This window comes from uncultured Solobacterium sp. (assembly GCF_963550625.1).
In the GTDB taxonomy this organism is placed as follows: Bacteria; Bacillota_I; Bacilli_A; order Erysipelotrichales; family Erysipelotrichaceae; genus Bulleidia.
In genome coordinates this window covers 1-57,671 of record NZ_CAUVCV010000001.1, presented here as the reverse complement: position 1 = coordinate 57,671, position 57,671 = coordinate 1, and the positions used below count along the sequence as shown (strand labels likewise).

Annotated in this window: 55 protein-coding genes and 1 riboswitch (1 of these 56 running past the window's edge); of the genes, 16 read left to right on the top strand and 39 right to left on the bottom strand. The window is 37.1% G+C overall.

Going from position 1 to position 57,671, the window contains the following annotated elements; translation table 11 throughout:
• On the top strand, positions 1 to 1,243 hold the 3' portion of the coding sequence (locus RYK16_RS00275; protein WP_314850093.1) for an Ig-like domain-containing protein. 455 nt of this gene lie to the left of the window's left edge; only the last 1,243 of its 1,698 coding nucleotides appear in the window; its start codon lies beyond the left edge, outside the window; its stop codon occupies positions 1,241 to 1,243.
• A gap of 65 nt (positions 1,244 to 1,308) precedes the next feature.
• Here RYK16_RS00275 and RYK16_RS00270 read toward each other — a convergent pair whose 3' ends face one another.
• The 15 genes from RYK16_RS00270 to RYK16_RS00200 form a co-directional block, all read right to left on the bottom strand.
• Positions 1,309 to 1,728 carry an Hsp20/alpha crystallin family protein gene (locus tag RYK16_RS00270; RefSeq protein ID WP_314850092.1) on the bottom strand — a complete coding sequence of 140 codons (420 nt, stop codon included), beginning with the start codon at positions 1,726 to 1,728 and terminating at the stop codon, positions 1,309 to 1,311.
• A 177-nt stretch (positions 1,729 to 1,905) separates the two neighbouring features.
• Positions 1,906 to 2,262 (bottom strand): hypothetical protein, encoded by a 357-nt coding sequence (locus RYK16_RS00265; protein WP_314850091.1) that lies wholly within the window; start codon positions 2,260 to 2,262, stop codon positions 1,906 to 1,908.
• A gap of 67 nt (positions 2,263 to 2,329) precedes the next feature.
• The gene (locus RYK16_RS00260; RefSeq protein ID WP_314850090.1) at positions 2,330 to 3,097 is read right to left on the bottom strand and encodes a tyrosine-protein phosphatase; all 768 of its coding nucleotides are present in this window, start codon (positions 3,095 to 3,097) and stop codon (positions 2,330 to 2,332) included.
• On the bottom strand, positions 3,094 to 3,822 hold the full coding sequence (pflA, locus tag RYK16_RS00255) for a pyruvate formate-lyase-activating protein (protein WP_314850089.1): 729 nt from the start codon (positions 3,820 to 3,822) through the stop codon (positions 3,094 to 3,096). Before pflA ends, RYK16_RS00260 begins: the two co-directional genes overlap by 4 nt.
• Positions 3,823 to 3,914: 92 nt before the next feature.
• Positions 3,915 to 6,167: a formate C-acetyltransferase gene (gene pflB, locus RYK16_RS00250; protein ID WP_314850088.1), complete on the bottom strand. Its 2,253-nt coding sequence runs from the start codon at positions 6,165 to 6,167 to the stop codon at positions 3,915 to 3,917.
• A gap of 288 nt (positions 6,168 to 6,455) precedes the next feature.
• A complete protein-coding gene (locus RYK16_RS00245; RefSeq protein WP_314850087.1) occupies positions 6,456 to 8,204 on the bottom strand; it encodes an ABC transporter ATP-binding protein in 1,749 nt (582 codons plus the stop codon).
• On the bottom strand, positions 8,201 to 10,003 hold the full coding sequence (locus RYK16_RS00240; RefSeq protein ID WP_314850086.1) for an ABC transporter ATP-binding protein: 1,803 nt from the start codon (positions 10,001 to 10,003) through the stop codon (positions 8,201 to 8,203). Before RYK16_RS00240 ends, RYK16_RS00245 begins: the two co-directional genes overlap by 4 nt.
• Positions 10,004 to 10,585: an MptD family putative ECF transporter S component gene (locus tag RYK16_RS00235; RefSeq protein ID WP_314850085.1), complete on the bottom strand. Its 582-nt coding sequence runs from the start codon at positions 10,583 to 10,585 to the stop codon at positions 10,004 to 10,006.
• A gap of 34 nt (positions 10,586 to 10,619) precedes the next feature.
• On the bottom strand, positions 10,620 to 11,201 hold the full coding sequence (locus RYK16_RS00230) for an MptD family putative ECF transporter S component (RefSeq protein WP_314850084.1): 582 nt from the start codon (positions 11,199 to 11,201) through the stop codon (positions 10,620 to 10,622).
• Positions 11,198 to 12,613 (bottom strand): ABC transporter ATP-binding protein, encoded by a 1,416-nt coding sequence (locus RYK16_RS00225; RefSeq protein WP_314850083.1) that lies wholly within the window; start codon positions 12,611 to 12,613, stop codon positions 11,198 to 11,200. Before RYK16_RS00225 ends, RYK16_RS00230 begins: the two co-directional genes overlap by 4 nt.
• Positions 12,595 to 13,278 (bottom strand): energy-coupling factor transporter transmembrane component T, encoded by a 684-nt coding sequence (locus RYK16_RS00220; protein ID WP_314850082.1) that lies wholly within the window; start codon positions 13,276 to 13,278, stop codon positions 12,595 to 12,597. The genes RYK16_RS00225 and RYK16_RS00220 overlap by 19 nt, the downstream gene beginning before the upstream one ends.
• A gap of 112 nt (positions 13,279 to 13,390) precedes the next feature.
• Positions 13,391 to 14,359: a Gfo/Idh/MocA family oxidoreductase gene (locus RYK16_RS00215; protein ID WP_314850081.1), complete on the bottom strand. Its 969-nt coding sequence runs from the start codon at positions 14,357 to 14,359 to the stop codon at positions 13,391 to 13,393.
• Between the two features lie 14 nt (positions 14,360 to 14,373).
• The gene (locus RYK16_RS00210; RefSeq protein WP_314850080.1) at positions 14,374 to 15,204 is read right to left on the bottom strand and encodes an HAD family hydrolase; all 831 of its coding nucleotides are present in this window, start codon (positions 15,202 to 15,204) and stop codon (positions 14,374 to 14,376) included.
• A 54-nt stretch (positions 15,205 to 15,258) separates the two neighbouring features.
• Positions 15,259 to 15,960, bottom strand: coding sequence for an energy-coupled thiamine transporter ThiT (locus RYK16_RS00205; protein ID WP_314850079.1), 702 nt, complete (start codon positions 15,958 to 15,960; stop codon positions 15,259 to 15,261).
• A 32-nt stretch (positions 15,961 to 15,992) separates the two neighbouring features.
• Positions 15,993 to 16,081, bottom strand: a riboswitch (TPP riboswitch).
• 401 nt (positions 16,082 to 16,482) lie between these two features.
• On the bottom strand, positions 16,483 to 17,706 hold the full coding sequence (locus RYK16_RS00200) for a histidine phosphatase family protein (RefSeq protein ID WP_314850078.1): 1,224 nt from the start codon (positions 17,704 to 17,706) through the stop codon (positions 16,483 to 16,485).
• Between the two features lie 137 nt (positions 17,707 to 17,843).
• On the opposite strand from RYK16_RS00200, the gene RYK16_RS00195 reads away from it, so the two are divergent.
• Entirely contained in the window at positions 17,844 to 19,178 is a 1,335-nt protein-coding gene (locus tag RYK16_RS00195) for a potassium transporter TrkG (protein ID WP_314850077.1), read from the top strand.
• Positions 19,179 to 19,190: 12 nt separating this feature from the next.
• Positions 19,191 to 19,844: a TrkA family potassium uptake protein gene (locus RYK16_RS00190; RefSeq protein ID WP_314850076.1), complete on the top strand. Its 654-nt coding sequence runs from the start codon at positions 19,191 to 19,193 to the stop codon at positions 19,842 to 19,844.
• Here the strand turns inward: RYK16_RS00190 and RYK16_RS00185 are convergent.
• Positions 19,841 to 20,680: an AraC family transcriptional regulator gene (locus RYK16_RS00185; protein ID WP_314850075.1), complete on the bottom strand. Its 840-nt coding sequence runs from the start codon at positions 20,678 to 20,680 to the stop codon at positions 19,841 to 19,843. The genes RYK16_RS00190 and RYK16_RS00185 overlap by 4 nt on opposite strands.
• 166 nt (positions 20,681 to 20,846) lie before the next feature.
• Between RYK16_RS00185 and RYK16_RS00180 the strand changes: the two genes are divergently transcribed.
• Genes RYK16_RS00180 through RYK16_RS00165 form a run of 4 tightly spaced genes read left to right on the top strand, consistent with a single transcriptional unit; the run spans position 20,847 to position 24,319 of the window.
• Complete coding sequence (locus RYK16_RS00180) at positions 20,847 to 21,878, top strand: iron ABC transporter permease (protein WP_314850074.1); 1,032 nt, start codon at positions 20,847 to 20,849, stop codon at positions 21,876 to 21,878.
• A gap of 2 nt (positions 21,879 to 21,880) precedes the next feature.
• Positions 21,881 to 22,636, top strand: coding sequence for an ABC transporter ATP-binding protein (locus tag RYK16_RS00175; RefSeq protein WP_314850073.1), 756 nt, complete (start codon positions 21,881 to 21,883; stop codon positions 22,634 to 22,636).
• Between the two features lie 11 nt (positions 22,637 to 22,647).
• Complete coding sequence (locus RYK16_RS00170) at positions 22,648 to 23,667, top strand: ABC transporter substrate-binding protein (protein WP_314850072.1); 1,020 nt, start codon at positions 22,648 to 22,650, stop codon at positions 23,665 to 23,667.
• Positions 23,668 to 23,671: 4 nt separating this feature from the next.
• Positions 23,672 to 24,319 carry an alpha/beta hydrolase-fold protein gene (locus tag RYK16_RS00165; RefSeq protein WP_314850071.1) on the top strand — a complete coding sequence of 216 codons (648 nt, stop codon included), beginning with the start codon at positions 23,672 to 23,674 and terminating at the stop codon, positions 24,317 to 24,319.
• A gap of 247 nt (positions 24,320 to 24,566) precedes the next feature.
• On the opposite strand, the gene RYK16_RS00160 is transcribed toward RYK16_RS00165, so the two are convergent.
• From RYK16_RS00160 to mutL, 7 genes are all read right to left on the bottom strand, one after another.
• Positions 24,567 to 25,520, bottom strand: a complete 954-nt coding sequence (locus RYK16_RS00160) for a hypothetical protein (RefSeq protein WP_314850070.1) — start codon at positions 25,518 to 25,520, stop codon at positions 24,567 to 24,569.
• Positions 25,521 to 25,571: 51 nt separating this feature from the next.
• Positions 25,572 to 26,012 carry a MarR family transcriptional regulator gene (locus RYK16_RS00155; RefSeq protein ID WP_314850069.1) on the bottom strand — a complete coding sequence of 147 codons (441 nt, stop codon included), beginning with the start codon at positions 26,010 to 26,012 and terminating at the stop codon, positions 25,572 to 25,574.
• 232 nt (positions 26,013 to 26,244) lie between these two features.
• A complete protein-coding gene (locus RYK16_RS00150; protein ID WP_314850068.1) occupies positions 26,245 to 26,889 on the bottom strand; it encodes a CpXC domain-containing protein in 645 nt (214 codons plus the stop codon).
• Between the two features lie 9 nt (positions 26,890 to 26,898).
• Entirely contained in the window at positions 26,899 to 27,600 is a 702-nt protein-coding gene (locus RYK16_RS00145; protein ID WP_314850067.1) for a hypothetical protein, read from the bottom strand.
• Between the two features lie 71 nt (positions 27,601 to 27,671).
• The gene (locus RYK16_RS00140; protein ID WP_314850066.1) at positions 27,672 to 28,406 is read right to left on the bottom strand and encodes a Bax inhibitor-1/YccA family protein; all 735 of its coding nucleotides are present in this window, start codon (positions 28,404 to 28,406) and stop codon (positions 27,672 to 27,674) included.
• 79 nt (positions 28,407 to 28,485) lie between these two features.
• Entirely contained in the window at positions 28,486 to 29,391 is a 906-nt protein-coding gene (miaA, locus tag RYK16_RS00135; RefSeq protein WP_314850065.1) for a tRNA (adenosine(37)-N6)-dimethylallyltransferase MiaA, read from the bottom strand.
• Positions 29,388 to 31,217 carry a DNA mismatch repair endonuclease MutL gene (mutL, locus tag RYK16_RS00130; protein ID WP_314850064.1) on the bottom strand — a complete coding sequence of 610 codons (1,830 nt, stop codon included), beginning with the start codon at positions 31,215 to 31,217 and terminating at the stop codon, positions 29,388 to 29,390. The genes miaA and mutL overlap by 4 nt, the downstream gene beginning before the upstream one ends.
• A gap of 50 nt (positions 31,218 to 31,267) precedes the next feature.
• On the opposite strand from mutL, the gene RYK16_RS00125 reads away from it, so the two are divergent.
• Positions 31,268 to 31,879, top strand: coding sequence for a YigZ family protein (locus tag RYK16_RS00125; RefSeq protein ID WP_314850063.1), 612 nt, complete (start codon positions 31,268 to 31,270; stop codon positions 31,877 to 31,879).
• On the opposite strand, the gene RYK16_RS00120 is transcribed toward RYK16_RS00125, so the two are convergent.
• The 12 genes from RYK16_RS00120 to RYK16_RS00065 form a co-directional block, all read right to left on the bottom strand.
• Positions 31,880 to 32,716 (bottom strand): glycoside hydrolase family 25 protein, encoded by an 837-nt coding sequence (locus RYK16_RS00120; RefSeq protein WP_314850062.1) that lies wholly within the window; start codon positions 32,714 to 32,716, stop codon positions 31,880 to 31,882. It lies immediately after the preceding gene.
• A gap of 3 nt (positions 32,717 to 32,719) precedes the next feature.
• Positions 32,720 to 33,370 carry a zinc-ribbon domain-containing protein gene (locus RYK16_RS00115; RefSeq protein ID WP_314850061.1) on the bottom strand — a complete coding sequence of 217 codons (651 nt, stop codon included), beginning with the start codon at positions 33,368 to 33,370 and terminating at the stop codon, positions 32,720 to 32,722.
• Positions 33,371 to 33,421: 51 nt separating this feature from the next.
• Positions 33,422 to 33,727 (bottom strand): helix-turn-helix transcriptional regulator, encoded by a 306-nt coding sequence (locus tag RYK16_RS00110; RefSeq protein ID WP_294209035.1) that lies wholly within the window; start codon positions 33,725 to 33,727, stop codon positions 33,422 to 33,424.
• 131 nt (positions 33,728 to 33,858) lie between these two features.
• Entirely contained in the window at positions 33,859 to 34,623 is a 765-nt protein-coding gene (locus RYK16_RS00105; RefSeq protein ID WP_314850060.1) for a class I SAM-dependent methyltransferase, read from the bottom strand.
• Between the two features lie 253 nt (positions 34,624 to 34,876).
• Positions 34,877 to 36,115, bottom strand: a complete 1,239-nt coding sequence (locus RYK16_RS00100) for a toxic anion resistance protein (RefSeq protein WP_314850059.1) — start codon at positions 36,113 to 36,115, stop codon at positions 34,877 to 34,879.
• 45 nt (positions 36,116 to 36,160) lie between these two features.
• Positions 36,161 to 38,077 carry a bifunctional UDP-sugar hydrolase/5'-nucleotidase gene (locus tag RYK16_RS00095; RefSeq protein WP_314850058.1) on the bottom strand — a complete coding sequence of 639 codons (1,917 nt, stop codon included), beginning with the start codon at positions 38,075 to 38,077 and terminating at the stop codon, positions 36,161 to 36,163.
• 97 nt (positions 38,078 to 38,174) lie between these two features.
• Positions 38,175 to 39,866 carry an FAD-dependent oxidoreductase gene (locus RYK16_RS00090; RefSeq protein WP_314850057.1) on the bottom strand — a complete coding sequence of 564 codons (1,692 nt, stop codon included), beginning with the start codon at positions 39,864 to 39,866 and terminating at the stop codon, positions 38,175 to 38,177.
• Positions 39,867 to 39,881: 15 nt separating this feature from the next.
• On the bottom strand, positions 39,882 to 41,207 hold the full coding sequence (locus RYK16_RS00085; RefSeq protein WP_314850056.1) for an APC family permease: 1,326 nt from the start codon (positions 41,205 to 41,207) through the stop codon (positions 39,882 to 39,884).
• Between the two features lie 5 nt (positions 41,208 to 41,212).
• Positions 41,213 to 42,472 carry a YeeE/YedE family protein gene (locus RYK16_RS00080; protein WP_314850055.1) on the bottom strand — a complete coding sequence of 420 codons (1,260 nt, stop codon included), beginning with the start codon at positions 42,470 to 42,472 and terminating at the stop codon, positions 41,213 to 41,215.
• Between the two features lie 288 nt (positions 42,473 to 42,760).
• Positions 42,761 to 43,828, bottom strand: a complete 1,068-nt coding sequence (locus RYK16_RS00075) for a phage tail tip lysozyme (RefSeq protein ID WP_314850054.1) — start codon at positions 43,826 to 43,828, stop codon at positions 42,761 to 42,763.
• A gap of 235 nt (positions 43,829 to 44,063) precedes the next feature.
• On the bottom strand, positions 44,064 to 46,208 hold the full coding sequence (locus RYK16_RS00070; RefSeq protein WP_314850053.1) for an AAA family ATPase: 2,145 nt from the start codon (positions 46,206 to 46,208) through the stop codon (positions 44,064 to 44,066).
• Positions 46,208 to 47,095 (bottom strand): hypothetical protein, encoded by an 888-nt coding sequence (locus RYK16_RS00065; protein WP_314850052.1) that lies wholly within the window; start codon positions 47,093 to 47,095, stop codon positions 46,208 to 46,210. The genes RYK16_RS00070 and RYK16_RS00065 overlap by 1 nt, the downstream gene beginning before the upstream one ends.
• Before the next feature lie 214 nt (positions 47,096 to 47,309).
• Here RYK16_RS00065 and RYK16_RS00060 point away from each other — a divergent pair, with 214 nt between their 5' ends.
• The 6 genes from RYK16_RS00060 (at position 47,310) to RYK16_RS00035 (ending at position 52,717) form a co-directional block, all read left to right on the top strand.
• Entirely contained in the window at positions 47,310 to 47,858 is a 549-nt protein-coding gene (locus RYK16_RS00060) for a chromate transporter (RefSeq protein WP_314850051.1), read from the top strand.
• A 97-nt stretch (positions 47,859 to 47,955) separates the two neighbouring features.
• Positions 47,956 to 49,695 carry an ABC transporter ATP-binding protein/permease gene (locus RYK16_RS00055; RefSeq protein WP_314850050.1) on the top strand — a complete coding sequence of 580 codons (1,740 nt, stop codon included), beginning with the start codon at positions 47,956 to 47,958 and terminating at the stop codon, positions 49,693 to 49,695.
• The gene (locus RYK16_RS00050) at positions 49,692 to 51,380 is read left to right on the top strand and encodes an ABC transporter ATP-binding protein (protein ID WP_314850049.1); all 1,689 of its coding nucleotides are present in this window, start codon (positions 49,692 to 49,694) and stop codon (positions 51,378 to 51,380) included. The genes RYK16_RS00055 and RYK16_RS00050 overlap by 4 nt, the downstream gene beginning before the upstream one ends.
• Positions 51,367 to 51,708, top strand: coding sequence for a nitrous oxide-stimulated promoter family protein (locus RYK16_RS00045; protein ID WP_314850048.1), 342 nt, complete (start codon positions 51,367 to 51,369; stop codon positions 51,706 to 51,708). Before RYK16_RS00050 ends, RYK16_RS00045 begins: the two co-directional genes overlap by 14 nt.
• On the top strand, positions 51,705 to 52,097 hold the full coding sequence (locus RYK16_RS00040; protein ID WP_314850047.1) for a YbaN family protein: 393 nt from the start codon (positions 51,705 to 51,707) through the stop codon (positions 52,095 to 52,097). The genes RYK16_RS00045 and RYK16_RS00040 overlap by 4 nt, the downstream gene beginning before the upstream one ends.
• A 50-nt stretch (positions 52,098 to 52,147) precedes the next feature.
• Entirely contained in the window at positions 52,148 to 52,717 is a 570-nt protein-coding gene (locus tag RYK16_RS00035) for a chromate transporter (protein ID WP_314850046.1), read from the top strand.
• Between the two features lie 82 nt (positions 52,718 to 52,799).
• Here the strand turns inward: RYK16_RS00035 and RYK16_RS00030 are convergent, their stop codons facing one another.
• The 4 genes from RYK16_RS00030 to RYK16_RS00015 form a co-directional block, all read right to left on the bottom strand.
• Positions 52,800 to 53,468 carry a hypothetical protein gene (locus RYK16_RS00030; RefSeq protein ID WP_314850045.1) on the bottom strand — a complete coding sequence of 223 codons (669 nt, stop codon included), beginning with the start codon at positions 53,466 to 53,468 and terminating at the stop codon, positions 52,800 to 52,802.
• Between the two features lie 153 nt (positions 53,469 to 53,621).
• Positions 53,622 to 54,506 (bottom strand): redoxin domain-containing protein, encoded by an 885-nt coding sequence (locus tag RYK16_RS00025; protein WP_314850044.1) that lies wholly within the window; start codon positions 54,504 to 54,506, stop codon positions 53,622 to 53,624.
• 21 nt (positions 54,507 to 54,527) lie between these two features.
• Positions 54,528 to 55,445 (bottom strand): 4Fe-4S binding protein, encoded by a 918-nt coding sequence (locus RYK16_RS00020; protein WP_314850043.1) that lies wholly within the window; start codon positions 55,443 to 55,445, stop codon positions 54,528 to 54,530.
• Between the two features lie 2 nt (positions 55,446 to 55,447).
• Positions 55,448 to 55,612: a CD1871A family CXXC motif-containing protein gene (locus RYK16_RS00015; protein ID WP_294209138.1), complete on the bottom strand. Its 165-nt coding sequence runs from the start codon at positions 55,610 to 55,612 to the stop codon at positions 55,448 to 55,450.
• Positions 55,613 to 55,854: 242 nt separating this feature from the next.
• Here RYK16_RS00015 and RYK16_RS00010 point away from each other — a divergent pair, with 242 nt between their 5' ends.
• The gene (locus RYK16_RS00010; RefSeq protein WP_314850042.1) at positions 55,855 to 56,535 is read left to right on the top strand and encodes a response regulator transcription factor; all 681 of its coding nucleotides are present in this window, start codon (positions 55,855 to 55,857) and stop codon (positions 56,533 to 56,535) included.
• Positions 56,528 to 57,670, top strand: a complete 1,143-nt coding sequence (locus tag RYK16_RS00005; protein WP_314850041.1) for a HAMP domain-containing sensor histidine kinase — start codon at positions 56,528 to 56,530, stop codon at positions 57,668 to 57,670. The genes RYK16_RS00010 and RYK16_RS00005 overlap by 8 nt, the downstream gene beginning before the upstream one ends.
• Position 57,671: the final 1 nt, after the last annotated feature.

Genomic DNA, 57,671 nt, shown 5'->3' with positions numbered 1-57,671 from the left:
ATTTGATCTAACAAGAGTTCCTGTTAACCAATCTACTTCATTCACTGTTTCTGTAAACGCCGGAAAGTCTAATATGACTTCATCATCTGGTTCAGTTAACGTAGCTGGCCCACAAGTTTTAACTGATGAATCATTAAATAAGTTTGCTTGGTACGACACAGAAAATCCTCATCTTGCGAACTGGGAAATTCGTATCAATCACAAAAAGGCAACACTACCAAACGCTACAATTCATGATACAATCGTTGGTTCAACTGAAAGAATCCTAAAGGATACAATCCGACTATCTACAGTTCAAATGGATCAGTATGGTAATGATATTGCCGGAACATCTACACCAGTAGACTTAACTGGCAAATTAACAATGTCTGATAACGATCAAACATTTACTATTAATGTAGGAAATGTGAATGGTGAACAGTATCGTCTTACTTATCAATCTACATACACAGAAGGAACAAACCTCAACAACAAGCTTACATTAACATCTCTAGATCAAACTTATACATTTGATGCACGCTTCACAAGAGCTTCCTCTGGTGGTTCTGGTTCAGGTGATCTTGCAAATAAGATCAAGTTAACAAAGGTTGATGAAGACGATAACACTATCACTCTAGCAAATGCTGTATTTACAGTTACAAAACCAGATGGCACAACATTTGATTTAACAACAGGTGCCGATGGAACTGTTACTTCTGAAGCTTTGGTACAAGGTACATACAAAGTTAAGGAAAAGACAGCACCTAACGGATATGAATTAAACGATACAGAGTACACACTTGAGGTTACAGCTGCAGGTGGTGCATTACAAACAATCACCGATAAGCCAATCAAAACAGATATCTCAGTCACTAAGACATGGGTAGGCCCTAAGGCTGGTCCAGTCACAATTCATTTATTCGCAAACGGTACAGATACTGGTTCTACACTAACATTAGATGATAGTAATAACTGGACAGGTAGTTTCACTAACCTACGTAAGTACGATCAAAGTGGTACAGAAATTCAGTATACAATTACTGAAGATGCCGTAAATGGTTATGACACTACAATCACTGGTAATCAAACAACAGGATTTACCGTTACAAATACAGAGCAACCAAAGAATGTTACTCCACCAAAGCAGAACACTACTACACCAAAGACAAGTGATAGTACAAACATCTATCTCTACTTCGGTTTGTTGTTGGTTGGTATGATCACTAATGGTTACCTCTTTGCAAAGAGAAAATCCTATAGATAGTTAAAAAGCCATTCTACATAATGGCTTTTCTTTATGCACAAAAGAAAAACTGGAATTTCTTCCAGTTATAGAATTTCGATAAATTTCTTAGTTTCTTCTTCTTTCTTCTGTTCTGTTGGTAATTCAATCTTTAAGATACCATTGTCGAAAGATGCGTGGATATCTGTATCCTTGATTGCATCACCTACATAGAATGTACGTGATGTACTACCACTGAATCTTTCCTGACGTAAGATTCTACCCTTATCATCAGTTTCTTCATTAGAAGATGTACGAGCAGCACTGATTGTTAGATTACCATTGAATAAGCTAATGGATACTTCATCCTTCTTATAACCAGGAACTTCTACTTCTAAGATGTACTTTCCATCCTTCTCACGAACGTCTGTCTTTAAAATATTATTTCCTGTAAATACTGGTGCTTTAAATACATCATCAAACATATCATTGAATAAATCATTCTTTCTTGTTGTCATATATTTCATATCATATACCTCCTAAGGTCTTTCACCTTACACATATTAATATACTCATATTTTTAGCACTGTCAATACATTAGTGCTAAAAAATTATAAAAATTTTTTCTTTTTATAGTATATATACATAAAAAGCCTTTATTTAAAGGCTTTTTATTATTAGCATAGATATAGTATGATTGCTAATTAGTTGCCATATTTATAGAGAATAAATGACTCATCATCCGATTTTAGATGTATCTCTTTACCCTCTATCGTGTAATAATAGATCTTCTTTTCATCATTCATTGTCATCTCAAGTTGATTACCATGATTCTTCCAACGAAAAGCAACTTTCGTCAGATCATCATAATAAACACCTGAATAATCAGGATTAAACTGAATTGTAACGTCATCTTCATAGTCCGGAAACCACACTCCTACAAAGTCATACTTTCTTGTCTCTTGATAAAAGAAATTCAAAAAGAAAATCAATATAATGATTGGTATTACATTTTTTAAAATCTTTGCGATAAACGCCTTTTGTTTATTTGATATCTCCATTGTATTTCTCCACATGTAATCATATACCTTTCAGAGAATAATACAAAACGACAGATATTTCTGTCGTTTATTCTGTATATAAATCTCTTAGTTTTTGTAATACATTCTTATCAAGATTAAATTCTGTTTCAAAGTACTCATCATAGCTAGCGTACTTCTCTTTGATACGTTTTAGTGAATAAGCCGCATTGGTATATGTTACTCCCTCATACGCCAACAACATACCCGCAAGCTCTCCATCTATTTTTGTAAGAGGAAAATCCTTCTTAAAACGATCGATATATTCCTTGCGATATTCATTTGTTAACATGTAGTCATATATCGCTGTTTCTTCATCAACACCAAGTGCTAAAAGAATTAAGATAGCTGCTATTCCTGTACGATCTTTTCCAGCAGAACAATGGAATAAGATTGGTACATTACCTACTACGATATCCTCAAACATTTTCTTGTATGCATAACAGAATGGTAAGTTACCATATACCTTATGTGTGAATTCATCGTTATTTTCTTTAGAATATACATTTTCTGCGATAAGTGCAGCTGGTGAGAAGTTTACTTCTGTTCCATCCGCATGTATTGCGGCTGATAAATGAATATATTCGGCACCTAATAACTCAGGATCTGGTGCATGTTCAGCTTCTTCCTTTGAACGTAAATCATAAATCTTCTTAATATGCAAAGAATTCAAGATTTCAAGTTCTGCTTGATCAAAGTCCATTAAGCGACTGCTACGAAAGAAATACCCTTTCTTAACATGTTTACCATTTTTGGTTTTGTATCCACCTAGATCACGTAAGTTTCTTTTCTTTTCAATGCCGAGAATATCACTCATTTCTTCACCCCCAAAATCCTTTCTGCAGTTTCAATCTGTTCTTTTGTAGGTTGTGGCGTATCCATTAGAGGATAACTGATTCCCATCTTCTCGTATTTCGAGATACCTAATACATGATATGGTAACACTTCTACTCTCTCAACGGAATCAAGTGTGTCGATAAATTCTCTTAACTTCTGTAAGTCCTCTTCATTCGCAGTAATTCCAGGAACCAAAACATGTCGAATCCACATCGGAATATGATGATCAGAAAGATACTTTGCACATGTCAAGATATTTTCATTTGATACACCGGTTAGATAACGATGTACTTTATCATCAATCTCTTTTAAGTCAAAGAGAACTAAGTCCGTTACTTTCATGAGCCTTTCAAACTTAGAGAAGAATGGCTCTTCATATGTAAATGGATTGCCTGCTGTATCTAGGGTACAGTGGATACCGTGTTTATGGGCTAGCTCAAATAATTCAATCATGAAGTCCATCTGTAAGAGAGCCTCTCCTCCAGATACGGTGATTCCACCACCATTCACCCAATAGTTTTTATAACGTAGTGCCTTTTGTAATACTTCCTCAGCGGTATAAAGTTCTCCTCCGGCCATTTCCCAAGTATCTGGATTATGGCAATATTTACAACGCATATTACAACCTTTTAAAAATATAATAAATCGTACTCCAGGTCCATCAACTGCCCCGAAGGTTTCAAATGAATGTATGCGTCCCTTCATATTCTCACTCCTTTATATCATTCTTTTAAAAATGACTCTGTAGATAACAGAGTCATTTTACCAAACTATAGTCTTGTTTTACACAAGAACGATTACATATGATCGTGGAATGTTCTTGCGATAACGTCTAACTGTTGTTCTCTTGTTAGAGAGATAAACTTAACTGCATATCCGGAAACACGGATTGTGAAGTTAGCGTATTCTGGCTTCTCTGGATGTTCCATCGCATCAACGAGTTTCTCCTTACCGAAGACGTTAACGTTGAGGTGGTGAGCACCTTGGTCAAAGTAACCATCTAATACGTTTACAAGGTTGTTAGATCTTTCTACATCACTATGACCTAATGCATTAGGATCCATTGTCTGTGTATTAGAAATACCATCTAATGCCCAGTGATATGGAAGCTTTGTTAGTGAGTTCAGTGATGCAAGTAATCCATTCTGTTCTGCACCATAAGATGGGTTAGCACCTGGAGCTAGTGGTGTCCAAGCACGACGGCCATCTGGCATATTACCTGTGTACTTACCGTAAACAACGTTTGATGTAATTGTCAAAATTGAAGTTGTAGCTTCTGAGTTACGGTATGTGTGGTGCTTCTTAATCATTGTGATGAATGTCTTTAATAACCATACACCAATTTCATCTGCACGGTCATCATCATTACCATACTTAGGGAAGTCTCCTTCAGTTACGTAATCAACAACCAATCCATTTTCATCACGAACTGTCTTAACCTTTGCATACTTGATTGCGGATAGTGAGTCAATAACATGGCTGAATCCGGCAATACCTGTAGCGAATGTTCTTCTAACATCTGTATCAATTAAAGCCATTTCAGCTGCTTCATAGTAATACTTGTCATGCATGTATTGGATGAGGTTTAAGATATTTACATATAAACCTGCTAACCAATCTAACATCTGAACATATCTCTCTTCTACTTCAGCGTAGTCTAAGTATTCAGAAGTAATTGGACGGTATGCTGGTCCAACTTGCTTAAAGCTCTTTTCATCTACACCACCATTGATAGCGTATAGAAGTGCCTTTGCAAGGTTTGCACGCGCACCGAAGAACTGCATTTCCTTACCTGTCTGTGTAGCAGATACGCAGCAGCAGATGCTGTAATCATCTCCCCATTCAGGGCGCATTACATCGTCATTTTCATACTGAATAGAACTTGTTGTGACAGAAATCTTAGCCGCATACTTACGGAAGTTTTCTGGCAAACGGGATGAGTACAATACTGTTAAGTTAGGTTCTGGTGAAGGACCCATATTTTCTAATGTATGTAAGAAACGGAAGTCATTCTTTGTAACCATGGAGCGACCATCCATACCCATACCTGCAACTTCTAGTGTTGCCCATACTGGGTCACCAGAGAATAATTCATTATATGCAGGAATACGAGCAAACTTAACCATGCGGAACTTCATAACGATATGGTCAATTAATTCCTGTGCTTCGCTTTCTGTTAATGTACCTGCCTCTAAGTCTCTTTCGATATAGATATCTAAGAATGTAGAGATACGTCCTACAGACATCGCAGCACCATTCTGTGTCTTAATAGCTGCTAGGTAACCGAAGTATAACCACTGAACTGCTTCCTTAGCGTTGGATGCTGGACCGGAAATATCATATCCGTATACAGCTGCCATCTTCTTCATGCCTTCTAATGCACGAATTTGTTCAGATAGTTCTTCTCTTTGACGGATGATATCATCCACCATTGTACCGTCGCCACAGTTTAACTTATCTTCTTCTTTCCATGCGATCAATTGGTCAATACCATATAAAGCTACACGACGGTAGTCACCAACGATACGTCCACGTCCATAAGTATCTGGTAAACCAGTAATAACGTGACTGCTTCTAGCAATCTTCATCTCTGGTGTATATGCATCAAATACTGCTTGGTTGTGTGTCTTGTGATACTCTGTAAAAATCTTATGTAATTCTGGATTTGGTGTATAGCCATAAGTAGATAAAGCTTCTTCTGCCATACGGATACCACCATAAGGCATAAACGCTCTCTTTAAAGGCTTATCAGTCTGAAGACCTACAACCTTTTCCAAATCCTTTAAGGATTCATCAATATAGCCTGGGCCATACGCAGTTAAGCCTGATACTACATCAGCCTCTTCGTCTAGAACGCCACCCTTAGCACGTTCAGCCTTCTGCAATTCCTGTAATTTTCCCCAAAGCTTGTTAGTCGCATCTGTCGCGTCAGCCAAGAAACTCTCATCACCATCATATGGTTTGTAGTTTGCTTGGATGAAGTCGCGAACATTGCATTCTTCCTTCCAGTTTCTTCCCTGGAAGCCTTGCCATTTTTCATTATTTAGCATTGTCTTCTCCTCCGTCTACCTAACGTTTTTCATTGTAAATGAAAGCGATTTATTCGTCCAATGATATTATCAGATTATTTTTTGCTTGTGAAATTCACACAGTTTTATTTAGAATTCCAACAATGTTAGTTAACAAATCAGATAACATGCAAGCATCATAGAACACTATCATTTTTTAGTTAGTTTTAGTTAACTAACTGAATTATACGCTCATGTATTTCTCCTTGCAAGAACTAAGTTAATAAATTAACAAATGGTAGATTTGATATCTACCATTCATGCATATATCTAATTCTCAATACGCCAACCTTTTGCGTCTTTGCGAGATTTGATGAAGCTAGCATAGATTCCACCATTTTGAATCAGGTCCTCATGTTTTCCTTCTTCTTGTAGAGAACCATCATCAATGACGAGTATATGATCCACATTTTCTACTGTACTAATACGATGTGCAATTGAAATCACTGTCTTTCCTTTACATAGTGCATCAATCGCAGCCAGAATTTCTGCCTCATTTTCTGGGTCTACACTCGACGTAGCTTCATCTAGCAGGATGATAGGTGCATCCTTTAACAATGCACGAGCGATACTGATGCGTTGTTTTTCACCACCACTGAGGTTGGCACCACCTTCACCAATGATAGTTTCATAACCCTGTGGAAGTTTTGATATAAACTCTGCACAACGTGCTTTTTTACATACGTCATAGATTTCTTGATCGCTCGCTTCTGGTTTTGCGAAGCGTATATTATTCATAATCGTATCGTTGAATAAATATACATCCTGGAATACGACAGACATCTGTTTAAACAATGTCTCTACTGTATACTCACGAATATCCTTCCCTGCTAGATATATCGCTCCTTTATCTACATCCCAGAAACGAGATAGTAGATTGACAATTGTCGTCTTACCGCATCCACTAGGTCCTACAATAGCGACCTTTTCATTTTGTTTGATTTCAAAACTAAGGTCTTTGATGACAGGTGTATCTTTGCGATATCCAAACCAGACATGGTCAAAGCGAATATCCAAAGGTCCGTTAATTGTAGTTTGCGTACCTTCCTCTAATTGAGGGATTTGGAATACATCATCCAAGTACTTTTGTTGACCTGGAATCTTTGCATATAAGAAGGCTGTATCACTTAATGGAGCTAAGCCTAAGAAGATTAAGTAAGATCCAACCAACATAGTCATACAATTCGCAAAGTTAATCTGTTCATGCATGTATAGATGAACTGTAAGAATGATTAAGATAACACTTGCGGCATTCACAATAAAACTATAAATCTTAGCACGCCATGAAAACTCTACTTCACAACGGATATCCACTTTCTTTTTTTCTGCATAAAGGTTTTTTGCCTTTTCTTGAATCATGTTCTTAACAGGATTATCTTCGTTAATTGGGTATGTTCTTAAAACTGACATACCACGAATCATATCAATTACCGCAAAATTCATCTCTTGTTCAACTTTATGTTGTAGCGGAACATTTCTCATTGCGATTTTGTAAAGTTTGCCTAAGGTAAATGCTAGTATCACTAACACCGGAATCATAAATAATCCTAATGATACATTCATTTTAAACATCGCAATGGTTAATAAGATAGAAATTCCAAATCCAGCAATCACGCCAGTGACTAACATCATGGTAAAGTTTTCAAGTGCGTTTATTGATGTCGTCATAGCGCCTTGAATATTTCCTAGTTTTGCGTCATCGAAATATCCTAACGGAGCTTTCTTTAATTCATCTCCCACCTGCAAGCGAAAATTTCTAAACATGACATAACCTTCCGCTGAAACAAGAATATCCTCCAAGTAACGGAATACAAAGTGGAATAAGATTCCACCAACCATAATCATCAGGCAATTCCATATCACCGTAGCTGTTAGTGCATGTATGTTCAAGAACGCAATATACAACGCACCAAAGATGAACATGAAACTAAAATTCTTGAAGAACGCAAAGAATAAGCCAAAGATAAATTTCACTTTATCTTTTCCAACTAATTCAAATAATCTACGAAAGTAGTTCATTCGGCCACCTCCTTGCCACTATAGCTCTTCCATAACTTCTGATATACAGAAGAATTCTGTATTAACTCTTTGTGTGTGCCAATGCTATTAATCGTACCGTGGTCTAATACCATAATTTGGTCTGCACCAACAATTGTATTCAGTCGATGAGCCACAACAATCAATGTCTTATCTTTCATCAAGCGACTTAATGCCTCTTGAATCTTCGCTTCATTTTCAACATCCGCATATGCAGTAGCTTCATCTAGTATGATGCACTGCGCATCCGCTAGCATCGCTCTTGCAAGCGTAATGCGTTGTCTTTCACCACCCGAAAGGAACTTACCACAATCACCCGCATTTGAATTTAAGCCTTCTGGCAATCTTTCAATTAGTTCTAAACAATTAGCAGCTTTTAAAGCATTCAGAATCTCTTCATCTGTTGCGTCTGCTTTTGCGATCTTTAGATTCTCACGAATGCTTGTATCGAACAAGAAGGTATCTTGTGCAACATAGGCAACATGTTTCATCAGTTGTGCTGTTGGTATATTTTTGACATCTTGATTACCAAAGGAAATGATTCCATCATCTACATCAAAGAATCCAGCCATTAACTTGGCAATTGTAGACTTTCCACTTCCACTTTCTCCAACAATCGCAAATACAGAATTTGGTTTTACTTCAAAGTTGATATCATGTAATACTTCAATGCCCTTTTCGTATGAGAATGATACATTTTCAAATCGATAACATTGATCTGATAGTGTTACTTCCTGATTAGGTCTTACAAGCTCAGGCATCGTAAGCACTTTACGAATCATGCGGAACCCCGTTTCAATTGAGGAGTAGATTTCCATACTCATCATGATTTGGAATGCATTTGGAATAATCGATAATGGTAGGATCAAACCCAACATTAACTGCCACATATTGATGATTTGTTGTGAGTACAAATATAAACCAACTGGCAATGTCCCAAGAATTGGCGAATTTACAAATGCAAATAATATAGCCATCGCAATCCAGCTTTGTTTCCACCAATCTAATGTTGAGGAGAAGTAGTAATTAACAGAATCTGTAAACTTTTGATAACTACGTCTACTCTGTCCAAATGTCTTAATGACATGAATTCCATTTACATATTCAACGATTCTAGCATTTAAATCTTGATTGGAATTGAGCCAAGTATACATACGCTCATCACTGTTATGATACATGATGATAAATCCCAAAATAATAAATGGAACACTCACAAAACATGCTAGACCTAAACGATAATCTACCACAAATAATAGGATGGTTGCTAGAATTGGGTGTAACAAACGAGAAGGTAACTCTGGCATAACATGTGCAATCCAATCCTCCAAAGAGCCAACTCGATCAACAATTAATGCTTTATAATATCCTATCGGTGTTGATGTAACATACCCAAGTGGAACACGTTCTAACTTCTCACTTAATTTTTCACGAATACTTCTAAGAATCTCAAACGAAATTCGATGACTCTTCATACTGGATAAACATGTTAGTGTGCACTGTAGCGCAAGAGCCAGCAGTGTTAATCCCCCATATAAGTAAATCTTTTGTAAATCTATATGATTTGTAATCACCGCGGTTGCGACATATGCCGCAAAGAAATAAGATGTAAACTTTAAACTTTCACCAAAACATGCAAGCATAATCGACAATCTCATCTTGCCTTTTAACTCTGGAGCAAAGGAGAACAACCATTTATTGACTAAGCTTGGACTAATGGCATCCTTTTTCTTCGTTTCTATCGACCGCTTAACATCTTCTTTAATTTTCTCTTCAATCTCCATTTAGTTCTCCTTCAGGTGTCCCTTTAATATTGAATAGCCAATGTATACACCAATGACAGATAAAATGAACGTAATAACTGTTCCAAGAAGTCCCATTACACCTTGTGTTGCTTTTATCATCTCCAACATTTGTTCTGGCTTTTGACCTCTTGCAATCCATTCATTCATATACTGTTCCGCAAAGAAACATGCAGGAATGATACCACCCAATGCATTTCCTACATGGATAAGACCTGACGCAATCGCAACCTTTAGTACACTTGGCTTATTTGATGTAGATGCGATAACATCCGCTAAAACAGCTCCTATCATGGATGTAATAAACCAAGGTAGATAACCAGCTCCCATCAGTGCGAATACACCCATAATAATGAGTTCCATCAGTGTAAACTGCCACATCTTGCCAATCTTACGACTGATAAAGATTAGGATTGCACCAGATAATAGTCCACAAACACCTGGACTAATCGCATGTCCAAATGGTCCCATGAGCGAAATTATCGTCATTGCCACAAAATACACAATGATGTATAACGCTGTAAGTAAAGCAAGTAATACAAAATCCTTCATTTTCAAACGCATTGTTTATCCCTCTTTTCTATAAAAACATTTTCAATTACTTCTCTTTTAAATGTCCCTTTAATATTGCATAGCCGATGTATACGCCAATCACGGATAGTACGAAGGTAATGATTGTCGCAAGGATTCCCATTGTACCCTGTGCTGCTTTTACCATTGCTAGCATTTGTTCAGGTTTTTGCCCTCTTGCAATCCACTCATTCATATATTGTTCCGCAAAGAAACATGCAGGAATAATACCTCCTAAAGCATTACCGACATGTAGAACACCTGACGCAATCGCAACCTTTAATACACTAGGCTTTTCTGACGTAGATGCGATAACATCAGCTAATACCACACCAATCATAGATGTAATAAACCATGGTAAGTATCCTGAACCCATCAGTGCGAATACAGCCATCACAATCAGTTCCATGATGGTAAACTGCCACATTTTACCAATCTTGCGTGTTATAAACACAAGGATGGCACCAGATAGTAATCCACATATGCCTGGACTAATGGAATCTCCAAAAGGTCCTATTAGTGATATCAACATCGCTCCCACAAAATACACAATTACATATAAGGCTGTTAGTAACGCCAGTAATACAAAATCCTTCATCTTCAAATTCATTTTTCATCCCTCATTTCCATAAAAATTTGATTGAATTCAGATAGATGTTCCGCATCAAGTGGAATATCTTTCTCTATTGTTTTATTTTTTAAATACACAACACGATCACTGATATGACGAATAAACTCATAATCATGTGATATAACAATGACACACGCCTTCTTTTTTAATTCTTGAATTTCTTTTGCGACTCTACGCATGGATGAAAGGTCTAATCCACTGGTAGGTTCATCGAAAATGATAACTTTACGATTGCTTAAGATCCCTAGTGCGACCTGTATCCGTTGTTTCTGTCCACCACTCAAAGAGAATGGATGTGTATCAGCATACTTTGTCAGTTGCAGATAATCCATTACATCCCTAATATCTTTGTGATTTATTTTATGATCAGCGATTTCAAGCTCTGCTTGTACAGATGTACCAAATAATTGATAATCTGCATCTTGCATAATATAGAAAGGCATCTCACCGATTGTTTTTCCATGCGTGCATGGGATACTCTTACAAAGTAGTCTTGCAAGTGTTGTCTTACCAACTCCGTTTGTGCCAATGATTGCAGTAACTTCATTGGTAAAGAAATCGAGTGATATGCCTTGCAAGATATCCTTGTATGAAATATCCTCTAGTGAAAGAACTTTCTCTTTCATTTCACTAGATGTCTGAAATGGAATATCCATCGCAAATAAATCAAAGCTTCGTGTATCATAGTTTGAATCTTTAAATGCCTGTTCACTATCAAAGATTTGCATCTTACCATTATCAAATAGAAAGACACGGCTGATTAGTCCACTTAAATAATAGAAACGGTGATCCGCTATTAAGACGGTATAACCTTCTTGCTTCAATTTCTCAACCAACCCTCTAAATACATAGGTATTGCGATAATCTAGATTGGCAGAAGGTTCATCTAACAAGATGATTTTTTGTCCCAACATCATTGCGGAGGCTATCGCTACCATTTGGCGCTCTCCTCCGGATAATTGAAAAATGTCACGATTCAATAACTTTTGAATTTTTAGCAATGTAGTAACTTGTTGAAGCTGTGCTTCCATCACATCTTTCTTATACCCATAATTCTCCATGCTGAATACAAGTTCTGAGGTTGTATTCGTTGTAAAGAACTGGCTGCGTGGATTTTGAAATACAGAACTAATATGGCGACTTATCTCTGCCATACTCATATCCTTTGTACTTTGATGATTGAGTAAGATTTCTCCTTGTAGTTTTCCTTCTACGACACGAGGAATCAGCCCATTGAGACATTTCAGGAATGTAGATTTACCACTACCACTATTACCAGTCACCAAAATGATTTCACCTGGCTGTAGCGCAAAATGAACATCTTGAATCCCTTCCGAACTATCTTGATATTGGAAGGAAATGTTCTTACCCTCTACGACATACGAATCCATAACATCTCTCCCACTAATCCTAAACAAATCGCAATTGTAACGAGTGCATCCTTCATCCCAAAGCGAATATTATAATATGACGTTCTTCTCGCTGTACAATCAATCCCCTTGCATAGTCCTGCAGATGTTAGTTCATCTGCCAAAATCAAACAACGAAATAACTGTGGTACCACAAAATATCCAAAACTCTTTATGATATTTTTTATTTCAAAACGAATTCCACGTAATCTCATCGATTCATTGATGTAACGCAACTCTCTAAAAAATGTAGGAATATATCGTAGCGTTATACTTAACGCTATAATGAACGCTCTTGGTACATGGATGCTCTGTAAGGCAGAAATCACTTCAGACGGTTGGTAATCGTACATCAAGATAAGAGCCACAATATATGTTGGCATCAATCGAACAATCATCATAAATAACATTGAGACAAACTGAACTACCTCAACATTACTCAACATCAAAAGCTGTTGTCCGATATAGAATAAAATTGTAATGAAAATAACCTTACATAGTCTTTTATATTTCTTCATGTAAAGCAAAAATAAACTACTGACAATAAAGAAATATAAAGGAATCCATTTATCATGCACAAACATCAAGATACATGGAATCAATATATTGTAGAAAATTAAAACAAGCGGATTAATCCGATATCTCACATTTTCCTCTTTCTAAAGTTAGTTTAAGTTAACTAACTGAATTATACGCCCATGTATTTCTTCTTGCAATAAGTGCGTTAATAAATTAACAAAGGGTTAGATACGAATATATCTAACCCTTTGAAATTGATTGTAATGCTTGTTCTAAAACAGCTACCGTCATGATGGATTTATCTAACCACGCATTCATCTGTTCTCTATTTTTTGTGGCTATAATTTCCTGCATATATAGGAATTCATTCTTCATTGGATCTTCCTCTACAACAATATCAATCTCTTCTGTAAGATTTGCAAGACGATTATGAAGTTTTCCACATCGAACATAACCCGGTCTTTCTGGATACATGATTGTACCCTCTTCACCTTGGATGATTACAAATGGATCAGATGTAGAATCCTTTGCGGCTGTACATACAGCTTGGAAGTTAGGATATTCCATCATTAAGATGCCTGATGTATCTACTCCATTCTCTGCTAGATTTGGATAATACTGCACATTCTTTGGCATGCCAAATAAACCAACCACAAAGTGAATGTTATACACATTCAAATCCATAAGTGCTCCACCAGCATGTGCTTTATCGAAGGTTGGTGTAACGATACCTTTTCTAAATTCATCATAGCGACTGGAATACTTACTAAAGTTTGCTTGTATCAGTTTAATATTTCCAATCTTTGGCAGTTCATCTTTTAGATGTTCATAGTTTTTACTATATCTAGATAGGATTGCCTCAAATAACATGCATTCATGTTTAACTGCTAGTGCTTGTAGTTCTTTGGCTTCTGCTACAGTTACAGTAAATGGCTTTTCCACAATAACATGCTTTCCCACCAGAATTGCGTCCTTTGCGTATTGATAATGTAATACATTGGTTAAACCGATGTAGACTGTATCAAATGATTGATCCATTAAAAATGCTTGATAATCTGTGTGCTGATGAAGAATCTGATACTTTTCTACAATTGGTTTTCCCTTTAATTCATTGCGACACCATAGTGCCGTAACTGCAATCTCACCTCTTTGCATCGCTTCAATTGCGATAGGAACGATCATTCCATTTCCAACGATACCGACCTTCATAGATTTTTTCTCCTTTAGTCGATTAATCCAAAGTGTTTGAATGCATGATAAATACCATCATCGAGAATATCTTTCGTGACATAGTCAGCGATAGCCTTCACACTCTCTGCACCATTTCCCATCGCAATAGATACACCGCAATAGGATAACATCGGAATATCATTTCCACTATCACCAATGCCTATCGCATCACTACGATCTGCGTGATAATATTCCAATACCTTTTGAATACCTGTTGCCTTATTGATATCTTTGTTTGTTATCTCCGCACCATAGAATTTCTTGATTGGGTCTTCGATAACATGTGTAAGAATGTAGTGATCATGTAGAATTTCTTCTAACTGTTTAAACTCATGTCCATCTTCACTGTATACACAGATTTTGTATATCTCATCATCTTCGTGCGCCGCCTCTTCTGGATAGATACAATTTGCCATCGCATTTTGCACTTTCTCCTCATGGCTTGCATCTGGTGATGAGAAGTACTTCAATTGGAAATCATATCCTAGTTGATTACCATAGGCTCCTGCATTACCTTCTAAGCCATATCCAAGGCCCATGCCATTAATTGTGTCTTTTAGGTGTTGGAGTTCTTCTTTTGAAATTGGATGATCATAGATACATTTACGGTCGGCATATACCTTCGCACCCGCCGCAAGGATATAACCATCAATATCATAATCTAGATATGTCACAATCTCTGCTAGGCTTCTTCCTGTGCACAGGAATACCTTATGACCATTTTGTCTAGCTTTGTGGATTGCACATAAAGCACTTTCTGGTGTTTCGTTAGTTGCTGGACTATATAAAGTGCCATCAATATCTAGAAATATGTATTTTGTCATACCAAATCCTCCGCTTCTATTATAGCCAAAAAAAGATTGGCATGTGCCAATCTCTTACATTCCTTGGATATTTGCTTTTTTAATTCGATTCATTAATACTGGAACGATTAATAAGCAGATAATCATTGTTACTAAGTTGTACCACAAGTTATAACTTAACGAGAATGTCCACGCTGGTAAACTTCCTGCCGCAGTACCTTCTGCCCAGAAATAGGCACCAGAGATAACTGTAGAGAAATACTTAATTACCATTACAATTACAATACCAAAGTGACCCTTTGTGCTTGTTAAGAATAGACCTAATGCAATAACTAATCCAGCTAGTACGATACCACCTACTAAAGCCATTAAATTCATGCCATAAGAATAATACACGGCAGCACAAGCAGATAAACCAATAAGAGATACTACAGTTAATACCACTGGTTTGCTTGCATGTTCAAACGGTTTAAACAATGAAACCATTCCAACAATACTGATTGGTAGTACGTAGTCTAATACAATCTGCATTGGTTGAACAAAGTACATTGGGAAACCTAATGCAATTGTTAGTAAGAATGAAGCGAGTCCACATAGTGCTCCATGCTTCCAACCAAGATGATACGATGCAATCATAAGCGGAATTAATTCAAGTTCAATTGAACCACCGTTAGGCATCTGTAGGAAAGGTATCATATTTCCTACCATTTTTAGCGTTACATATAACGCCATGTAGATTGCCATAAATGCAATCTTTTTAATCTGATCGTTTTTCATAAAAAAATACACCTCCATTTTGAAGGCGCAAGGAATTAAAGAACTGAACTCCCTACGCTAGCTTTACCTAGATCAGGTGATAAGGGTTTTTCTCAGCATGCATGCACCCCTGTTCACGCAATTAATCATATCACTTTTTATAACGAAAGAAAAAGAATATTGCTTGGATGCCCCGTCCTTACAATATTCTTCATTATTTCGCATATTCCAGTGTAATTTGAGGAGGACACGGATATGCATGGATTTTTTCCGGACATTATGTCAATTAGATTTTTCACAAGTCTGCCCATGACTTGTAAATAAAGGGTTCCGGAACACGCAGGTACTGATGTATAAAGGAGTGTGTGATGGAAAGAGTGAGACATCAGTTAGCCTGTGCTAACTGTATGTTAGCAAACGCTAACCCTTCTGTCAACAAAGATTATCATTTTTTATCAAAAATTATTTCAAATCATTTTATATCTTCTAAAGACGTTACAAAAAGACAACATATGTTACGCCATATATTGTCTTATGTATTTATTAGTCGCTCATCTTTTGAATGAGTTCAAACTGATTACTTGTCATTCTAAAGTGTGCGATTCCACAGTTTGGAACTGGATGAATACCTAACTCGGAGGCTTCTTGGAAGATATCCTCTTTCTTTAATCCAAATAAGGCTTCTAGACAGACAAGATAGAAGTCTCCGTGAGAAACCAGTAATACTTTATCTTGATCTTGATGTGTATCATAGATTTCTTGGAACATTGAATACATACGCTTTGTAACATCGCTATATTCCTCACCACCTACGTCACCATAATGCGTATCCATAAAACGTTTACTACTAGGGTCTGCCTCTTTGAATGTTAGACCCTCAAGATCACCATAACTTACCTCACAGATCTTTTTTGTATAAACAATATTTCCTGGGTGATACCGAGAGACAATTTCTGCAGTATCACGCGCTCTTTCAGACGTCGAAACATAAATGGTAGAGAAATGTATATCCTTTAACTTCTCAGCTGCCTCTTGTGCTTCTTGAATACCTCTTTCAGTTAAAGGACTATCACACCTACCTTGAATACGTTCCTGTACATTGAATCTTGTTTCACCATGGCGCATCAAGTAAATATCAATTGTCTTTGGATGATAGATTTGACGATACTCATTTACATCGATTGGCTCTTGGTCTAAGAAGAACTCTCCATCCTTATAATGGAATATCAACATACCAGTATTAGGCATGAGCCAACGATTCTGTTCTTTACAGCGATTTACATACTCATCTAAATTCATACCGAATAAAATCTCTAGTATACGCACTGCGTAAGCACCATGACTGACTAGAAGAATGGTATCACCATCACTAGATTCCTCAACAATACTCTGCATTGTGGTACGAACACGATTTGCGAATCCCTCACTTGTTTCACCACCTTTTGATGACCAATCATCAAAGAAAGGAGAATCTAAAACTTCTTCCTTACGGGCACCATCTAGCGAACCAAAAGAGAACTCCTTTAAACCCTTGGTAAGAATTAAGGGAATATCGTGATACTTACAGATTTCTTTCGCAGTATCCCAAGCTCTTTCAGAGGTTGAACAATATGCACGATTAAATGGCACATTTCTAAGTGCAGACGCAACATTTTCTGCCTGTTGAATACCCTCTTCTAGCAGTGGACTATCACACCAGCCCTGCATACGACCTTTGCGATTAAATAAGGTTTTTCCGTGTCTAACAAAATAAAATTTCAATTCCATGTATTTTGTACCCCAATTCTTTGTATTTTTCTTTTATTTTTCACAAATAGTGTTGGTATAAATCTCTATGAAGACTATAATATTTTAGTCGTTATGATAGTATCATATACGTATATACTACATTCTGAAAGGGTATTATGAATTTTCTTAGAAATAAACTACATCTAACATATCCACAGATGATTATTCTGGGATTTGGGGCGATTATCTTATTTGGTGCATTGTTACTAACAACACCGCTTGCTAGTCAATCTGGTCAATGGACACCATTTATCAACGCACTATTCACATCAACGTCATGTGTTTGTGTAACAGGATTGATTGTTTATGATACCGCCACATATTGGAGCTTCTTTGGACAGCTTGTTATTATTATTCTAATCCAGATTGGTGGACTTGGTGTTGTGACGGTTATCACATCCTTGGCACTTATCACCGGTAAACGAATTGGATATCTTGCTCGTTCTACTTTGGCAAACTCCATCTCAATCTCAGCGGTTGGTGGAATTATCCGCTTACTACACTTCATCTTTAAGATTACATTTATGGTGGAAGGCTTCTTCGCCATACTCATGTCATTTACATTTATACCGGATTTTGGACTCGTTAAAGGTATTTGGTATAGTATCTTCCATTCTATCTCAGCTTTCTGTAACGCAGGCTTTGACTTAATGGGTGTACGCGAACCATTCTCGTCCTTAACATCTTATGTATCCAATCCAATTATTAATATCTCAATTATGTCTTTGATTCTGATTGGTGGATTGAGCTTCGTCACTTGGGCAGATATCAAAGAATATAAGTTTAATCTACACCGTTACCACATGCAGTCTAAAATTATCTTATTGATGACCGCAATCCTAGTCGTATTCCCTGCAATCTACTTCTTCTTTGTGGATTTTGCAGGCATGCCTTTAGGTTCAAGAATCCTAGCATCCTTCTTCCAATCTGTAACACCGCGTACTGCTGGATTTAATACAGTTGACCTTACAAAGATGACTGAATCCAGTATCTTCTTACAGATTATACTCATGTTAATTGGTGCTGCACCAGGTTCTACTGGTGGTGGTATGAAGATGACAACCTTCTTCGTATTAGTCACAACAAGTATGGCAATCTTTAGAAACCGTTCTCGTACTGAGAGTTTCGGCAGAACAATCCCAGAGACAGTCGTACGTAACGCTGCCACAATCTTGATGTTATATATCTCATTATGCGTAGGAGCCGCAATGATTATCAGTGTCATTGAGAATGTTCCAATGGTAACCGCAATGTATGAGACCGCATCCGCAATCGCTACCGTAGGTTTAACCCTTGGTATTACACGTAATTTAACGATTATTTCAAGAATGATCTTAATCTTCCTAATGTTCGCTGGACGTATTGGAGGACTCACCCTAATTTATGGTATGTTCCCATTCCGTAACCAATGTTTAGGTAGACATATTGAAGAAAACGTAGCCGTAGGCTAAATAGGAGAGAGTATGAAACAGATTTTAATTATTGGTATGGGTCGTTTTGGTCGTCATATTGCCCGCAAGTTAAATGATTTAGATATTCAAGTATTAGGTATTGATAACGATGAAGATAAGGTAAGAGAAGTACTACCTTATGTTACAAACGCTGAAGTTGGCGATGCTACAAACCAAGACTTCTTAAAGACTCTTGGTCTTAAGAACTTCGATGTATGTATCGTTGCGGTTGGTGATAACTTCTTAGCTTCGCTTGAAATAACATCCTACCTAAAGGAATTAGGCGCAAGAAAAGTTGTGTCCCGTGCTGCACGAGATACACAAGAAAAGTTCTTACTACGTAATGGCGCAGACGCAGTTGTATATCCTGAAAAGTTAATGGGTAACTTAACTGCGATGCGTTATAGCAGTGATAATGTATTTGACTACATTCAGATTGGCAAAGACTTCGCAGTGTTCGAAATTGCTGTGCCAAACGAATGGTTAGGCAAGACAATTGGTCAGGTAGATGTTCGTAAGCACTACAATATCAATATCATCGCAATCAAGAAGAATGATGATATCTCTGTTACACCAGGAGCTTCACATGTACTTAACTCAGAAGAATCCTTATTGGTATTAGGCAAAGACAAAGATATTCGTAGCGCCTTCCATATCTTAGGTTAGTCTTCTTTCGGTTGTCTTTGATATGCAATTTCCCCATCTTTATTCCGATAGGTATAACTTGGGGATATTCCAAAATGTTTCTTATACAATCGACTAAAATATAATGGATCTTGATATCCAACATTCCAAGCAGCCTCTGTTACCGAATAACCCTTCAGTAATAAATCGGCTGCTTTTCTTAATCGCAAACGAATCAAATAGTCGATTGGACGAATATGGTAAACTTTATTGAACTTATAGGAAAAATGCGCCTCATCCATCTGTGCAGCTTCTGCTAAATCCTTTAACTTTAAATTCTTATGATAAGAAGTCTCCATCAGTTCAATTGCATTTTCAATTTGTAATAACTCTTGATTGATATAGGAATAACCAAAGCAACTGAGAATCAATTGTTGTGCAATTAAGTTACGTTGAATCTGATCATCCCAGTTTGCACGCATGACACTATTCTTTAAACGATTCAATAACTCAATGGAACTACTATCTTGAAGTGCAGAAATCTCATATACCATATTCATAATATCGCTACTGCCATGCCATGGAACTTCTGGATCATAGTAGATATTCAAATGCACAAATGGCTCTTTTGAACTTACTTCAAATGTAACCCTCTGATTTTTCGCACCGTGAATAATATGATTTGGACTTGCAAGAAAAGTTTGATCATTGAACGAAATTTTCGCATTTCCTGAAAGAGGATAAATAAAGGCACTATGCGTCGTATCATAGGAAATCTGTTTTCCTCTCTCTTTCTTCTGCATAGAAATGCCTGTAATCAATAATTTACGACTGGTATACTCCTTTTGGCAGGCAATCATAAAGTCCTTTTTCTGCATAGTTTTCCCTCTTCTTTAGACAATCTTCCTTACATGGATAATATTTTATATAATTATCCATGTTTTTTTACTATTCTACATTTAAAATGATAAACTTTCCATTTATAATGATACGGTTGTTAGTTTTCTCTAACTAACTTACTTGAAAGGTATGACATAAACTCTAATGATAGCGAAGTCGAAACGTGATATTACATTTCCATATCTATTACTGTTCTTATGTGTCTGTTTGGGTATCTCTTTACTGGTTGCCGTATCTCTTGGTGCTGTAAAGATTCCTATTGCGGATACATATCAGATCATCATCAACCAACTATTTCATATTGGAAATGTAGATCATATTGCGAAATCTACAATTGCAATTGTATGGAATATGCGTAGCCCTCGTGTCATTATGGGGCTGATTGCTGGTGCAGGTCTTGCGCTTTGTGGTAGTACGATGCAGACAACGGTAAATAACCCAATTTCCGAACCATATATATTAGGAATCTCTGCTGGCGCAACCTTTGGTGCAACTCTCCTAATTATCCTAGGACTTAAATCCTTTATTGGTTTTGGTGCCTTCCTTGGCGCAATCATTGCGACAATCATTGTATTGGTAATTGCTTCAGCAGGCAAAAAGATTACAACCACAAGCCTTGTATTATCTGGTGTAGTTGTCAACGCTCTCTTTAGTGCAATCTCTAACTTCATCATCTCCATCGGTGCAAACTCCGACAATATGATGACCATTAAATTCTGGACCATGGGCTCTCTTGCCAGTTCCTCTTGGGGAAGTATTATCCTTCCATTCATCATTGTTCTAGTTGCCTGTATCTTCTTTATGACACAGCACCGCATCATGAATGCGATGTTAATGGGAGATGAAGTCGCAATTACCCTCGGTATTTCTCTTCAGAAATACAGAATGATTTACATGCTAATTATCTCATTTATCACAGGTATTCTCGTTTCTAGCTGTGGAATCATCGGCTTTGTGGGACTTATTACACCACATATCGCAAGAACTCTAGTCGGTACAAATCACCAGAAGATGATTCCTATTTCAATCATCCTAGGCAGTCTCTTTGTGATATGGGCAGATGTATTAGCACGCTGTCTTCTACCGAATGCGGAGTTACCAATTGGTATCTTTACAGCACTGGTTGGTGCACCGTTCTTCGTCTACATTGTCATCAAGAATCAGAAAGGTGGTTAAATATGGATCTAACTTGTAAAGATGTATGTTATTCCATCAAGGATAAAAAGATATTAGACCACGTTTCCATCAATGTAGATAAACAGCGCTTCGTTACCATTCTTGGCCCAAACGGTTGTGGAAAGACAACACTACTAAAGAATATCTACCGTGTTTTGAAAAGAGATTCTGGCGAAATTTTATTTAACGGCAAAAGCATTGATGATTTGCATTTAAGAGAAGCCGCAAAGAAAATTGCAGTCGTAGCACAGTTCAATGAAATCAATTTCGATTGCAGTGTCAAAGATATGGTTCTTCTCGGTCGAACACCACATATCCCATTTATGCAATCAGAGACACATAAAGATTACGAAATCGTTGAAGATGCACTCCAGAAAGTTGGCATGCTAGATAAAGCTGATCGTTCCTACCTTTCCTTATCTGGAGGAGAAAAACAACGTGTTGCCTTAGCCCGTGCTATTGCACAACAACCAACCCTACTTCTATTGGATGAACCAACCAATCACTTAGATATTCGATATCAAATTGAAATCCTACAAATCGTAAAAGACTTAAATATCAATGTTCTTGCGGTATTACATGATATTCAACTTGCATGTCGCTATTCAGATTATATCTATCTGATGAAACAAGGTACCATCCGCTATGAAGGAACACCACAAACAACAATCACAGAACAATCGATGCATGATGTATATGGCATCAACTGTAAACTGACATGGACCCCTGATCAACAGGCATTAATAGAGTATATATGAAAGGAAAACTCATGAAAAAATTATTAAACGCTACACTCGCTGCAGTATTATCATTCTCATTGATTGGTTGCAGCAACAAATCCACAACATCCCAAAAGGACAGCACAACATCTACAACAGAAAACACAACAGAAACAAAAGCAGAAGAGACAAAGTATCCTGTAACAATCACAACATACAACGGTGATGGTACAGAAATTACACAGACATTTGAACAAGCACCTGAACACGTTATTACAAACAACCTATCTGCCACAAAGATTCTAATTGATTTAGGTCTACAAGATAAGATTGTTGGTATGCTTGATCCAGATAACAAGGTTACAGACAGCTACGCTGAAGCAATCGAAAAGATTCCACACATCGGAGATAAGAAGACAGTTTCTCAAGAAGTAGCACTCTCCTACAACCCAGATGCAATTATCGGCAGAAACATGATGTTCTCAGACAAGTCACTTGGAACTGTAGATACATGGAACCAAAATGGTATCAACATCTACTCCCAAAAAGCATCTGTTTCTAACACAGAACAAAGCTTAAATAATGTTATTGAAGACATCATCAATATCGGTATTATCTTCAACGTGCAAGAAAAAGCAAACGCATACGCTAAGAAGCTACAAGAAAGAGTTGATTCTGTACTATCCGCTAACAAAAACCAACCAAAGGAATTAAAGAATGCGCTCATCATGTGTGCATACAACGATGAAACATATGGTGCATACAAGTCAGCACTACAAGAAAGTGTTCTAAACGCATTTGGTTACACAAATGTCGCAACAGGTACTTCTGGATTAACTCTAGAAAATTTAGTAACATCTGCACCTGAATTCATTATCTACGTTACAAGCGACCGTAATCAGAAGTTAGATGCTAACGCTGTAGAACTTATGAAGAATAACGCAGTACTCGCTGATGTTCCTGCAATCAAGAATGGTAAGATCCTAACAATCTCTTATGATGAATTAATGGATTACGGTCCATCTGTGATTGATGCGCTTGAATCAATTAACGCATTCCTAAAAAAGTAAGCAAATGATTCAAACAAAACTATCACTACCACAAAACTATGATCCACTTCGCGCATATCCACTCATTCTAATCAATGATGGCGATCTTCATCACTTTAATGCTCTCAAAGAGAAAGCAATTCTTGTAGGTCTACTACCAGAAAATAGATTAGTCGATTATACGCCATGGCAAGCCACTGCAATCCGTCCTGGCGTAGAAAGCTTTGGTGGTCAAGCAGATGAATACCACGACGAACTATTTCAGAATGTTCTACCAGAACTTCAAAGTAAGTATTCTATCGATACAAACAAAATCTTTTATGGAGGCTATTCCTTAGGTGGACTAGCAGCCGTATATAGTTTGTATCGTACAAACATTCCTAGTGCAGTATTCTCGATTTGTGGCTCCTTCTGGTATCCAGAATTTGTAAACTTCTGTAAAGAGAATCCCGTTATCAACCAAAACGCTAGCGTTTACGTATATAACGGCAAAACAGAAGGTTCACACCACAACAATATTTTAGATAACGCACCAAAGTGTGCAGAAGAGATTCACTCAACTCTGCAAAAACAGTTGAATCACTTCATATCTGTATTTGATGATTTTGGACATCATGAAAATCTAACCGATCGTTATACAGCATTATCTGATTGGTTAGAAAAACAACTATAAGTATTACATTATAAAAGGCGCTAGCAAGTAAGCTAACGCCTTTTATCTATATTGGATATACTACCCCTTATAACAAGAAAAGACCTCCGCATGGTCTTCTCTTGTTTTTATTTAATAAGGGGATAGAATTTCACTGATGTTTGCTAAGGGGAGCAATCATTCAGGGCAGATATTCCTATCTGCACTTATATAGTACAAATTTATTGTCATTCAAATATGGCAAGATTTTGTAAAATTATGTGATGTACTATCCAAGAATTTTTGTAATGCTAGCTGCTTTGTTTTCACGTAGTAATGCTGTAAGTGGAGAAAGCGCACCACCTAATGCTGCTACACACTGGAAGGCAAACATTGCATAGTAGTTCATCTTATCTACAATACCTCTCTCCATCAACTCAGGTAATACCTGGAAAGAGTCCATCATACGAACATTGACATATCCTTCTTCATGGAAAGCCTGTGTAACTGTTAATGCAAAGTCAAACTTATTTGCATAATAAACACCAATAAACATTAGTACAAAGCAGATTGCAATCCCAATCTTACTTAACTTACCAGCACCCTTTTGGTATGCAGTTAATGTCATAAAGCCCATCGCTACACCCGCAAGAATGGAGATATATCCTAACTGACCAATCACGACAATCAGAATAGCACCTGCAATAACACCACCTAACGCAAACGCTGTACCTAGTGCATAGTTTTCAACTACAACAGGAGCCTGTGCTTGTGCTTCTGTATGATCTGCTAGCATTTGTACTGCAACTTCTTCTGTATAGAAGTGAATCGCACCTTGCTTGATGAAAACTCTTGTCTCTGCTGGTTCTAATGTTTCTTCTGCACAGTTTGAGTAGCCATTCATATGGAACCAGTTAATGATTTCTGGAATTGATGAAATAATATTCTTTGCTTTACCATTTGCAGTAAATGCTGTCTTGAATGTAATCGTTACAACATTACCGTTGGCTTTTGCACTACCCACCTTCTTTACAGCACTTACAAGACCACGTAGATTTAAATCATTTGGCTTACGATTGTCTTGGTCAACAACACAGAATTTAGCGATGACTGTGTATACATTCTGGAATATTGTTAATGCATATGTATAACCTATTTCTGTCGCACAAGCTACACCTGCATCTTTATCGTAGGCAATCCCTAGACCGTTTGCTACTCTACCTAAAAGTGAATAATCTTTCATATTTCCTCCATAAAATAAAAAGATAGATTACTCTATCTTATTTTCACTATACTATTCTACTATTTCTAACATAGCAGATGCAACAACAGCCATATTTGTTAGGAAAGATTTCTTGTCTTCAGCACTTAAATGGCCTAATGCTTTTGTTAGAACCTTGCTGATTCTTTCTATAATACGGTCTGTGACTTCTTTACCAGTTGTTGTTAATACAGCATGTGCACCATATCTGCTCTTACCATTACGGCACTCAAAACGGATGAATTTTCCTTTTTCTAACTCTGCAAGAGATCTAGATACTGCTGCCTTATCCATCTTGCTAGATTCAACCAATTCTGTGTTTGTTAAGCCCTGAGGGTTAAAACCTAAATATAATAGCAACATTGTCTCTGCACCCTTTAGCTTTGTTGATTTGATTTCTTCTGCCTTAATTGCTTGAATGCAATAATTAAATGCATTAGCTGCAACCACGAAATCACGGCCCTTCTTGTTCATTTTATCGCTTTCCCTTCCCAATTATCATTCGCATGCATGGCATTTAACCACCATCACTACATACCGACAACTTCTATTATAAATATTATTTCAATAATTTATATAGCCTGATAATAATATTTCAAAATTTTTTGTACATTTTTTGAACGATTATATGAAAAATTTTCAAAAAGTGCATGCATGTCAATCAAAAACATGCATGCACTTTATACATTTTGCTTTATATGACTATTTAAGCCTTACCAGCAGCCTCTGTATAAGCACTGATAATCCAATCATTGTTGATGCGTGGGAAATCTGTCTCATCAATTGCGAAGCGATCTTTATCCACTTTCATCTCTTCTTCGAGAACACTAACAGGAATTAAGAATGACATTCCCTTATCGTCAGCTCGTACATTGATTTTCATGACATCGTTCTCTGTATGTTGATATTCGATACCAGTCACATCTTCGGCAGTTCCTTTTTTATTGTCGATATACTCAATAAAGCTGTCGTATTTTGCAAGTTCTACCATGATATCATCTATACCATCTTCAAAAATCTGTATTTTTTCCGCAAATTCCTGTACTGTAGCACAACGTCTTAACTTAAAACCTTGTTTTACAAGAGGCTGTGCCAACTGCTTCAAAGACTCTGCTGGCTCTTGTTGGCTCAGCCAAATTAAGAATTTTCTAGATGGATCTGAATAAACTAGTGGTGGTTGAATCATGAATGCATGCTGACAATGAGGGCAGGTATGTCTAAAAACATCCCCACTGATACAAGCTTCTTTCAAGTCTGGGTCTTGTTCTGCATTGATTGCTGTATAGATTGTTGTATCAAATTCCTTATGGCAATAAGGACAAGTATATCTAATATCTTGACTCTGGCTCATGTTTTTCTCCTAGCTCTTCATTGAGATTCCAGAAAAATCAATTCCTAGTTTCTCTGTTTCATGTACAATTTTTTCTAGTACAGCTGATTCTTCATCACTTAGTGTTTCACCACCAAATAAGATAATCAAATGTGATACATCCTCAGCATAGTATGGTATTGCCCATACTTTATCCGCAAAGTGTAATCCAATTTCTTGGCTTGGCTCTTCATCGACTTCTCCAACAACAAATGGACCATGGATACCTGTTAGGCGCACTGTAATCTCATGAATGACTGATCCGTGCATAACTCCTGCTAGTACATTATCTGGATAAAATGGATCACGCAATGCATCTAAACGCTCATCTTTGCGCAAGCGACGTAAGTCTTCATCTCTTATTTCTGTTTTTTCAATCCATGACGCATTCTTCTTTACCATCTGAACTGTTTCTTTGACAACTCTTACTTCACGGTCAAAGACTTGTTCCATTGTAAAGAAACCGAGCATCTCTGGATCATCCATTCCTCTAAGACATGTTTCCCATGAATTACCGATTGATAGTACATTAAACATTAGCATTCCATCTTCTGTACAGTACGCTGAACATACAGCGTAACAGTCATCCTGATGCACTTCGATTTTATCTTTTAATAGTTCTGTTAAATCGTCCGCTTCGATTGTAATGTACTTCTGATACATGACTGTAAAATTTAGTTCTGCGACTTTCATCATCAATCCTCCTTCCTGGTGAAAAATGACAGGTCTTATTGACCTGTCATTATTTTAACATTGATTTGTGATTAACGTCTTCTTCTACTACCTAAAATTCTTAATAAGTATAGGAACATGTTAACAAAGTCTAGATATAGCTGTAATGCTCCATAGATTGCAAGCTTCTCTCTTTCTTCTTCTCCATTAACCGCCATATAGTAGAACTGCTTGATACGTTGAATATCAAATGCTGTATAGATCATGAAGATAAATAATCCTAGATATGCAATCAATAAGTTATTACGTAATACTGGAATAAAGATGGATGCGATACTTGCGATTAATAATGCAACTAATCCACCAAATAAGATTCCACTATACTTTGTTAAATCAACATTTGTAACATGGCCAATAACAGCACAACTTACGAATAAGATTGCCGCAAATATAAATGCTTGGAATACAGTACCCACTTCATACGCTAGTGGAATAACACCAAATGTAATACCTGTTAACGCAGCGTATGCAAAGAATAATGCTGTACATACACCCTTTGATAAATGTCTAATTGCCGCATTTAGAGAAAGCACCAACACAATCTGTGTGATTAATAATCCAATCTGGATATAGATTGCTGATTCACTAAAGAAGAAGATGCGTGCTAATGTTCCTCTTGTTATCAAGGAATGGAAGATAAGATATGCTACTGCAGCTGTAATTGTTAAGCCAACACCCATGTATGTAAACACTTTTGTTATATAAGCTTTGAGGCCAGCCTCCTCGTTATATGTTCCATAATAATTTTGTCTGTCAAATTCACTCATGATTAAGTCCTCCTGACAATATTATTATATGATTATTTGACCAAAAGTCAAACAAGATAATATACTGTCTTTTTTCTTTCTATTTTTGATTCTGATACCAATGTACCAAGTTTTCTAACATTGCTTGACGCTCTAAACTGTTGTTATTTTCAAACCACTCTACATCCATCTGGTGATTGAACCAGGTATACTGTCGCTTTGCGAATTGACGAGAATGTTTCTGAATTTCTTCTTTGACTTCTTCAAGGGATTTCTTTCCTTCGTGGAAACCCTCCCACTCACGATAGCCAATTCCCTTCATACATGCATCCTGAAAGGAAACACCTTGCTGTAGCAGCTTCTCTATTTCTTTTTGTAAACCTGCCTCAAACATCTTTTCTACACGCGCATTAATGCGTGCATAGAGTTGTTCGCGTGGCATTGTACAGCCAATAATACGCGCATCATACAACATACGATGTTCCTGTTCTGCAATCATTTCGCTTTGGACTTTTGGGCTACGTCTTGCGATTGTCAAACTTCTTAACAAACGCTGACGATTATTTGGATGTATTTTTTCACTTTGCTTAGGATCTAATTCTAATAACTGCTGATACAGTTCTTCATTCGTATAGTTTTCTAAGTCTATATCAACACCTGCGCCACTTTCATCACTAAACTGATAATCATACAAGCATGCCTTAATATATAGGCCAGTGCCACCACAGATAATCATTGGTTTCTCACTTTGATTGATTAGCTCTCGTGCCTTTGACTGAAAGTCTGCTACGGTATAGCTTTGTTTGGTTGTGTAGATATCGATTAAATGATGTGGTACACCATCCATTTCCTCTTGTGTCACCTTACCAGAACCGATGTCTAAACCTTGATAAACCTGTATAGAATCTCCACTGATAATTTCTCCATTTAACTTTTTCGCAAGTTCGATTGCAAAATCACTCTTCCCTACCGCAGTAGGGCCAACAACAACTATCACTTTCTTCATCGCAAGAATTCCTTTACTAAAGTCTTCTCATCTAAGGTAATAAATGTTGGTCTTCCATGTGGACAGTGATATGGATTATCACACAGAGATAATTGTCGTACAACTTCCTTCATTTCATCCATGGTTAAACTACGATTAAAACGGATGGAATGATGGCAAGCCATTGTCGCAATCTTTTTCTTTTCCATGCGTGCATATTTAATATCACGATCATTCTTAAATAAATCAATTACATCATTCAAAAACTGTGTTTCATCGATATCCTGCATCCATACTGGCACGCTATGTACAACGAGTGTATCTCTACCAAAAGGCTCAAATACAACATGGATATCTTCTACTGCCGCATTGATTTCTTCAACGCGTCTTACAAGATCATTTCCTGCATGAATTGTAATTGGCACCAAGCAATCCATCATTACAGGATCTTGATTTAATTTTGCCTTGTATTCTTCGTAATGTACGCGCTCTTGTGCCGCATGTTGGTCAATAATGACTAGACCCTTTTCAGTTGCACAGAGAATGAATTTCTCATGAAGTTGACCGATGACTTCCATCGGTGGAAAGACCTGTTGTTGAGGCTTGTATTCAGGATATTCCTGTTCAAACTGTGTTGAAACACGCTTAAGTTCAGCTTCCGTTTCCTTGACTTCTTCTTCTAAAGTTATTTCTTGTTTCTCAACTTTTACTTCTTGTGTTGTGGAAATGACAGGTTGTATTACTAATTGTCTGCGCTCTTGTTCCTTACGATACTCTGCTTCCTGTATCAAACGGTCTGTATCGAAAGCTATTGGTTGATAGTATTCCTGTCTAGCCTCACGTACTTCCGCTTCTGGCGCAAGAATCGTACCTCTTAGCATATTTGCAACATTGTTTTTGATGAGTGTTTCTAATTGAATCTCTTTTGATAAACGTACTTCCCATTTGGAAGGGTGTACGTTTACATCTAAAAGATGTGGGTCCATCGAAATATCTAATACACAAATTGGGTATCGACCTTTTACGATAAAGTCTTCATATCCATCTTGTACTGCTTTATATAATTTATAGGTTCGTACCATTCTACCGTTCAGGAATAGGTTCATACCTGTACGGCTAGCACGTGTGATACTCGGCTTGATAAGATAACCCTTCACACTATAATCAAAGTCACTAAAATCTACCGGGATGGCATTCTCTGCAGCCATTCTACCAAACACTTGGTATACAACCTCTAAAAGATTTCCCTGTCCACTTGTACGGAAGGATTCGCGATCATCACTACGCAAGATAAATGCAATCTCTGGATGAGACAAAGCAAACTTAGAAACAACATCTTGAATGAGAGATGCTTCATATGCAGCTGAGCGCATATGCTTCAGACGTGCAGGTGTCTGATAAAATAAACCTTCTACTGATATTTCTGTTCCCTGATTACATGGATATGGTGTAACACTCTCTACATTGCCATAGGCAACGACAACTCTTGTCGCATCCTTACCATCTGATGTACTCAGTACCATTCTAGATACTGAAGAGATTGATGGTAGTGCTTCACCGCGAAATCCCAATGTATGAATCGACCATAAATCATTCTGTGACTGTATCTTAGATGTCGCATGTCGACCAAAACAGAGTTGTGCATCCTGCGCATCCATTCCACAACCATTGTCGATAACACTCAATCGTTGGATACCACCTTCTGTGATATTGACTTCAATACGAGTACTACCCGCATCAATAGCATTCTCTACAAGTTCCTTAACGACACCCATCGGTCTTTCTACGACTTCACCAGCCGCAATCATATTCGCTGTTAATGTATCTAATTGTTTAATTCTTCCCATATTTTTTACCTGCGTATATTATACTATAATGATTTATGAAAGAGGTTATCATGCGTTTAAAAAATGAATTCCGAAAAGAAACTGTCATCCAAAAATCACGCTTTATCGCTTGTGCAACTGTCGCAAAGAGTGAAGAGGAAGCAAAAGCCTATATTGACTACATCCGTGATGAATTCCGTGATGCGACGCATGTATGTACCGCATACATCGTCGGAGAAAATGACGCCTACCAAAAATCTAATGATAATCATGAACCTGCAGGTACAGCAGGTATCCCTATCCTTGAAGCAATCCGCAAAGCCGGATTATCTGATACCGTAGTCTGTGTTGTACGATACTTTGGTGGAATTAAACTTGGAGCTGGTGGATTAATTCGTGCATATGGTGGTGCTACCAGTGCTGTTCTACAAGAAGCATACAAAGTAATAGACGTGTCTATCGCTACCTGGCATGTGAAATATCCATATGAATACATTGGTAGCGTAGAAAACTGGATACGCAATCACGCAACGGATGCTAGCTTTGATTATGATGACTATGCACATGCCTACTTTGCAAGTAACGAAGAAGACTTGCAAACGATCTTTTCTGATCTTACAAAGGGAAGTGCAGAAATAGAAAAGACAGGTTCCACTCTTTATGAAGAACCTGTCAATGAATAACTATTTCTTTACAAACATGATATTCATATCAACGTTTGTTGAGATACCATTGACACTTCCAGAATCTGTATATTGCCAGATACTGAAGTGATAACTGAAGTTTGGCGCATAAGAATAGTCTGCCACCCAGAAATCATAATCATGTAAATAGTTCATCTCAAATACCGTCTCAAATAATTGAGAACTGCTGTATACCATCGCTTGGTATCCAGCATTTTTTATGTGATTCATAAATGTGACAGCCGCTTGTGTGCGCTCTTGCGCAGTTGTATTTTCAATACGGTCAGTCGCATTACTTACTTCTTCTAAATCAAATACGATAGGTAACTGTAAGTTATATTTCTTTACACGTTCCAAGACAAAGTCCGCTTCAGCACGTGCTTCTTCAACAGATACTGCCTGCGAGAAGAAATAAACACCTACATCAATTCCATTTTCAATTGCGCCTTGAATATTCTCTTCGAAGTATGCATCATCCATGAGTGCACCTGTTTCATATCCACGATATCCCACCTGGATCATCGCAAACTTCACACCACTGTTTTTAACAGCCGTCCAATCGATTGATTTTTGATGTGATGAAACATCAATACCAATTACAGATGTATACGTATCATCTTCGTAAGATGGAAAACCATTGTTCCATGTTAAATTTGACCAGTTATATGTATGCATGTTTGGATCAGTCTCAACAAGCTGTTCCTCTTCTAATAGTTGCTTTGAACGATATGCCTGCATATAGATATTGCGGATAGTCAATAATACAAAACAGATGACCATCGCAGCAGCGATGGTCCACGTTCTTTTTATTCTTTTCTTTCTACGATAATATCTCATTTACTACCACATCGGTCTAAATCCTAGTAATGATACTAGACTAAAGAATTTTCCAAGTGTATGTTGAGAAACAAGTATTGTAAGAATAACTGCATATATGAACGTAATCAACATTATCATTAAGAAACGGTTTCCCTTTTTAATTGTCGCAAAAATGGATCCCATACAAAATGACATAGATAGTAGTATCGCCCAAACCCATAGTGCTTCTAGCGTTTGGAATAGGATAAATACTCCCGCTAGTAATATAAATACTGTTGGCACAAAAATAATTCTAGCAACATCACAGTATACATCTTCGGGTTTTTGTCCATCCTTACGATTTAAGTAACAATACGTATAAATACTACCCACAAAGAAGATTGTTAATCCAATTCCACAGATCATACATCTTAAGATTAGAATATTCGCAATTAAGTTTAATACCACAATGACAATTGATGCTGAGAAGGATAACTCACTTCCCTGGAAAGGATTTCCAGCAACCTTCCAAAGTGTAACAAGATCGGACTTGTAGAAATGAAACCTAGAAAATATACTTTCTTTAACGGTCTCAGGCTGTGATTGCTCTGGCTGCTCAGTGACCTTTGCACCGCAATAGCCACAGAACTTACTGCTTTCAGATATTTCTTTTCCACAGTTCTTACAAATCATCTCGCACCTCCGCAATAGGATTTTATTATAACACCATATTCGTCATTCGCATTAACGACGTGTATAATTTAATAATTCTTCTAGTTTCCCAGAAACAATTCCACTATCTTCTAGCATGCTCTTTGTTTTAACGTTATAACTAAAATAAAGTAATAGTGTTAAGAATGTATGCCAGCTCATTTCACGTCTGCCAGTTTCCACTGCGCTATATGTCTGACGAGAGATACCTAAAATCAAGCATAACTCTTCTTGAGAAATACCAATGCGGGCACGATACACTGGTAAATCTTCAGTTAGCATCTGTATATATTTCTTCTTTTCTGATGTTGATAACATCGTAACTTTTATATTTGACATCACAATTCCTCCATAATGACTATAAATAAATTATGATGTTGTTATATTATACGGTCAATGCACCGTTTCTTGAGATTTCCTAAATATTGCATGAAAAAACAGGGTATTCTCCTAAAGTACGTTCTATCACATTATAGTTTAATGCAAAGTGTAGCTATATAGTCACTTCCATAATGGGATAATCGATGTCTTTTATCGCACGATTCATAAAAATCTATCATAGCAAGACCATTTTTAAGTTGTCCTCTAATCTGAGTTTCTAAGGTATGGCTAAATTCATATCCATATTCTGGATTTATGGTTATCTTGCCTTCCTCTTCAAGCTCTCTTGAATTAAACGGTATTGAAAACTTTAAAAGTAATTCCTCATCAGGTTTGTCCCATACAATGTCAGCATCATACATGTATATCCAAGGATTCATAAATCCGACCATTAACAATCCACCTTTTTTCAATACTCGAGAGGCTTCTTTATATATGTTTTCTAAATCTTCTACATAAACATTTGAAACTGGATTAAAAATAATATCAAAAGTTTCATTTTCAAATGGAAATGGTTTTGTCATATCGCCTTGAACTGTGTTGATTTTTAAGCCTTCTCTTTTAGCAACCATATCATCTTTTTGTAATTGTGATTTAGAAAAATCCATTATAGTGACATCATAACCTTTTACAGCGAAAACCGGTCCCTGTTGTCCACCACCACAAGCCAAACCTAAGATCTTTTTACCGTTTGTTTTTTCAAACCATTCTTTTGGAACTTTTTTTCCAACGGTTAATGCTACAGAAATTGGATTATTCCTAACTTCTTCTAATTCTTCATGTGTCAATGGTTCCGTATAGTCATTTTTTACATTATTCCATCTATCTTGATTTATTTTTATATAATTGTTCATTTTATAAATCTCCTTGTTAATTTATATTATCTGTCACTTGTCTTTATCTACATAGTGGTTTTCTACTTTGTACCATTTTTCTATCTTAATGTTTCATATCAAAGGTCGAGGGTGAGTATTTCTTTATTTTTCAAGTAAACGACTAACTGGTTACAATTTCCCCCATCCATAAATAGTCTAAAACGAGCTTTACGACTTTAGAAGCTTCTTTATCGACCATAAAAAAGAAGTGTTACCACTTCTTTTTTGGAAACTATCTCTTTGTTACGTCTTTTTCTGCGTTAATTTCTAATAACTTGTTTGTTAATTCGTTTTCGATACGACGTAGTTCAAGCTGAGCAGCTTCACGCTTATCACGGCCTTCCTTCTGGATGTTCAATACTTCATCCAAAGTAGAAATTAACTTTTCGTTTGTATGTTGTAATGTTTCAATATCAACAATACCACGTTCGCTTTCTTTTGCTGTATCAACAGTTGCTTGGTGCAATGTTTCCGCATTCTTCTTGAGAAGCTCGTTTGTCATATTTGTAACTTCACGTTGTGCTTCCATCGCCTGCTTGGAGTGTGTGATACCTAAAGACAATACAATCTGGTTCTTCCAAAGTGGAATTGTATTCGCAAGAGTACTCTGAATCTTCTCTGTCATAAGAGTATCGTTGTTTTGTACTAAACGAATCTGTGGAGCCATCTGGATGGAAACCTGTCTAGTTAATTCCAAGTCATAGAGTTTCTTTTCGAAACGAACACAAGCCTGTTCCAGGTCATTTGCCTTCTGTGCATCTTCAGGCAAGCCTGTCTGCTTTGCCTTTGCGATTAATGCAGGTAATTCATTTGCACGAACATCCTTTAACTTCTTACGACCAGCCATGATATACATGGTTAGTTCCTTGATGTTTACTTGGTTACGTTCGTAGAGTTCATCTAATAATGCGATGTCCTTTAATAATTGAATCTGATGATCCTCTAAGACACCTGCAATCTTTTCAACGTTAGCTTCTGCCTTGTCATAACGAGCTCTGAACTCATCAATCTTTGACTTACCTTTATCAAATAAGCTTGCAAAGAATCCCTTCTTTTCATCAGAATCTGATGTATTCTTTAAATTTACTACAAGATCTGTAAGGATATTTCCGATTTCACCTAAGTCCTTTGTACGTACATTCTTTAAAGCAGAGTTTGAGAAGTCAGTTACTTTCTTCTGTGCTGCAGAACCATACTGAAGAACTGTATTGGAATCCATAATATCAATCTTCTCTGAGAATGAATCAATTGTCTTTTTTTCAGCTTCAGTAAATTCAGTTGCCTCAATTGGGTCAATCGCCTTTAATTTTTCATCTTCTTCAGCTTTCTTAGCTTCTAATTCAGTTAATTGCTTTTGATTTTCTTCTTGAAGTTCATCAGGCGTTAGCGTAAGAGTGATTTCTGGCTCTGTTTGTGTCTGTGCCTGTGCTTCTGCCTGTGTTTGTGTTTGGTTTGTATTATTCTCGCTCATGTCATTCCCCTTCTGTCGTATAGATTTAGTATACCACGTTGTATTTTAATTTATATTCATTTTTTTCTCACGCTGTCTGCGAATCAAATATGTAATTAACTTGATAATTCCTAGCAATGCTGCGATTGCGATAACGATTGCTAGATATACGCGATAGCCAAAGGCTGATGTATTTTGGAAGAAGCGAATAAAGCTGAAATGCTTATCCTTAATCTTCTGTACTCTTGCGGTTTGGTATTGCGCTTTCATCTCAGATACTCCATTTACTTTATCCATATCTAAGATATAGCGTGTGATTGCTTGCCATTCTTTTAGTTCAGTTCCATCCGCATTGTATAAGATCATGTCACTGAAATCTGTAATTTCATGACCAGAAGCATCATATGTATGAATATCTAACTGATTGAATGTTTTCTTTCCTACCGATGGCAACATATTTGCAATATACAAATTCGTTACCACTGGATATAACTTATCTTTTTCTACTGGAATATAGAAACCTGCATTCGTACGAACTTCCGCATCAATTACATGGTTTAAGATAAAGCGATAATCGGAGTAATGATACTGCATGCCACTAAAGAACAGCTGTCCATCCACCATCATATCTTTTCCTACACTACGATCTAACTCCGCAACTTTGATTAAATCAGAACCCTTCATGTATACACGAATTAATGGATAACCAAGTAACCCATCATTTCCTTTACCAAGGTTTACCGCATTATATACTTCTCCAACAGTAATATATCCCTTCGTGAGTCCAGAACGGATAATGCCCTTCGCAGTTAAACCAATAGTAAATGTCGTATCTTTTGTGGTTAACTTGCTTGCATATACATAAGCATCTGTAATGAGGTCTGCCATTGTGTTTCCAGTGAATGCTGAGTAATCCTCATACACATCCGCAAGTGGAAAGTTTGTATAGCCAATGGATTGATCCATTGAATATCCATACTGCTTCAGGTAATTCTCATTTACATCTGCTTTATATTCTTGAATCTTTGCGTTGATTGTTTCATCAACTGGACTTTCTGCTGTGATAGGAATCAGCTGATAATCCACCTTTTCTTTTGTCTCGACGTTGATATCTAACAAGCCAAGATACTTACCGAAACTACCTGCAGACACAATCCATGTTTTATTCTTATGAATTGGTTCTGTTAATACAGTATGTGTATGACCACTGACAATGACATCAATACCGTCTACTTTATCCGCAAGGATTTCGTCTTCTGACTTACTCGCATCTTTATTGGTACCACTATGTGAAAGACAAACAATAACTTGTGCACCTTCTTCTTTGAGTTTCTGTACCATGTGTTTGGCTGCTTCAATACGATCAGGGAAAGTATTATTTCCAGCAGCCGTGTAATAGACACTATCTTCACCCATTACACCGAATAAACCAATTTTATACCCCCCACGTTCAATGATTTTATACTCTGTACCACCATGTTCTTCCCAGGCTTTCTTGAGTGCCTGTGATTCTTCGTCCTCACCAAATGTGAGATTACTACATAGGATTGGAGGTGTATTGGTGGAATTTTCAATCATCTTTGTAAGGGAGGCAACACCATAATCGAATTCATGGTTTCCAAGTGTTGTCGCATCATATCCCATAAGTCCTAATAAGGATAAGTCAGGTGCACTCTTTTCAAATAAGGCGTTGTAGAATGTACCCATTGAGAAGTCACCGGCATCAACTAGTACAGTATGATCATTGCGATTTGCGGCAATCGTTCCTGCTAGTGCCGCATATCCACCAATGGTTTCTGGTTCTCCTGTTTCGGTATTCGTTACACGATAAGAATCAATGTGGTCATGTAAATCATGTGTAAACAAAATACGTACAGTAGAACCTTCGCTGGTTGTCTGTTCTTCATCCGCATATACAACTGTAGAAACGGTACTTGTTAGTACTGTTATCGCAGTTATGATTTTTAATAAAAATTTCTTCATGTTGCTAGCACCTCTGCGCATTAGATTATATCATTTTGCATAATGAAAAGAATGAGGAAACCCCATTCTTTAACATTTTTCAACAATTTGTAATTAATTACGCAAAGTTATATTCTGTCACAATTGGCTTTCTGCCTTCTGCCTTATCTCTGTAATATTCATAGAAACTGATACCTAGATAAGAACCAGAGATATTGTAAACATTTGTATAGCCAAGCTTCTGTAATGCACAGATTACATTATAACTACGCTGTGAAGAACGGCAGTGTAAGTATACAGGAACATCTGTAGGAATTTCACTGAGTCTCTCTCTAAATTGAGACATTGGGATATTCACTGCATTGATTAAGTGTCCCTTTTCAAACTCATCTGCTTCACGAACATCGATAATGCATGCGTTGTTTTCTACAAGTTCTCTAACCTTGTAAACTGGAACCTGTCTAAACTTATCATGTAGAAGGTTTAGTCCTACAAGAGCCGTGTGATTCACAACATCCTTTGCTGTTGAGTAGTATGGGGAATAGCAAAGTTCTAATTCCTTCAAGTCCTCAAGTGTTGCATTCATGCTAATCATAGCCGCAATCACGTCGATTCTCTTATCCACAGTACCCTTACCAACTGCTTGTGCACCCAAGATTCTTCCCGTAGGCTTTTCAAAAATAAGCTTAAAGAAGAGTGGGTTACTATCTGGCATTAAACCAACCTTATCTCCTGGGATTGTATACGCAAAGTCATAGTTATAACCATGCTGTTGGCAATCTTTTTCATTTAGACCTGTATTTGCTACATTTAATCCAAAGAGATGGATACAGCTTGAGCCAATAACACCTCTATTACTGTGTGTTTCACCAAACATATGGTCTGCTGCAGCTCTTGCCTGTCTTTGTGCTGGTCCTGCAAGTGGAAGTCTAGTCTTATCATTTGTAAGTCTATTTGTAACTTCAATTGCATCACCTACTGCATAAATATCAGGATAGTTTGTCTGATAGTTATAGTTTACTAAGATAGCACCTGTCTTACCAAGTTCAATACCACAATCCTTAGCTAACTTTGTTTCTGGTGCTACACCGATTGCCATAATGACTGCTTCAGCTGGTAGATGTTCTCCACTAGAGAGGACTACTTCGCCTTCACCAACTTCTGTAACAGTCTTTCCTAGATAAAGGTTAATACCATTATCAATGATTTCCTTATGAAGAATCTGTGCCATATCCTCATCCAGAGGCTTCATAACCTGTGGTAAACCTTCCACAAGATTTACTTCTTTTCCTGCTTCGCGGAAGTTTTCAGCCACTTCAAGACCGATAAAACCACCACCAACAACTGTAACTTTATTCACATTCTTAGCAGCTACAAAGGCTTCAATCTTCTTAATATCTGTAACATTCTTTACTACAAATACATTCTCACGGTCGATACCCTTGATCGAAGCTGGAAAGATTGCGTTAGCTCCTGGGGAAAGTGCTAACTTATCATAGCTTTCTGTATAACTTTCTCCAGTAACTAAGTTTTTAACAACGACTTCTTTCTTATCTGGATAAATTTCTGTAACCTCATGCTTTACCAAAGCCTTAATTCTGTACTTATTCCAGAATTCTTCTGGATTCATCAATACTAGCTTATCACTATCATCAACGATTCCACTTAAAGCGAAAGGAAGGCAGCAGTTAGAGAAGGATACATTTTCTCCTCTTTCAAACATAACAACTTCTGCTGTTTCATCGATTCTTCTAGCTCTTGCGGCAACGCTGGCACCACCAGCTACACCACCTACAACTACAATCTTCATAGTTTCTCCTTTTCTTCACGAAACATTCTTTCTTTTTCTAAATTGATATACCAAAACTCCGCATAGTGTCCATATGATTAGACTAATGAAAGCTTCCTTTGAAAGCTGTGCAGGAGATCCTGGGAACATTAATAGTACAATAAATCCCGCAGAAATCAGTGCACCTAGCGCACACGTCACTTTTTCAATCTTTGATTTCGCAAGCGAAATACTGATGAAACTAACGTACATATACGCTACTGCCGCAAGAACACTTGCCATATCTACGATATAGATAATGACACGTCTTCCAACAAAGGCTCCAATCAAACTAATTGCACAGACGAACAGAATTGCATAAGGTTGTACACCTTTCTCGTTTTTGATGCTGTATTTTGGGCCTAAATGCTTTCTTTGGGATAGACTCGCGATTAGTTTGCTTGACGCAATCATAAAGCCATTGATTCCACCAATGACTGCAGCTGCCAAAGCAATTAACATGATATAAAATCCTGCTTTCCCTAAGTGCTGAATTACTGCATCCGCAACGGCCCAGTGTGTTTTCATAGCTGCTTCAGGCGAAAACCCTAATCCTGCTATGGTATTTAAAGCTCCATAAAGGAATATACCAATAAAGACTGAAATACCTACTAACAATGTAGATTTTTCAGGCTCAAAGCCTAGTTCCTCTGAAACCTGTGGCACTACGTCAAACCCAACAAATAAGAAGGGGGCTATCGCAATAATTTTCGATATTTCACTAAACGAAAAGCGGTAGTTATCCACATAGTTTTGATGAAAGGCTTGTAAGTCACTTCTCATAAACATTAAACCTAGAAGTCCTGATACAATGACAGCCAAAAGAATGCTCATGACATTTTGCACTTTCGTGCTAATTTTTAACCCCTGAATATTGATGTAACCAAATAAGATAATGACGGCAGACATCACAAGTACATCCGTTAGATAGATTGGATATCCCGAAATAGAATATAGATAGAAGAAGTCCATCTTCGCTCCAAATATCTCACGAAGCAGTAACACAAAGGCTCCTGCATTCAGCGGTACCATGCTTAAATAACAAAGACTTAGGGACCAGCCTACTACAAAGCCATGTACCTTGCCTAGATGATTTAAAGCATAGGTAAATTCTCCACCATCTTCTCTATGATTCTCTAGCATGATGTGATAGCCATTCTGTATCACCATGATAAAAATGCCACCAATCAAAAGTCCTATAAAGGTATTGATTACACCTGCTTCTCTTAGAAACTTTGTACCTGGAAGTGTAAAGGAACCCCAGCCTATTATGGCTCCAATGACTAATCCAAGCACATCAATATATCTTAATTTTTTATCCATTTATTTTATAAACGAACTTTTTTAGCAATGATATTTCCAACAACACCACCAGTTACCATGACAATTAAGAAAATCCATCCTGATAATGAGAAGTTTGCGATTGGAGTATATAGGGCACCTACGTTACATCCGTTAGAAAGTCTTGTACCAAATCCCATAGCGAAGCCACCGATTGCATAGAATAATGCCTGCTTTGGATTCATCTTCCAGCTTGACTTGCAGAATGATACGAAGTTATTTGAAGTTAACATGTAGATAAATGTACCTAATACGATACCTACGTTCTGTACATTGATTGGGTGCTCAAAGAAAGGCATTTGGTAAGGACCAGCTGCTCCCTTTGTAAACTCAACGATTGCTTCTACCTTAACACCGAACAACATGAGTAACTTACCGAACCAGAATCCGTAAGGAGTACTTGCTCCCCATCCAGCCTTAGTAACACCCATGAGAATTACGAATACTGCAGAAATTACAAGAACAGATGTTCTTAAGCTCCAAGGACGAGCAAAAATCTTTTCATATCCATCTTCGCTGCATGGACAAACTGGTTCTGTTTCATCTAAAGACTTCTTTTCAGCAGCTAACTGTACTGTTTCGCTACCAATACCGAAGTAAGTTCCTGCTTCCTTTCTCTTCTTTTCGTAGAGATAGCTTAACTTCACTACGATCAAGCAAAGAATACCAGTTAAAATTAGAGCACCTAAGTAGCCCTGTAAACCATCAAATCCAAATAGATCTGGGAAGTATACACCATTCTTATCACCAAACTTGATTAAAGAATCCTGTACCCAGCTTGCTGTATTCTGAATTGGGAAGCCTACAAATACACCCATACAGAAGAATAGTAGAGTAACAATACCTCTTGGGAATGCAGCAACCAAGTCTGTTAATACACCAGATGCACAGCATGACGCAAAAGCCATACCGAAACCGAAGAGAAGTCCACCTACGATTAAGCCTAAGTTAATAGGGTTTACCCAAAGGTCAAACTCAGAAACGTCTGCGTTATATAATACTGCTGTACTAACTGCAGCTGATACGAAGAACATAAACATTAATGTTCTCATTAACTTTGTAGAACCACCCTTATAGGCACGATTTACACTTCCTGCAAATCCCATAAAGCCTCTAGCAAGAGCGTAACCTAAGATACAACCCATCGCTAATCTAAAATACAGCATTGAGGAACTCAATCCAAACATGCCGAACAAAATTACAATTGCAAGCAAGACAAAGCCAGCAATTCTTTCTGTTTGTTTCATACTTTTCATTTCTCCTTTTTCATCCATGATAAAACTATCCCCCTCATTGTATGGAAGCCCTATCATTTTCATATTGTTTGACATAGAAATGTGCAGAGCTATTGTAGGCTGGTACTCTGTGTCTATGTTTTAATACTATATCACACTTCTATTTATCTTGAATTCATTGTTATGCTATACAAATCTAATTGAAGTCTACATTGTAAAATCAACAAACAAAAAGCCTCTACTCAATTTGAACTTATTAGAAAATTCAAATCGATATAGAGGTTATTTTAGTTTGAGTGATTACCCTTCTAGATAATATGCATATGCTTTTTCAGCACGTCCAGCTGTATGAGAAGCACCTTCATATCTTGATACGAAGATTGTAGCTGCCTCTGCTGCACCTTCCGCTGAGTCGGCAACGTTCTGTAAACCAACAAGTGTACTGTTATATGCGCCTGTCAATTCATGTGTCATAAATGCTAACTGGCCTTCTACTGTTGTGTAGTCTAGTCCGTTATTTGCACAATAGTTCACTAAGTTTGTATATCTACCGCCACCCCATTGGCATAAACCATAATAGGATGAACCTGCAGTTGGATTAAACTTAGACTCTTGCCACATATTCGCAAGAACACCACAAGCCGCTGCCCTAGATAGACCAAGTGTACCTGTTAAGTAAGAGTAGATTACCTGATAGTTACCAGAAGTATCTACAGGTCCACTAGACACATACGCTCTTGTGACATTAATTGTATAAGAGGCTGTAGAAACATTACCATTCTTATCTGTTGCTGTAACTGTTGCTGTATATGTACCAGCCTTAGAGATATCACCATCCACCGCAACTGTGTAGTAACCTTTACCATTTTCTGTTGAAGCAGTTAAGCTACCATCAATCGGATCAATCACTGAGGAAATATTAGAGAATAGATCATAAGAACTTCCCGCTTTAATATCCACACTACTAGCTGCCAAAGTAATCTCTGCAGGTTTTGTATCCACAACATTTACACTCGCTGTAAATGTCTTGGAATTTGTTAAACCAAACTTAGACTCTTTACCAGATAAAATCAGCTTGATTGGATATGTACCAACCGCACTGGCATCAATCTGTCCATCAATCTTTAAATCACCAGTATGCTCCGCAACTAATGTATGTAAATCGAATGTACTTCCATACTCAGCTGTCGTAATACCACTCATGTTAAGTTTCAATGAATCATATAACTTAGCTTGCGATAGTAACATCTGCTTATTCATATAATCGTTTCTTGCAAACACATAACCAAGTGCTGTGCCACCCAACATGCAGGCAGCCAAACCAAACGCAAGAAACTTCTTTGTCGTCTTTTGTAATATATTTTTCATAGAAAAATCATACACGAAAAAATAATAAATCGTCAAATTTAGCGCATAGAATACACAATTTTCACACAAAATTACCACAATATAAATTGTGCAAAAACCATGCATGCATAATATGTATAAACGCTTACATAAAATACTTGCATATTCAACTATTTAAAATTGATATATCGTTAAACGTGCATGCATGTATATATAATAAAAGTGCTAAACGATTTTATTTAGCACTTTTTCATTACTACTTTTGGGTCATCTTTAATAAATCTTCAAGTGTAGGTGAATCACTAGTCTTTGGAGGTTGAATCTTGATTGTGAAATCAAAGTCAGCCTCTATCAGTTCACTCATATCACTATCTGGACTAGATACAAGTCTTGTGGATTGACGTAAGATTGCGTCTTCAATCATATTACGTGCAAGTCTACCGTTACCAGCTTCCATTGGATTAATACTCTGTACTTCATTGAAGTAAGCAGTTAGCTTATCCTTAACAGCTTCATCAATATGATAGCCTTTACCCTTGGCTTGTAGACAAGCAATCTTATAGAGTTCTTCCCCTGTGTAATCCTTGAAGTTGATGATATTTGGGAAACGTGACTTTAGACCAGAGTTAGACTCTAGGAATACTGACATTTCCTTCTTATATCCCGCTAAGATAACAATTAAGTTATCACGGTTATCTTCCATCGCCTTTACAAGCGTATCAATACACTCTAATCCAAACGCGTCATCTTTACCACGATGTAGAGCGTATGCTTCATCGATAAAGAGTACACCACCAATCGCAGACTTAATGACTGACATCGTTAATGGGGCAGTCTGTCCTACGTACTGTGCAACTAAGTCCGATCTAGATACTTCCACAAGTTGTCCTTGTGTTAATGCGCCAATAGCCTTCATATAACGAGAAATTAATCTTGCAATCGTTGTCTTACCGGTACCAGGATTTCCTGTGAAGATCATATGCTTGGAAAGTGTCGCAGTCTTCATGCCTTGTTCACGACGCTTTTGCTGCATCGCAACCAAGGATTGTAAGGAAGTAATATAGGACTTCACTTCATCAAGGCCGATAATCTCACTTAGCTCACGATTTACTTCTTCAAGTTCCTCGCTACTATTGCGGGAGCGACTCATCTGAATATCTTGTTCTTTAACTGTAATGACAGGAATATCATTCTTAACAGTCATAGGAATCTCTTCCATATTTCCCAGGGAATGGTCTAATACAGCTTGTCCGAGGGATACATAGAAATCATAGAAATTAGAACTGATCGATGCAGCACCTAGATCCTTGTTAAAGTGTTGCGCTACCCAAGCCTGTACAGAATCTTCAACCTGTAACTTAATCTTCAGATTTTCTTCTGCTTTCTTAATTAAGTTTGTTGTTTGAACTTGGATAATGGAGCGAATACTATCTTCATCTAGTTTTTTTAGCGTAACTGTATCTAAAACATGGTACATAAAGTCTGCACCGAAGGCATCTTGAACCTTCGATACACTACCAGTTGTCATAAAGACAAGATACTTACCACTAACGCTTAAAGTATCCACACTATCTTTTACAAGTCCTGTCTGATTTTCTACAAGCACACCCTTATTTAATACGTAACGCTTGTTCAGTACACAACTACCTGTAGTCACTAGAGAACTAATCATACGTAAGAATGCAGGGAACCCATTTTCAAAGTTCTCAAAACAGATTACAGAACCGTTCCCTGAGATTGCCTCATATAAGTCCTGTAAGAAAATCTGTTCTTGCCCTGAGGATGTATAACGACTCATATCAATGGTATATACTTCATCACTGACAAATACCTGACGTTCATATAAAGAACGAGCCATCTGTGTAACGGCTTCATGTCTACCAGAACCTACTGGCCCAGAAACAAGAATGACATTCTTTGCCTTCCCTGCTTCCTCGCCCATCAAGTATGGTCTTCTAAACGCATTTACCATTTGTTGGATTGCGTCTTTTTGACCCATCACTTTTGAGATGATGACATTATAGATATCATCAAATAACTTCTGTGAGTTAAATTCCTTCTTCTCAACAGGTTTTTGTTCAACTTCACTTAAACCATAATCACGCTTTAAGTCTCTTTCTAAAACATCCATACTCATTGCAGAGATATCTAATGGTTCATCTTTCTTCTGTAATGCCGCATGCATATCTTCCAGATCCTTCTGCTGTTTACGCAAAATTGCATTCAATTCCTGCATTGCTTGGTCTGGTTGTTTTAGAATATTTAAATTCTGGCTTTGCTCATTGCCATCAATGCTTAATGTAATTTGTTCCGACGCATCTGTGGATTCATAAGCACGTTTTTTGCCTAAGACCTCATTCCAAAGTCTTTCTTTTTCCTCTGTTCTACGATCCTTCGACATTACTCGTCTCCTTTGTTTCCAACTTCAAACATTCCATCACTTGTTAAACCATCCTTCTTTAACACAGCATTTAATGTAGCCATATCAGCGGATAGATTAATAAAGTCCTGGTCTGTGTAACTTGCAATCATATTCTTCATCGCATCATTAATTAATACGACAGTCTTTCCTAACTTCTCTTTTGTTTCTTCATAGTTTGGATCTGTCTGTGCTGTCTGAAGAGCGTCATATTGTTTTAAAATACGCACAAGGATTGGCAAATAATAATCATATAACTTCTTGAGCTTTCCTTTGGATGCAGGGAAAGTTATTTCTAACTTCTGCGCTTGTTTTAAGAGTGCACATGTTTCAAATAAACCATTTGAAATTTCTTCATCAGGAATTGCATCATTTAATGCATTAATCTGATCAATATAGCTTTGCGCGCTAGAAGATGGCTGTTCAACCTTAACTTCTTCCTTCTTCACACTTGTTGGTGTCGCTTGTACATCAATCACATCAGTGTTCTGATAATCATCAGCCTGCTTAGAAACTTCTCTTAAAATCTGTTCATAGGATTCTGGATAGTTTGCACCGAATACATTCAAACCACTCACCAAGATACCATTACGATAAACATCTAAATTAGAGAGTGACTTGTATTCACCATTACGTACGCGCAGTTCAATACCCGTACTAACATTTAATGCAGTATGTGTTCTAAACCACTTACGTAAGAAAATATTATTCTTCGCCATCTGTGATGCGGAAATATTTGAAGCACGATTTCCGGCATAATATGTAGATGAAGAATAGCTAGCGTATGGGTTTGATCTTTGCTCGTTTCTCTTCGAGGCATTTACCGCAGCCATTACAATCGCAAATACGATACCAATAATAATTAACATAGGAATAAACGTTCCTCCTCCAAGAAAAAATATTAAGAAGAATATCCAACCAAAATCAGAGTTCTTTCTGTTTCTCATTTTTTATAACCTCTCACTAGTGAATTATAGCATAATACACGATTTTTTATATCTCTTCAATTGTATTCTACATACGCAATTTTATTTACTGATGGTCAAAAAAATGCTAGTGTTGAATTCAAGAAAACGAGGTTGCATGAATAAAATCGCTAAACTTTATCTCTCATGGTTCAAAATTGGCTTATTTACCTTCGGTGGTGGATATGCAATGATTCCAATGATTCAAAAAGAAGTTGTCGATAAACACCACTGGGTAACAGCTGAGGATGTGCTAAATTACTATGCAATTAGCCAATGCACACCAGGCGCAATCGCAGTCAACTTATCCACATTTATTGGTGGAAAGATTGATGGTTTCCTCGGTGCTTTAGCAGCGACACTCGGTGTCATTACACCATCTATTATTATCATTAGTATTATCGCAACCTTCTTATCGAACTTTTCTTCCCTCGATGTAGTAAAACATGCACTTGCTGGAATTCAGATTGCGGTATGCGTATTAATGTTTGGGGCAGTAAAGAACTTATTTAAGACTAGTATTGTAGATATCCCTAGCTTAATCATCTGTCTTGTGGCATTCTTACTAGCATACTTTACAAATATTCCAACTGTACTTCTTGTAATACTAGCCGCTGTATTTGGCTACGTATTCTATACTTATAAAAATAAAATTCACCTCAAATAATCCGTCATTTTTCACAACAATCATAAAGATTGTTGTTTTTTAGTTATCTATAACTAACTTATCGTGTAAAATAATCTATGCGAAAGGATTTCTAGACATGATAGATAAAAAACTTTTAGCCCTTTTGGGTGAAAATAAAAAATACATATTCTATGCTGTTGGACTGATGATTGTGGGTTTATTTGCTAATCTTTCAATTACCGCATCCATCTGCTATGCCATTCAATACGCAGCAGAATACGCATCCTCTGGTAGTGATGCACAAGGCTTTATCCTACCAGCGATAGTTGTTGTGATTGCAATGGCAATTCGTTACGTTACTTCTCGTAGAATTGGTGACTTAAAGGATACGTTGGGAAGAAACGTAAAGAAGGATCTTCGTCAGAAAATCTATGACAAGATTATCAAACTAGGTGTTCGTACTACCGACAATATGAGTATGGCTGGCTTAACACAGTTATCCATGGAAGGTGTAGAGCAGTTAGACCTATACTATTCTGCATATATTCCCCAATTCTTCTATGCGATGATTGCACCTATCATTTTATTTGTAGTTACAGTGCGTATTAATTGGGCAGTTGCACTTGTATTACTTGCATGCGTACCACTCATCCCGATGTCAATTATTGCAGTATCCCGTTATGCAAAGAAAATATTTGCGAAGTACTGGGGTAAATACACATCCATGGGAGATAGTTTCTTAGATAGTGTACAAGGTCTCAAGGAACTAAAGATTTTCCAAGCTGATGCAGCGCAAAATATCAAGATGAACGAAACAAGCGAAGAGTTCCGTAAGATTACGATGAAGGTATTAGTCATGCAGTTGGCTAGTACAACAATCATGGACATGGTTGCCTATGGTGGTGCTGGTCTTGGCATTGCCTTAACCATTAATGCTGTTGTAAATGGAAACTTATCTGCTTACGCAGCACTATTCCTAATTCTTGTAGCAGTAGACTTCTTCTTACCACTACGTGCATTCGGTTCTGCCTTCCATATTGCAATGAATGGCGCAAGTGCTGGTAACAAGATTCTCTCATTACTTGCACAACCAGATCCAGTATGGGGTAGCGAAACAGTAGATAATACAGAAATTACAGTGAAAGATGTTACCTTCTCTTATGATGGAACACGCGATGTGTTGAAACATGCATCCATGAACTTTGGCTCAACTGGAATGTATGCAATCGTCGGCGAGTCCGGTTCAGGAAAATCTACAGTTGTAAATTTACTATTAGGTGCATATCACCCTCAACAAGGCTCTATCCTTATTGGAAATAAACCACTAGAGAAATTAAGTAGAGAATCATACTACTCTCACATTTCAGTTGTAAGTTATAACACCTATATCTTTAATGAAACAATTCGTCAAAACTTTATGCTAGCAAAAGCAGACGTAACAGAAGACGAAATCTTTACAGCTCTTAAGAAAGTAAATCTCTATGATTTTATTATCGAAAACGGCGGACTAGATAAAGTCATTACAGAAGACGCCGCAAACATCTCTGGTGGCCAGAAACAACGACTAGCACTTGCAATCAATCTAGTCGCAAACAAAGATATCTACATCTTCGATGAAGCCACAAGTAATATCGACATTGAAAGCGAAGCTATTATTATGAATAACATCAAGGAACTATCCAAAGAGAAATCCGTAATTGTTATTTCACATCGTTTAGCAAATGTCATTGTGGCTGATACCATCTACTACATCGAAGATGGAGAAGTCAAAGAACATGGTACACACGAAGAACTTATGAACATGCATGAAGGTTATGCAAAACTATATACAACACAAAAGAACTTAGAAGAAGGCTATACGGAGGTGGTCGCATGACAAACGAGAAATATATCCGCCGTAGTGGCGCTAAAATCATGGCAAGCCTCATCACCTTACTGGGTTCACTAGCATATATCATGATTCTTGCTGTTATTAACGGTTCTGTAGGTTTTATTGTTGCGATGGGTGTAACTCTTATGGGTGCAGTTGGTATTGCTAAATCCCTCGGTGAAACAATCCCTCTTTCTTACGGGACAATCATCGCCTTAACAATTGGCTTTGGTGTATTACGTGGTTTCTTACGTTATCTTGAACAATATAGTAACCACTACATCGCATTTAAGCTACTAGCTGTATTACGTGACAAGATTTTCCGTGCATTACGTATTCTTTGTCCTGCAAAACTTGAAAGCAAACAAAAAGGCGCAATCATCTCTATGATTACTGCCGACATCGAAACATTAGAAGTATTCTATGCACATACGATTTCCCCTATTTGTATCGCGGTTATCGTATCAACATGTGTAACTCTATTTGTTGGATTTACAGTAAATTGGTATCTTGCGTTAATCGCATTACTTGGATATCTCACAATTGGTATTATTGTGCCAATGATTTCTTCCAGCAGATTAAAAGAATCGGGTGTTCGTTATCGTGCTGAATTTGCATCCTTTAACGCTTACTTCTTAGATAGTATTAAGGGTATTAAGGATATAGTCCTGATGCACGCACAAGATCAGCGTAAAGATGAAGTAAACAAACGTTCTGATTCACTTCTTCTTGAAACAAAGAAAATGAAGCACGATACAGCGAAAGCGACTGCAGAAACAGAACTAAGCGTTTCAATCTTCATCATCCTTACATTAATTGTAGGTATTATCCTAGTCGCAAATAACAGTCTAACAATCGGTAAGATGTTAATTGGTGTAACAGCAGTATTTGGATCATTTGGTCCAGTTATCGCAATCTCTGCACTACCAGGCAACTTAACACAGACATTTGCGTCTGGTGATCGTGTACTCAACTTACTATCAGAAAAACCAGCAGTAACACCAATTACTGACGGTAAAGACTTTACATTTGAAAGCTTAGAAGTAAATCATTTATCCTTCTCTTATGATGGACAAACACAGGTACTAAAAGATATCTCTATGCATGCAAAGACTGGTGAGATTGTTGGTATCGTTGGTGAATCAGGCTGTGGTAAGTCAACATTCCTAAAACTATTACTACGTTTCTGGCAAAAAGAAACAGGCGATATTCTATACAACGGCATTGATATTAATGAAATCAATACAGATAGTTTATTATCGAATGCCACAATGGTAAGCCAAACAACATATCTCTTTGATGATACTGTTGAAGAAAACCTTCGCATTACAAAACCAGACGCTACGTTAGAGGAAATTCAAAATGCATGCCGCAATGCATCTATTCATGACTTTATCATGACACTACCAGATGGCTACCAAAGTAAGGTTGGAACACTTGGGGATAATCTTTCTGCAGGTGAAAAACAACGTATCGGTCTAGCCCGTGCATTCCTACGTGGTAGTAAGTTAATCTTATTAGATGAACCTACCAGTAACGTTGATAGTATCAACGAAGGAATTATTCTTAAATCTTTAAAACAACAAAAACACGATAAATGCATTATCTTGGTATCCCATCGTGAATCAACAATGGCAATCGCTGACCGCATTTATCGTGCATCAGAAGGTGTCATGCATGAACAAAGTTGAAGAAAAACGTCAACGTGAGATTTCTATCGTCTCAAAGATGATTGTAGTTTACTGTAAAAAGAAACATGGTACTAAAGATGGCCTTTGTCCTGAATGTCAGCAGTTGCTTGATTACGCTACACTGCGAAGCAACCACTGCCCCTTCATGGAAACAAAAACCTTCTGCGCAAACTGCCGTGTGCATTGTTACAAACCAGAAATGAGAGAAAGAATCAAAAATGTGATGCGCTTTTGCGGTCCAAGAATGTTGTTATATTATCCACTCGCAACAATTCGCCATCTCATTGAAAGCATCAAAGAAAAAAGAAAACTGGAGAAACAGAAATGAATTCAAAAAAGATATTTTGGATCGTACTAGGAAGTATCAGCCTTGGTGTTGGTGCTGTAGGAGCGTTCATCCCACTACTACCATCCTTTCCATTCCTACTACTCGCAGCATTTAGCTATAGTAAGAGTTCTGAAAAACTGCACAACTGGTTTATCAACACAAAAATATATAAAGATAACTTAGAGAGTCATCTTAGCGGTAAAGGTATGACAAAGGCTGCTAAAATTCGTGTAATGTGCACAGTTACTGCATTTATGTCAATTGGCTTTATCATGATGATTCGCAAAGCGTTGTATATTCCATGTGCAATTCTTGGAGTCGTATGGTTAGGTCATATGATTTACTTCATCTGGGGCGTTAAAACTAGAGAAGAAGATTCTACAGAATAATAGTTTTACAACAAAATTTGTCGTGATAAGATACCTGTGAGGTAATCATCATGGCAAATTTTTTACTGTTATGCTGGGAATTCTTTAAAACAGGTTTATTCTCCATCGGTGGAGGACTAGCAACCATCCCCTTCCTACAAGAGATGTCATTAAAGTATGGATGGTTTAGTCTAACAGACTTAACCACCATGGTCGCTATCAGCGAATCAACACCTGGACCAATGGGTGTCAATATGGCAACCTATGTAGGTAATCACATATACGGTTTCTTCGGCGGTATTGCCACAACACTCTCTGTTACAGCACCAGCATTTCTATCAATTATTCTAATCGCAACAGCACTTCAAAAGTTTGAAGACTCTGTGATTATACAAAATGCATTTATGGGTCTAAGACCGGCAGTAGTAGGTTTAATTACATCTGCAGTCATTGGTATCTATTTACTTGCCTTATTCGATATCACTACATTCCAAACAACAAAATCTCTTTTAAGTTTATTTAAGTGGAAGCCTATTATCATATTTGCATGCATGTTAACTGTCTATCACTTTAAACCAAAGACACATCCAATACTATTTATTCTCGCAGCTGCAGTTATTGGAATTTTGTTGAAACTATGATTTTATATAAAAAAGTAAGTATCTCTCAAACAGGAAATACTTACTTTTTTTACATTTAAAATGTGCATATGAAAATATGTCTCTATTGAATATCTTCTACCGTACGTACCTCATATATTCCATCACAGAATAATCCATTCACTTGATGTCCACCTTTTAATGTATAGAAGGTATCTGATGGGTTTTCGTACTTATAATAAAATGTTTCGACCTTATAACAAATTGGATAGAAATAGATTGTAATAACAATATCTGAAGATGGAATAAATTGTATTTGGCTTAAGTTATGTGATATTGGAAGTATCGTATTAAAACCTATAATACGTTGCAATATATTTTTCATCTGTATGTTGTCATTTTCAACACTTGAATAACTTGCAATATTTGCAAATTCAACATATTGATCTTTTAAAACTTTATAATTTGCCGTAATTTGAATTGGCGAACATATAACTTCACTAAGTGAGATTTGTTGATCATCAATCAAGTAATTTTCATAAAGTTTTAATGATAACTCACCCGGATTAATCGGATTGCCTTCCATATCATAAAACTGTGATGTATCAGAAGATACTAAATCATTCTGATTAATTTCATGTAGTTCTGATAATTTATATGCATATCCAGATTCTTCTTCCTCTTGTACGACTTCATTGCTTGAAGCTACTTTTTGACTTACTTGCCTTTGGGTAGAACAACCTACTAGCATACATGTAATTGATGTAATTATAATCGGAATCGCCTTTTTCATAGTCACCCCCCAAATGATTCTTCATTTACTGACAAATCCGTAAAGTCCTATGAGTTTATCTGTAGTTACATTATAGCACTACCCCCCCCATAATAAAACCCTGGGACAAATGCCCAGGGAAAAGATGGGGAAAACCACAATATATTGTTAATGTTATTTACTAGCTTTTGCACTTGCTTCTGCGATTTGTTTTTCAATCTCAGAAATCATCTTGATATCTTCTTCAAGTGTCTTTAATTCATCTTCGGAGAAGGAAGCCTTGTTTGCTTCAACTTGTGCCTTTAATACTTCGTCATATGGCTTATTCTGTGTTTGCTCAATCTGATCCTTGGACATTGTTGCGAATACCTTATTCCAGATATCTTGATGCTTACCAAAAATTTCACTTTCCTTTGCATAAAGGTCTGTTAATTCATCATTTGCCCCTGCAGATTGACCTTGTGTAACTGTTGATGTAACACCACTTCCAGATTTCACTTCTTCAATCATCTTGATGATTTCTTCTTGTTTCTTTTCATCTTCTAAGTTACCAACGATTGGATCACCAACGATGTTACCATTCTTATCAACCATAACTGTTGTAGGGAAACTGAAGATCTTAGCTAGGTAAGCCTTCGCATCATCACCACCATTGATGACGATATTTCTATATGTAGCACCCTGCTTAGATAAGATATCCTTTGCATCCTTTAGTGTTGCTTCATCAGTAGCTTCTACATTTACACCAATGAGTTCTGCACCATGTTCCTTTAACTTCTTGTTGAAACTTTCAAGTGCTGGCATTTCGTTTACGCATGCTGCACATCCATTAAACCAAAAGTTTACAAGTGTTACTTCGTTCTTACTAAATAAGGATTCATCAACATCCTTACCATCAAAGTCCTTTCCCTTAAACTTAGGGAACATTTGTGCATCAGCTGTTTCTGTTGTAGAAGTTGTTGTCGTTGCGTTGTCTTCTTTTTTGTTGTTGCATGCTGCTAATGTAACTGCCATAACTGCTGCTACACCAACTAGGGTAAATCTCTTGAACAAATTCATTTTCTTTTTCCTCTTTCTGTTTTATGCCTTTTGTAAATTCTTATTTGCTACTTTTTGATTCTTAGCTTCACTCTTTTTCTTCATGGCTAAGTAAGTACTGATTGCCTTAGTTGGACATGCAGTAATGCATTCTCCACAACGGATACATTCCAAGTCACCAGTATTCTTTGTAATATCGACATCCATCTTACAAACTTTTGCACACTTACCACAGGATACACACTTGTTCTTATCAACGTTATAGTTGAAGATTGCGATCTTGTTGAATAATGCATAGAATGCGCCGAGTGGACAAATCCATTTACAGAATGGACGATATACAAATACAGATAATGTTGTAATCGTAATAAGAATTGTAAACTTCCAATTAAATAATGCACCTAATGTTGCACGAATGTTTTTATCTACGATAGAGAGTGGAATACCACCTTCCAAGATGCCTTGTGGACAAATGTATTTGCAGAAGTAAGGTAATGCAATTCCTGCTTTATTTGTCATAATGATTGGAAGTAATATAACTGCTACAGCGAGAACAATAAACTTTGTATATGTTAAGAATCTTAAATTCTTCGTACTAAACTTCTTTGTTGGAATCTTATGTAATAAATCTTGATACCAACCAAATGGGCACATAAATCCACAGATTAATCTTCCGATCAACACACCAAATAAAATTAGAATTCCACTGATGTAATATGAGAAGTTATACTTTGATGAACCTACAACTGCTTGGAAGGAGCCTACTGGGCACGCTCCTGTAGCAGCTGGACATGAATAACAGTTTAAACCTGGTACACATACCTGTTTAATTTTTCCATTATAGAGAACACCCTTGAAAAAGTTAGGGATATGCATGTTTGTTAGGAATGTCGCAAACATCTGAATTGTATTACGTCTCTTCAGGAATCTTAGAAATGCTCTTGATTTAGCTGATGTCATAACTATCCAATTCCTACACACTCTAGGCAAAGACGAATCGCTTTACTGAATACACTTTCTACTTCTCCACGAGAAGCACCAATCAGAATAAACACAACTGATAATACAACAAGGAATGCCTGTGTTGCGATTCTTATTTGTGTTGGATATTTATTAATAAAATCCATTGATAAGTCCTCCTTAACACTCAATTTCTATCTGACGTGAAAAATATAACAAAGTAGATATAAAATTTGTGTTAAGAAATTTAACAATTTATTTTTCTATTTTATACTGATTCATGCCTGCATAAATGCACGTGTCTGATTTATAAGTTACTTATTTTGTTTCAATATGGATGTGCTATACTGAGTTCAGATATACTCAGTTTCTGACAATTTTGTAATCGTATGAAAGGAACATTTTGCAAATGAGAATATTAGTGGTTGAAGATGAAATCACCCTTTGTGAAACAATCGCAAAGGGTTTACGTCTTGATGGATATGAAGTGGACACATGTTTTGATGGTGGTACTGCTTGGAATATGGCTATGGATGAAAGTTATGACTTGATCATCCTAGATTTAAACTTGCCAGTCATGGATGGTATGGAGGTACTCCGTAACATTCGTAAAGAGGATTCCGAAACAGCTGTATTGATTCTATCCGCACGTGGACATTTACAAGACAAGATTGACGGCCTCGATAGTGGTGCTAATGACTACCTGTGCAAGCCATTCCACTTTGAAGAGTTAGAAGCACGTGTACGTAGTCTAACTAGACGGCGCACCGTACAAAATAATGTTATTCTCTCCTGTGGAGAACTTTCATTAGACACAAAGAGTCGTACAGTTATGGCTAGAGGCGAAAAACTTCCATTAACACGTAAAGAGTTAGGTTTATTGGAGTACTTGTTGCTACATCAAGAACGCCCAGTCCCACAAGAGGAACTCATCCAACATGTTTGGGATAGTAGTGTTGATAGCTTCAGTAATTCCATCCGTGTACACATCTCTGCTTTACGTAAGAAATTGCGTGCAGCGCTTGGGTATGATCCTATCGCAAATCGTATTGGACAAGGTTATGTGATTGGAGGACAACAAGATGAGTAAGCGTCGTTCTCTGCAATGGAAACTAACTGTCATTACTGCGATTATCGTCATTCTATCCTGTCTTGCGATTAGTTATGCCATCAGTAAATCTGCGATTGCGTCTATGAGTAAGATTGAAAATTCTGCGGTCGCAATTTTACCAGCCAATCCAGCAACAGATACGACAGGCGAAGTTGTACAATTACAGATTACAACCAAGGATGTCATTTCTGATATGGCAAAAGGTATCCAAGCAGACTTCTGGAAAAGTAGCTTACTAATCACAATTATCATTACAGTCGCAAGTAGTTCTATGATGTACTTCTTTATTGGATACGCATTAAAACCCCTTAAGAATCTCGGTGAACAGATTGAAGATATCCAAGCCAAAAATTTAAAACATCTTGTTTTAACAGATCAAAGTTCTATTGAAATTGAACAACTAACAAATGCCTTCAATGAAATGTTAGAACGCTTAAGTAATACCTTTGCTGCACAACGGCAATTCTCCGCAAATGCTGCACATGAGTTACGTACTCCTCTTGCGGTAATGCGTACAAAATTAGAAGTTTTTGAGAAAAACAAAAAGCCAAGTGACACTGACTATCAAGAAACAGTCAACATGATTCGTATGCAAACATCCCGTTTATCACATGTTATTGATATTCTGCTCGAGATGACAGATTTACAATCCGCACAAAAACAAGACCACATCTCCCTAGCAGATATGGCAGAAGAAGTTATTTGCGATTTAACAGCACTCGCTGATAAAAAGAATATTACAATCTCTCAAAATCCTGGGACTGCCGAAATCATCGGTAACGATACCCTCGTCTATCGTGCAATCTATAATCTTGTGGAAAATGCCATCAAATATAATAACGTCGGCGGAAACGTAACTGTATCCATCAAAGAGGATAGTGAATTTGCGACTGTTATCATCAGTGATAATGGTCCTGGTATCCAACAAGAAGATTGGCAACATATCTTTGAACCATTCTTTAGAATTGATAAATCACGCAGCCGTGACATGGGTGGTGCAGGTCTTGGTCTTGCCCTTGTAAAAGAGATTGCCCGTCAACACGGTGGTGATGTATATGTTGTACAAAGTTCAAAAAACGGAACACAAATTGCACTGAAACTACGTCGAAAGTAAC

Bases quoted from the DNA above. Each gene is read 5' to 3' on its own strand.
- RYK16_RS00270 (WP_314850092.1), bottom strand. From the start codon at position 1,728: ATGAAATATATGACAACAAGAAAGAATGATTTATTCAATGATATGTTT.
- RYK16_RS00265 (WP_314850091.1), bottom strand. From the start codon at position 2,262: ATGGAGATATCAAATAAACAAAAGGCGTTTATCGCAAAGATTTTAAAA.
- RYK16_RS00260 (WP_314850090.1), bottom strand. From the start codon at position 3,097: ATGAGTGATATTCTCGGCATTGAAAAGAAAAGAAACTTACGTGATCTA.
- pflA (WP_314850089.1), bottom strand. From the start codon at position 3,822: ATGAAGGGACGCATACATTCATTTGAAACCTTCGGGGCAGTTGATGGA.
- pflB (WP_314850088.1), bottom strand. From the start codon at position 6,167: ATGCTAAATAATGAAAAATGGCAAGGCTTCCAGGGAAGAAACTGGAAG.
- RYK16_RS00245 (WP_314850087.1), bottom strand. From the start codon at position 8,204: ATGAACTACTTTCGTAGATTATTTGAATTAGTTGGAAAAGATAAAGTG.
- RYK16_RS00240 (WP_314850086.1), bottom strand. From the start codon at position 10,003: ATGGAGATTGAAGAGAAAATTAAAGAAGATGTTAAGCGGTCGATAGAA.
- RYK16_RS00235 (WP_314850085.1), bottom strand. From the start codon at position 10,585: ATGCGTTTGAAAATGAAGGATTTTGTATTACTTGCTTTACTTACAGCG.
- RYK16_RS00230 (WP_314850084.1), bottom strand. From the start codon at position 11,201: ATGAATTTGAAGATGAAGGATTTTGTATTACTGGCGTTACTAACAGCC.
- RYK16_RS00225 (WP_314850083.1), bottom strand. From the start codon at position 12,613: ATGGATTCGTATGTCGTAGAGGGTAAGAACATTTCCTTCCAATATCAA.
- RYK16_RS00215 (WP_314850081.1), bottom strand. From the start codon at position 14,359: ATGAAGGTCGGTATCGTTGGAAATGGAATGATCGTTCCTATCGCAATT.
- RYK16_RS00210 (WP_314850080.1), bottom strand. From the start codon at position 15,204: ATGACAAAATACATATTTCTAGATATTGATGGCACTTTATATAGTCCA.
- RYK16_RS00205 (WP_314850079.1), bottom strand. From the start codon at position 15,960: ATGAAAAACGATCAGATTAAAAAGATTGCATTTATGGCAATCTACATG.
- RYK16_RS00200 (WP_314850078.1), bottom strand. From the start codon at position 17,706: ATGGAATTGAAATTTTATTTTGTTAGACACGGAAAAACCTTATTTAAT.
- RYK16_RS00195 (WP_314850077.1), top strand. From the start codon at position 17,844: ATGAATTTTCTTAGAAATAAACTACATCTAACATATCCACAGATGATT.
- RYK16_RS00190 (WP_314850076.1), top strand. From the start codon at position 19,191: ATGAAACAGATTTTAATTATTGGTATGGGTCGTTTTGGTCGTCATATT.
- RYK16_RS00185 (WP_314850075.1), bottom strand. From the start codon at position 20,680: ATGCAGAAAAAGGACTTTATGATTGCCTGCCAAAAGGAGTATACCAGT.
- RYK16_RS00180 (WP_314850074.1), top strand. From the start codon at position 20,847: ATGATAGCGAAGTCGAAACGTGATATTACATTTCCATATCTATTACTG.
- RYK16_RS00175 (WP_314850073.1), top strand. From the start codon at position 21,881: ATGGATCTAACTTGTAAAGATGTATGTTATTCCATCAAGGATAAAAAG.
- RYK16_RS00170 (WP_314850072.1), top strand. From the start codon at position 22,648: ATGAAAAAATTATTAAACGCTACACTCGCTGCAGTATTATCATTCTCA.
- RYK16_RS00165 (WP_314850071.1), top strand. From the start codon at position 23,672: ATGATTCAAACAAAACTATCACTACCACAAAACTATGATCCACTTCGC.
- RYK16_RS00160 (WP_314850070.1), bottom strand. From the start codon at position 25,520: ATGAAAGATTATTCACTTTTAGGTAGAGTAGCAAACGGTCTAGGGATT.
- RYK16_RS00155 (WP_314850069.1), bottom strand. From the start codon at position 26,012: ATGAACAAGAAGGGCCGTGATTTCGTGGTTGCAGCTAATGCATTTAAT.
- RYK16_RS00150 (WP_314850068.1), bottom strand. From the start codon at position 26,889: ATGAGCCAGAGTCAAGATATTAGATATACTTGTCCTTATTGCCATAAG.
- RYK16_RS00145 (WP_314850067.1), bottom strand. From the start codon at position 27,600: ATGAAAGTCGCAGAACTAAATTTTACAGTCATGTATCAGAAGTACATT.
- RYK16_RS00140 (WP_314850066.1), bottom strand. From the start codon at position 28,406: ATGAGTGAATTTGACAGACAAAATTATTATGGAACATATAACGAGGAG.
- miaA (WP_314850065.1), bottom strand. From the start codon at position 29,391: ATGAAGAAAGTGATAGTTGTTGTTGGCCCTACTGCGGTAGGGAAGAGT.
- mutL (WP_314850064.1), bottom strand. From the start codon at position 31,217: ATGGGAAGAATTAAACAATTAGATACATTAACAGCGAATATGATTGCG.
- RYK16_RS00125 (WP_314850063.1), top strand. From the start codon at position 31,268: ATGCGTTTAAAAAATGAATTCCGAAAAGAAACTGTCATCCAAAAATCA.
- RYK16_RS00120 (WP_314850062.1), bottom strand. From the start codon at position 32,716: ATGAGATATTATCGTAGAAAGAAAAGAATAAAAAGAACGTGGACCATC.
- RYK16_RS00115 (WP_314850061.1), bottom strand. From the start codon at position 33,370: ATGATTTGTAAGAACTGTGGAAAAGAAATATCTGAAAGCAGTAAGTTC.
- RYK16_RS00110 (WP_294209035.1), bottom strand. From the start codon at position 33,727: ATGTCAAATATAAAAGTTACGATGTTATCAACATCAGAAAAGAAGAAA.
- RYK16_RS00105 (WP_314850060.1), bottom strand. From the start codon at position 34,623: ATGAACAATTATATAAAAATAAATCAAGATAGATGGAATAATGTAAAA.
- RYK16_RS00100 (WP_314850059.1), bottom strand. From the start codon at position 36,115: ATGAGCGAGAATAATACAAACCAAACACAAACACAGGCAGAAGCACAG.
- RYK16_RS00095 (WP_314850058.1), bottom strand. From the start codon at position 38,077: ATGAAGAAATTTTTATTAAAAATCATAACTGCGATAACAGTACTAACA.
- RYK16_RS00090 (WP_314850057.1), bottom strand. From the start codon at position 39,866: ATGAAGATTGTAGTTGTAGGTGGTGTAGCTGGTGGTGCCAGCGTTGCC.
- RYK16_RS00085 (WP_314850056.1), bottom strand. From the start codon at position 41,207: ATGGATAAAAAATTAAGATATATTGATGTGCTTGGATTAGTCATTGGA.
- RYK16_RS00080 (WP_314850055.1), bottom strand. From the start codon at position 42,472: ATGAAACAAACAGAAAGAATTGCTGGCTTTGTCTTGCTTGCAATTGTA.
- RYK16_RS00075 (WP_314850054.1), bottom strand. From the start codon at position 43,828: ATGAAAAATATATTACAAAAGACGACAAAGAAGTTTCTTGCGTTTGGT.
- RYK16_RS00070 (WP_314850053.1), bottom strand. From the start codon at position 46,208: ATGTCGAAGGATCGTAGAACAGAGGAAAAAGAAAGACTTTGGAATGAG.
- RYK16_RS00065 (WP_314850052.1), bottom strand. From the start codon at position 47,095: ATGTTAATTATTATTGGTATCGTATTTGCGATTGTAATGGCTGCGGTA.
- RYK16_RS00060 (WP_314850051.1), top strand. From the start codon at position 47,310: ATGAATAAAATCGCTAAACTTTATCTCTCATGGTTCAAAATTGGCTTA.
- RYK16_RS00055 (WP_314850050.1), top strand. From the start codon at position 47,956: ATGATAGATAAAAAACTTTTAGCCCTTTTGGGTGAAAATAAAAAATAC.
- RYK16_RS00050 (WP_314850049.1), top strand. From the start codon at position 49,692: ATGACAAACGAGAAATATATCCGCCGTAGTGGCGCTAAAATCATGGCA.
- RYK16_RS00045 (WP_314850048.1), top strand. From the start codon at position 51,367: ATGAACAAAGTTGAAGAAAAACGTCAACGTGAGATTTCTATCGTCTCA.
- RYK16_RS00040 (WP_314850047.1), top strand. From the start codon at position 51,705: ATGAATTCAAAAAAGATATTTTGGATCGTACTAGGAAGTATCAGCCTT.
- RYK16_RS00035 (WP_314850046.1), top strand. From the start codon at position 52,148: ATGGCAAATTTTTTACTGTTATGCTGGGAATTCTTTAAAACAGGTTTA.
- RYK16_RS00030 (WP_314850045.1), bottom strand. From the start codon at position 53,468: ATGAAAAAGGCGATTCCGATTATAATTACATCAATTACATGTATGCTA.
- RYK16_RS00025 (WP_314850044.1), bottom strand. From the start codon at position 54,506: ATGAATTTGTTCAAGAGATTTACCCTAGTTGGTGTAGCAGCAGTTATG.
- RYK16_RS00020 (WP_314850043.1), bottom strand. From the start codon at position 55,445: ATGACATCAGCTAAATCAAGAGCATTTCTAAGATTCCTGAAGAGACGT.
- RYK16_RS00015 (WP_294209138.1), bottom strand. From the start codon at position 55,612: ATGGATTTTATTAATAAATATCCAACACAAATAAGAATCGCAACACAG.
- RYK16_RS00010 (WP_314850042.1), top strand. From the start codon at position 55,855: ATGAGAATATTAGTGGTTGAAGATGAAATCACCCTTTGTGAAACAATC.
- RYK16_RS00005 (WP_314850041.1), top strand. From the start codon at position 56,528: ATGAGTAAGCGTCGTTCTCTGCAATGGAAACTAACTGTCATTACTGCG.